Annotated in this window: 50 protein-coding genes (2 of these 50 only partly in view); 34 read left to right on the forward strand and 16 right to left on the reverse strand. The window is 67.9% G+C overall.

Annotation, left to right across the window (positions count from 1 at the left end):
* Positions 1-241: the 3' end of an invasion associated locus B family protein gene (locus ACE3QW_RS08405; RefSeq protein ID WP_051679223.1), read on the forward strand. Its footprint begins 554 nt before the window's first position; only the last 241 of its 795 coding nucleotides appear in the window; its start codon lies beyond the left edge, outside the window; its stop codon occupies positions 239-241.
* 140 nt (positions 242-381) lie between these two features.
* Here the strand turns inward: ACE3QW_RS08405 and ACE3QW_RS08410 are convergent, their stop codons facing one another.
* Together ACE3QW_RS08410 and ACE3QW_RS08415 are read right to left on the reverse strand one after the other, a co-directional pair.
* Positions 382-1,002, reverse strand: a complete 621-nt coding sequence (locus ACE3QW_RS08410) for a GNAT family N-acetyltransferase (protein WP_024279223.1) — start codon at positions 1,000-1,002, stop codon at positions 382-384.
* 261 nt (positions 1,003-1,263) lie between these two features.
* Positions 1,264-2,559, reverse strand: coding sequence for a glycerate kinase (locus ACE3QW_RS08415; protein WP_374251176.1), 1,296 nt, complete (start codon positions 2,557-2,559; stop codon positions 1,264-1,266).
* A 163-nt stretch (positions 2,560-2,722) separates the two neighbouring features.
* On the opposite strand from ACE3QW_RS08415, the gene ACE3QW_RS08420 reads away from it, so the two are divergent.
* Together ACE3QW_RS08420 and ACE3QW_RS08425 are read left to right on the forward strand one after the other, a co-directional pair.
* The gene (locus ACE3QW_RS08420; RefSeq protein ID WP_374251257.1) at positions 2,723-3,634 is read left to right on the forward strand and encodes a methyltransferase domain-containing protein; all 912 of its coding nucleotides are present in this window, start codon (positions 2,723-2,725) and stop codon (positions 3,632-3,634) included.
* Positions 3,635-3,719: 85 nt separating this feature from the next.
* The gene (locus tag ACE3QW_RS08425; protein WP_374251177.1) at positions 3,720-4,175 is read left to right on the forward strand and encodes an acyl-CoA thioesterase; all 456 of its coding nucleotides are present in this window, start codon (positions 3,720-3,722) and stop codon (positions 4,173-4,175) included.
* Positions 4,176-4,234: 59 nt separating this feature from the next.
* Here ACE3QW_RS08425 and phbB read toward each other — a convergent pair whose 3' ends face one another.
* On the reverse strand, positions 4,235-4,957 hold the full coding sequence (gene phbB / locus ACE3QW_RS08430) for an acetoacetyl-CoA reductase (protein ID WP_374251178.1): 723 nt from the start codon (positions 4,955-4,957) through the stop codon (positions 4,235-4,237).
* 223 nt (positions 4,958-5,180) lie between these two features.
* Positions 5,181-6,359: an acetyl-CoA C-acetyltransferase gene (locus ACE3QW_RS08435; protein WP_029558360.1), complete on the reverse strand. Its 1,179-nt coding sequence runs from the start codon at positions 6,357-6,359 to the stop codon at positions 5,181-5,183.
* 298 nt (positions 6,360-6,657) lie between these two features.
* Between ACE3QW_RS08435 and phaR the strand changes: the two genes are divergently transcribed.
* Positions 6,658-7,347 carry a polyhydroxyalkanoate synthesis repressor PhaR gene (phaR, locus tag ACE3QW_RS08440; protein ID WP_024279217.1) on the forward strand — a complete coding sequence of 230 codons (690 nt, stop codon included), beginning with the start codon at positions 6,658-6,660 and terminating at the stop codon, positions 7,345-7,347.
* Between the two features lie 93 nt (positions 7,348-7,440).
* Here phaR and ACE3QW_RS08445 read toward each other — a convergent pair whose 3' ends face one another.
* Positions 7,441-7,848: a hypothetical protein gene (locus ACE3QW_RS08445; RefSeq protein ID WP_024279216.1), complete on the reverse strand. Its 408-nt coding sequence runs from the start codon at positions 7,846-7,848 to the stop codon at positions 7,441-7,443.
* 406 nt (positions 7,849-8,254) lie between these two features.
* Positions 8,255-8,440: a 50S ribosomal protein L32 gene (gene rpmF, locus ACE3QW_RS08450; RefSeq protein WP_024279215.1), complete on the reverse strand. Its 186-nt coding sequence runs from the start codon at positions 8,438-8,440 to the stop codon at positions 8,255-8,257.
* A 383-nt stretch (positions 8,441-8,823) separates the two neighbouring features.
* Between rpmF and ACE3QW_RS08455 the strand changes: the two genes are divergently transcribed.
* Positions 8,824-9,759, forward strand: a complete 936-nt coding sequence (locus ACE3QW_RS08455; protein ID WP_374251179.1) for a peptidylprolyl isomerase — start codon at positions 8,824-8,826, stop codon at positions 9,757-9,759.
* 96 nt (positions 9,760-9,855) lie between these two features.
* Here the strand turns inward: ACE3QW_RS08455 and hspQ are convergent, their stop codons facing one another.
* Both hspQ and ACE3QW_RS08465 read right to left on the reverse strand, forming a co-directional pair.
* Positions 9,856-10,179, reverse strand: coding sequence for a heat shock protein HspQ (hspQ, locus tag ACE3QW_RS08460; protein WP_024279213.1), 324 nt, complete (start codon positions 10,177-10,179; stop codon positions 9,856-9,858).
* Between the two features lie 200 nt (positions 10,180-10,379).
* Positions 10,380-11,420: a CoA ester lyase gene (locus ACE3QW_RS08465; protein ID WP_029558363.1), complete on the reverse strand. Its 1,041-nt coding sequence runs from the start codon at positions 11,418-11,420 to the stop codon at positions 10,380-10,382.
* A gap of 142 nt (positions 11,421-11,562) precedes the next feature.
* Between ACE3QW_RS08465 and ACE3QW_RS08470 the strand changes: the two genes are divergently transcribed.
* Both ACE3QW_RS08470 and ACE3QW_RS08475 read left to right on the forward strand, forming a co-directional pair.
* The gene (locus tag ACE3QW_RS08470; RefSeq protein WP_374251182.1) at positions 11,563-12,378 is read left to right on the forward strand and encodes a gamma-glutamylcyclotransferase family protein; all 816 of its coding nucleotides are present in this window, start codon (positions 11,563-11,565) and stop codon (positions 12,376-12,378) included.
* 96 nt (positions 12,379-12,474) lie between these two features.
* Positions 12,475-13,431 (forward strand): AEC family transporter, encoded by a 957-nt coding sequence (locus tag ACE3QW_RS08475; RefSeq protein WP_374251184.1) that lies wholly within the window; start codon positions 12,475-12,477, stop codon positions 13,429-13,431.
* Between the two features lie 31 nt (positions 13,432-13,462).
* Here the strand turns inward: ACE3QW_RS08475 and ACE3QW_RS08480 are convergent, their stop codons facing one another.
* Positions 13,463-14,641, reverse strand: a complete 1,179-nt coding sequence (locus tag ACE3QW_RS08480) for a UbiH/UbiF family hydroxylase (RefSeq protein WP_374251186.1) — start codon at positions 14,639-14,641, stop codon at positions 13,463-13,465.
* A 171-nt stretch (positions 14,642-14,812) separates the two neighbouring features.
* On the opposite strand from ACE3QW_RS08480, the gene ACE3QW_RS08485 reads away from it, so the two are divergent.
* The 13 genes from ACE3QW_RS08485 (at position 14,813) to ACE3QW_RS08545 (ending at position 29,214) form a co-directional block, all read left to right on the forward strand.
* Positions 14,813-15,568, forward strand: coding sequence for a TerC family protein (locus tag ACE3QW_RS08485; RefSeq protein WP_168456945.1), 756 nt, complete (start codon positions 14,813-14,815; stop codon positions 15,566-15,568).
* Positions 15,565-16,320, forward strand: coding sequence for an SDR family oxidoreductase (locus ACE3QW_RS08490; protein WP_374251188.1), 756 nt, complete (start codon positions 15,565-15,567; stop codon positions 16,318-16,320). The genes ACE3QW_RS08485 and ACE3QW_RS08490 overlap by 4 nt, the downstream gene beginning before the upstream one ends.
* 68 nt (positions 16,321-16,388) lie before the next feature.
* Complete coding sequence (locus ACE3QW_RS08495) at positions 16,389-17,363, forward strand: quinone oxidoreductase (protein WP_374251258.1); 975 nt, start codon at positions 16,389-16,391, stop codon at positions 17,361-17,363.
* A gap of 184 nt (positions 17,364-17,547) precedes the next feature.
* Entirely contained in the window at positions 17,548-19,758 is a 2,211-nt protein-coding gene (locus ACE3QW_RS08500) for a bifunctional (p)ppGpp synthetase/guanosine-3',5'-bis(diphosphate) 3'-pyrophosphohydrolase (protein WP_024279205.1), read from the forward strand.
* 26 nt (positions 19,759-19,784) lie between these two features.
* Positions 19,785-20,555, forward strand: a complete 771-nt coding sequence (locus ACE3QW_RS08505) for a pyridoxine 5'-phosphate synthase (RefSeq protein WP_029558369.1) — start codon at positions 19,785-19,787, stop codon at positions 20,553-20,555.
* The gene (acpS, locus tag ACE3QW_RS08510) at positions 20,552-20,959 is read left to right on the forward strand and encodes a holo-ACP synthase (protein WP_374251190.1); all 408 of its coding nucleotides are present in this window, start codon (positions 20,552-20,554) and stop codon (positions 20,957-20,959) included. Before ACE3QW_RS08505 ends, acpS begins: the two co-directional genes overlap by 4 nt.
* Before the next feature lie 157 nt (positions 20,960-21,116).
* Positions 21,117-21,869, forward strand: a complete 753-nt coding sequence (lepB, locus tag ACE3QW_RS08515) for a signal peptidase I (RefSeq protein WP_029558371.1) — start codon at positions 21,117-21,119, stop codon at positions 21,867-21,869.
* A complete protein-coding gene (gene rnc / locus ACE3QW_RS08520; RefSeq protein WP_051460874.1) occupies positions 21,839-22,576 on the forward strand; it encodes a ribonuclease III in 738 nt (245 codons plus the stop codon). Before lepB ends, rnc begins: the two co-directional genes overlap by 31 nt.
* Positions 22,576-23,712, forward strand: a complete 1,137-nt coding sequence (era, locus tag ACE3QW_RS08525) for a GTPase Era (RefSeq protein WP_374251193.1) — start codon at positions 22,576-22,578, stop codon at positions 23,710-23,712. Before rnc ends, era begins: the two co-directional genes overlap by 1 nt.
* A gap of 122 nt (positions 23,713-23,834) precedes the next feature.
* Positions 23,835-24,413, forward strand: a complete 579-nt coding sequence (locus ACE3QW_RS08530) for a flavodoxin family protein (protein WP_029558373.1) — start codon at positions 23,835-23,837, stop codon at positions 24,411-24,413.
* 104 nt (positions 24,414-24,517) lie between these two features.
* Positions 24,518-25,867, forward strand: coding sequence for a bifunctional UDP-N-acetylglucosamine diphosphorylase/glucosamine-1-phosphate N-acetyltransferase GlmU (gene glmU / locus ACE3QW_RS08535; protein ID WP_374251195.1), 1,350 nt, complete (start codon positions 24,518-24,520; stop codon positions 25,865-25,867).
* Positions 25,868-26,058: 191 nt separating this feature from the next.
* Complete coding sequence (gene glmS / locus ACE3QW_RS08540; protein ID WP_029558375.1) at positions 26,059-27,882, forward strand: glutamine--fructose-6-phosphate transaminase (isomerizing); 1,824 nt, start codon at positions 26,059-26,061, stop codon at positions 27,880-27,882.
* 153 nt (positions 27,883-28,035) lie between these two features.
* A complete protein-coding gene (locus tag ACE3QW_RS08545; RefSeq protein WP_051679226.1) occupies positions 28,036-29,214 on the forward strand; it encodes a diguanylate cyclase in 1,179 nt (392 codons plus the stop codon).
* Positions 29,215-29,225: 11 nt separating this feature from the next.
* On the opposite strand, the gene ACE3QW_RS08550 is transcribed toward ACE3QW_RS08545, so the two are convergent.
* Both ACE3QW_RS08550 and recG read right to left on the reverse strand, forming a co-directional pair.
* Positions 29,226-29,615 carry a YbaN family protein gene (locus ACE3QW_RS08550; RefSeq protein WP_245279395.1) on the reverse strand — a complete coding sequence of 130 codons (390 nt, stop codon included), beginning with the start codon at positions 29,613-29,615 and terminating at the stop codon, positions 29,226-29,228.
* A gap of 92 nt (positions 29,616-29,707) precedes the next feature.
* Entirely contained in the window at positions 29,708-31,801 is a 2,094-nt protein-coding gene (gene recG, locus ACE3QW_RS08555) for an ATP-dependent DNA helicase RecG (RefSeq protein ID WP_374251196.1), read from the reverse strand.
* Positions 31,802-31,944: 143 nt separating this feature from the next.
* On the opposite strand from recG, the gene ACE3QW_RS08560 reads away from it, so the two are divergent.
* The 3 genes from ACE3QW_RS08560 to ACE3QW_RS08570 all read left to right on the forward strand — a co-directional run bounded on the left by ACE3QW_RS08560 (position 31,945) and on the right by ACE3QW_RS08570 (position 35,374).
* Positions 31,945-32,604: a protein-L-isoaspartate(D-aspartate) O-methyltransferase gene (locus ACE3QW_RS08560; RefSeq protein WP_024279193.1), complete on the forward strand. Its 660-nt coding sequence runs from the start codon at positions 31,945-31,947 to the stop codon at positions 32,602-32,604.
* A gap of 101 nt (positions 32,605-32,705) precedes the next feature.
* Positions 32,706-33,980: an alpha/beta hydrolase gene (locus ACE3QW_RS08565; RefSeq protein WP_374251197.1), complete on the forward strand. Its 1,275-nt coding sequence runs from the start codon at positions 32,706-32,708 to the stop codon at positions 33,978-33,980.
* Positions 33,981-34,198: 218 nt separating this feature from the next.
* Positions 34,199-35,374 carry a peptidoglycan DD-metalloendopeptidase family protein gene (locus ACE3QW_RS08570; protein ID WP_374251199.1) on the forward strand — a complete coding sequence of 392 codons (1,176 nt, stop codon included), beginning with the start codon at positions 34,199-34,201 and terminating at the stop codon, positions 35,372-35,374.
* 65 nt (positions 35,375-35,439) lie between these two features.
* Here ACE3QW_RS08570 and ACE3QW_RS08575 read toward each other — a convergent pair whose 3' ends face one another.
* From ACE3QW_RS08575 to ACE3QW_RS08585, 3 genes are all read right to left on the reverse strand, one after another.
* Complete coding sequence (locus ACE3QW_RS08575; protein WP_374251200.1) at positions 35,440-36,945, reverse strand: carboxypeptidase M32; 1,506 nt, start codon at positions 36,943-36,945, stop codon at positions 35,440-35,442.
* A 183-nt stretch (positions 36,946-37,128) separates the two neighbouring features.
* Positions 37,129-37,464, reverse strand: a complete 336-nt coding sequence (locus ACE3QW_RS08580; protein ID WP_374251202.1) for an antibiotic biosynthesis monooxygenase — start codon at positions 37,462-37,464, stop codon at positions 37,129-37,131.
* A gap of 41 nt (positions 37,465-37,505) precedes the next feature.
* Positions 37,506-39,713, reverse strand: a complete 2,208-nt coding sequence (locus ACE3QW_RS08585; RefSeq protein WP_374251203.1) for a TonB-dependent hemoglobin/transferrin/lactoferrin family receptor — start codon at positions 39,711-39,713, stop codon at positions 37,506-37,508.
* A 326-nt stretch (positions 39,714-40,039) separates the two neighbouring features.
* Here ACE3QW_RS08585 and ACE3QW_RS08590 point away from each other — a divergent pair, with 326 nt between their 5' ends.
* From ACE3QW_RS08590 to ACE3QW_RS08600, 3 genes are read left to right on the forward strand one after another with little or no spacing between them, the layout of a single operon-like run.
* Positions 40,040-40,996, forward strand: a complete 957-nt coding sequence (locus tag ACE3QW_RS08590; protein WP_374251205.1) for a hemin ABC transporter substrate-binding protein — start codon at positions 40,040-40,042, stop codon at positions 40,994-40,996.
* Positions 40,993-42,078: a FecCD family ABC transporter permease gene (locus tag ACE3QW_RS08595; RefSeq protein WP_374251207.1), complete on the forward strand. Its 1,086-nt coding sequence runs from the start codon at positions 40,993-40,995 to the stop codon at positions 42,076-42,078. Before ACE3QW_RS08590 ends, ACE3QW_RS08595 begins: the two co-directional genes overlap by 4 nt.
* Before the next feature lie 2 nt (positions 42,079-42,080).
* Positions 42,081-42,857, forward strand: a complete 777-nt coding sequence (locus tag ACE3QW_RS08600; RefSeq protein WP_374251259.1) for a heme ABC transporter ATP-binding protein — start codon at positions 42,081-42,083, stop codon at positions 42,855-42,857.
* Between the two features lie 56 nt (positions 42,858-42,913).
* Here ACE3QW_RS08600 and ACE3QW_RS08605 read toward each other — a convergent pair whose 3' ends face one another.
* Positions 42,914-43,387 (reverse strand): peroxiredoxin, encoded by a 474-nt coding sequence (locus ACE3QW_RS08605; protein ID WP_374251209.1) that lies wholly within the window; start codon positions 43,385-43,387, stop codon positions 42,914-42,916.
* Positions 43,388-43,646: 259 nt separating this feature from the next.
* On the opposite strand from ACE3QW_RS08605, the gene ACE3QW_RS08610 reads away from it, so the two are divergent.
* From ACE3QW_RS08610 to ACE3QW_RS08625, 4 genes are all read left to right on the forward strand, one after another.
* The gene (locus ACE3QW_RS08610; RefSeq protein WP_374251211.1) at positions 43,647-47,150 is read left to right on the forward strand and encodes an AsmA-like C-terminal region-containing protein; all 3,504 of its coding nucleotides are present in this window, start codon (positions 43,647-43,649) and stop codon (positions 47,148-47,150) included.
* Positions 47,151-47,343: 193 nt separating this feature from the next.
* Complete coding sequence (locus ACE3QW_RS08615) at positions 47,344-49,485, forward strand: sodium-translocating pyrophosphatase (RefSeq protein WP_024279182.1); 2,142 nt, start codon at positions 47,344-47,346, stop codon at positions 49,483-49,485.
* 91 nt (positions 49,486-49,576) lie between these two features.
* Positions 49,577-50,206, forward strand: a complete 630-nt coding sequence (locus tag ACE3QW_RS08620) for a trimeric intracellular cation channel family protein (RefSeq protein WP_038193482.1) — start codon at positions 49,577-49,579, stop codon at positions 50,204-50,206.
* A 62-nt stretch (positions 50,207-50,268) separates the two neighbouring features.
* Entirely contained in the window at positions 50,269-51,567 is a 1,299-nt protein-coding gene (locus tag ACE3QW_RS08625; protein WP_374251212.1) for an NCS2 family permease, read from the forward strand.
* A gap of 37 nt (positions 51,568-51,604) precedes the next feature.
* Here ACE3QW_RS08625 and ACE3QW_RS08630 read toward each other — a convergent pair whose 3' ends face one another.
* Positions 51,605-52,420 (reverse strand): FkbM family methyltransferase, encoded by an 816-nt coding sequence (locus tag ACE3QW_RS08630; RefSeq protein WP_029558394.1) that lies wholly within the window; start codon positions 52,418-52,420, stop codon positions 51,605-51,607.
* A gap of 377 nt (positions 52,421-52,797) precedes the next feature.
* Here ACE3QW_RS08630 and secG point away from each other — a divergent pair, with 377 nt between their 5' ends.
* From secG to sugE, 4 genes are all read left to right on the forward strand, one after another.
* A complete protein-coding gene (gene secG, locus ACE3QW_RS08635; protein WP_029558396.1) occupies positions 52,798-53,232 on the forward strand; it encodes a preprotein translocase subunit SecG in 435 nt (144 codons plus the stop codon).
* Between the two features lie 127 nt (positions 53,233-53,359).
* On the forward strand, positions 53,360-54,988 hold the full coding sequence (locus tag ACE3QW_RS08640) for a CTP synthase (protein WP_374251214.1): 1,629 nt from the start codon (positions 53,360-53,362) through the stop codon (positions 54,986-54,988).
* 224 nt (positions 54,989-55,212) lie between these two features.
* Positions 55,213-56,085 carry a VOC family protein gene (locus tag ACE3QW_RS08645; protein WP_250165966.1) on the forward strand — a complete coding sequence of 291 codons (873 nt, stop codon included), beginning with the start codon at positions 55,213-55,215 and terminating at the stop codon, positions 56,083-56,085.
* A gap of 133 nt (positions 56,086-56,218) precedes the next feature.
* Positions 56,219-56,413: the 5' portion of a quaternary ammonium compound efflux SMR transporter SugE gene (gene sugE, locus ACE3QW_RS08650; RefSeq protein ID WP_029558400.1), read on the forward strand. The gene runs 123 nt beyond the window's last position; only the first 195 of its 318 coding nucleotides appear in the window; its start codon is at positions 56,219-56,221; the stop codon falls past the right edge of the window.

Below are 56,413 nucleotides of genomic sequence, written 5' to 3' on the forward strand. Positions count from 1 at the left end.
GGCCAATGCGGTCTACCTGCAGATGGTGAACGGCACCGGCCGCACCCTCAGCCTGCCCATCTCCAACGCCGACTTCGGCAAGGCCTATGACGGTCCCGGCATGGACGCGAAGGTCGCCATGGAGCTGGAGCGCAAGCGCATGGAAGAAGCCCGCGCCGCTGCCCAGCAGCAGGAAGAGCAGGGCAAGGCCGCCCTCCTCAAGAAGGGCCAGGAACTCGAGAAGGCCAAGACCGGCCAGTGATCACCGGCCAGTGATTTCCGGCCGGACCAACCCGGCCGGTGTCTGGCTGAAACGAAAAAACCCCCGGCACCGCCGGGGGTTTTTGTTTGCCGGCCCTCCTTGCGAAGGGCCGGGTCTCACGTCGGGGCAGACGGGTCAGGTCAGTGCGGTTCCAGCACGGGCTCAGGCGCCGCAGGAAGGAACATGTCGAGCAGGCGGCCGGTCGCAAGACGCTGGGCCTGAAGAACGGCGCCCGCCATGCCCTGGGCATCCGCCGCCGCTTCCTGTGCCAGAGAGAGTGCGGTGGGGAAGGGCGCGACCAGTTCGGCCGTGACCTCGTCGTGCTCGAACTTCAGCTCGGCGTCGTATTTGCGCGCGATCTGCTGCATCCGCCGGTTATGGGCGAGGCAGCTCATGAACAGCGAGCGGATGCCGCGATTGCGCGCGGAGAGGATCACCCGGTCGAGCAGCAGCGTTCCGAGGCCGTGGTTCTGATAGGCGGTCTCGACGCTGAAGGCGGCTTCCGCCTCACCAGGCAGCACGTCACCCATGGGGTAGAGCTCGGCGGCGGCACGCAGCTCGCCGTCGACGAAGCAGCCATGTACGATGGCTCCGGTGCGGAACACCCGCGACGCATAGCGTTCGATGAATTCAGGGGATACTGCGGAGCCGAACCTGAACCGGCGGCTCTCCGTGTCGAGCCTGAGGAGATGGTCCCGGAACTGTCCGGCCTCTCCGGTCCAAAGCTTCCGGATAATCCCCGGTGCGACCTCATCGGTCATAGTGGTCTCCAGACTGGCGTCTAAAACCTCCGGTTTCCTCCCGGTCGCCCCCGGTTTGTTCGTGCCTCAAACTATGTGCAGCGCAGCAAAGGTCAATAGGGCTGACGTTGACCAATACGGCAAAGCCATGCCGATTTGGTGGCCAGACCGTTCAGCATTTTGATATCGCTCAATTTAAATGAGCCATGCGTCCGCTGCATCTCTGCTGCGCTGCAACAGGCGCGTGCGCGCACACGCCCGCCGCAATCGGTGCCGCCGGTGTCAGCGCACCAGAATCGCCCGGAAGTCGTTGACGTTGGTCAGCGTCGGCCCGGTCATCACCAGCCGGTCGAGGGCGGAGAAGAAGCTGTAGCCGTCATTGTTGGCGAGGTAGTCGTCGGGCTTCAGCCCGCGGCTCGCGGCGTCGGCGAGCAGCGCCGCGTCGAACCAGGCGCCGGCATTGTCCTCGGTGCCGTCCACGCCGTCCGTGTCGCAGGAGATGGCGGAGATGCCCTCCCGGCCCTTGAGGGCGATGGCGAGGGCAAGGAGGAATTCGACGCTGCGTCCACCGCGTCCCTTGCCCCGCACCGTCACCGTGGTCTCGCCGCCGGAGAGCAGCACGCAAGGCGCGACCGCCGGCAGGCCATGTTCGGAGGCGGAGCGGGCGATGCCGGCGAAGACGTTGCCGGCCTCCCGTGCCTCGCCCTCGATGGCGTCGCCGAGGATGAGCGGGGTGAGGCCGAGCGTCTTCGCCTTCTCCTCGGCCGCCTTGAGCGCCATGAGGGGCGTCGCGATCATGTGCACCTCCTGGCCGGGGATGGCGTCGCCCGAAACCGTGTTGGCGCGGATGACCTGTTCCAGCTTGTCGGTGATCTCGATGCCCCAGGTGCGCATCAGCCCGAGCACCGTCTCGGGGTCGGATGCCTCGGGAATGGTCGGGCCGGAGCCGATGGCGGCGGGATCATCGCCCGGCACGTCGGAGATGAGGTAGGTGACGGCCCGTGCCGGCGCGATGGCGGCGGCGAGGCGCCCGCCCTTGATGGCGGACATGGACTTGCGCACCCGGTTCATCACGCCGATGGGCGCGCCGGACTTGAGCAGCGCGGAATTGAGCGCCTGCTTGTCGGCGAGCGTCAGTCCCTCGGCCGGAAGGGTGAGCAGCGAGGAGGCGCCGCCGGACATGAGGCACACCACGAGGTCCTCCGGGCCGGCGCTGCGCGCCAGCTCCAGGATGCGGCGGGCGGCGTCGAGCCCGGCCTGGTCGGGCACTGGGTGGGCGGCCTCGACGATCTCGATGTGCTTGGTCTCGCAGCCATGGCCGTAGCGGGTGACGATGAGGCCCTCGCAGGGGCGGCCCCATTCCTCCTCGAAGGCGCGGGCCATGCGGGCGGAGGCCTTGCCGGCGCCGATCACGATGGTGCGGCCGCCTTTCGCCGCGTCGGGCGGGGCGGGGAGGCGGTCCTTGAACTTGCCTTCCGGCAGAGCGGCGGCAAGGGCGGTTTCAAAGAGCGCGAGCAGGATCTCCCTGTCGGAGGCCGTGGCCGTGCCGGTTGCCGTCGTGCCGGTTGCCTTTTCCATGGGGCGCTCTCCCGTCCGCTTGTGCGAAAGTCTTATAAGGTCCGTGGCCTGTAGCGGCTCGCCGGGCGCCGATCAATAAGCGCGGCGGGAAAGGCTGCTTTCCCGGGGTGGGCAGAAACGCCGGGCGCGTGCATCCGCCGGCCCGAGCGCCTATATGCGGGCCATGACCGCCCCCGCCGACACCGCGCCCCATCTCGTCTTCGATCGCCCGCTGTTGCGCCGGCGCCTCGCCCGTGCCGCCGGGCAGGGGCCGGAGACCTTCCTGCTGGAACGCGCGGCGGAGGATGTGGCGGATCGGCTTTCGGCCGTGAAGCGGACCTTCGCGAGCGCCGTGGACCTCGGCACGCCGACCGCGGCGCTCGCCACCGCCCTATCCGGGCACCCGGCCGTGGAGCGTCTGATCCGCGCCGCGCCGCTGGCCGGTGAACTCGCCCCGCCCGCCGTGGTGGCGGATGAGGAGGCTCTGCCGTTCGCTGCCGGCAGCCTCGATCTTGTGGTCTCGGCGCTGGCGCTCCAGTCGGTGAACGACCTGCCGGGCGTGCTGGCGCAGGTGCGGCGGGCGCTCAAGCCGGACGGGCTGTTCATGGCCGCGCTGCTGGGCGGCAGCAGCCTCACCGAACTGCGGCAGGCCTTCGCCATTGCCGAGAGCGAGACCACGGGCGGCCTCTCGCCCCGCGTCGCGCCGTTCGCCGATGTGCGCGATCTCGGCGCCCTGCTGCAGCGGGCGGGGTTCGCCCTGCCGGTGACGGACGTGGATCGCGTGGTGGTGCGCTATTCCTCGCCCTTCACCCTGTTTGCGGATCTGAGGCGCATGGGCGGGGCCAATGCGCTCAACGAACGCCGCCGCGTGCCGCTGCGCCGGGCGACGCTGCTGCGCGCGGCAGAAGTCTACGCCGAGCGCTTCGCGGACCCCGACGGCAAGGTCCGCGCCACGTTCGAGATCGTATTCCTCTCCGGCTGGGCGCCGCACGAGAGCCAGCAGAAGCCGCTGCGCCCCGGCACCGCGCGCATGCGCCTCGCCGACGCCCTCAAGGTGCCGGAGCAGCCGCTGCGGCCCGGCGACGAGCCCGGCTGAAACGCCGCCCCCGCGTGGCTTCTCGTCGCTTGGCCTTGCTCGTCCCCTCCCTCTAAATGGCGGGAGACGCGATGGGGAGGCTGGAATGAGTGGGGCAGTGGGCACAGCGGTGCGCGAGGAGCCGGTGACGATCGACGGCTTCAAACACATTCTGCCGATCACGACCCGATGGATGGACGTGGACGTCTACGGGCACGTGAACAACGTGGTCTATTATTCCTACTTCGACACGGTGGTGAACGAGCATCTCGTCTCGGCCGGACTGCTGGACCCCCAGACGAGTCCGGTCATCGGCCTCGTGGTGGAGACGCGCTGCATCTATTTCCGCAGTCTCACCTATCCGGCCCCGGTCAAGGCCGCCATGCGGGTGACGAAGCTGGGTTCGTCCTCGGTGCGCTACCAGATCGCCCTGTTCCAGGGTGACGACCCGAGCGCGGCGGCGCAGGGGCATTTTGTCCATGTCTATGTGGAGCGGGCGACCCAGCGGCCGGTGCCGATCCCTGCGCCGGTGCGGGCGCTGCTTGAGACACTGGTGGTCTGAAACGCAAACGGCCCGCGTCCGAGGGGACACGGGCCGTCTTGTGTCGCCGGATGGCGCGATCAGCAGATGTACTGCGCGCCGTTGACGGTCATGGTCGAGCCGGTGATGAAGCCGGCGTCGTCGGCGGTGAGGAAGACCACCGCGCGGGCGATGTCCTCCGGCTCGCCGAGGCGGCCGACGGGGATGGTCGCCACGATCTTGGCCAGCGCCTCGGGCGGCACAGCGCGCACCATCTCGGTAGCGATGTAGCCGGGGGCGATGGCGTTCACCGTGATTCCGAGCTTCGCGGTTTCCTGCGCGAGGGCCTTCACGAAGCCGATCTCGCCGGCCTTGGCGGCCGAATAATTGGTCTGGCCGAACTGGCCCTTCTGGCCGTTGATCGACGAGATGCAGACGATGCGGCCGAACTTGCGGTCACGCATGCCCTCGATGACGTTGCGCGTCATGTTGAAGGCGGAGTTGAGGTTGGTGTTGATCACCGCGTTCCACTGCTCAAGCGACATCTTGTGGAACTGGCCGTCGCGGGTGATGCCGGCGTTGTTGACGAGGATCTCGATGGGGCCGACCTCGGCTTCCACCTTGGCGATCCCCGCCTTGCAGGCCTCGAAATCGGACACGTCCCACTTGTAAGCGGGAATGCCGGTCTTTTCGGTGAAGGCCTTCGCGGCCTCTTCATTGCCCGCGAAATTGGCGACGACGGTCTTTCCGGCAGCCTTCAGTGCCACCGAGATTGCCTCGCCGATACCGCGCGTGCCGCCCGTGACCAATGCGACGCGTCCCATGGTTTCCCTCCTTCACTTCACTCTATTGGCTCGACCTGGAGACTCCCCCACCCAGCCCAAGCGGGTCGAGCCACGCTCGGGCGGTGTGTAGCAAGTCGGTATTTCCGTTCGGAAACGGAGGGCCGCGATCGAAGGTCGCGGCCCTGTTCCGGACGGTGGGGCCTGGGGCGTGGCCTCCCGTCCGGTTGCCTGAAACGACGCGCGCTCAGTCGCGCGAGGCAACTCAATCGCGTGCGAGGCACATGGCGATGCCCATGCCGCCGCCGATGCAGAGGGTGGCAAGGCCCTTCTTGGCATCGCGCTTCTGCATCTCGTGCAGCAGGGTTACGAGGATGCGGGTGCCCGAGGCGCCGATCGGATGGCCGATGGCGATGGCGCCGCCGTTCACATTGACCTTGGAGGTATCCCAGCCGAGGCCCTTGTTGACGGCGATGGCCTGGGCGGCGAACGCCTCGTTGGCCTCGATCAGGTCGAGATCATCCTTGGACCAGCCGGCCTTCTCCAGCGCCAGCTTGGAGGCCGGGATCGGGCCCGTGCCCATGACGGACGGATCGACGCCGGCCTGCGCCCACGAGACGATGCGGGCGAGGGGCGTCTTGCCCTCGGCCTTGGCGCGGGCGGCGCTCATGAGCACCACAGCGGCGGCGCCGTCATTGATGCCGGAGGCGTTGCCGGCGGTCACGGTGCCGTCCTTGGCGAAGGCGGGCTTCAGCTTGGTCATCGCGTCGATGGTGGCGCCGTGGCGGATGTACTCGTCCTGATCCACCACCACGTCGCCCTTGCGGCTGGAGATGGTGACGGGGACGATCTCGTCCTTGAACTTGCCGCCCTTCTGGGCCGCCTCCGCCTTGTTCTGGGAGGCGACGGCGAACTCGTCCTGCTCGGCGCGGGTGATCTGGAATTCCTTGGCCACGTTCTCCGCGGTCACACCCATGTGGTAGCCGTTGAAGGCATCCCACAGGCCGTCCTTGATCATGGTGTCGGCGAAGTCGGCATTGCCCATGCGCACGCCGTTGCGCAGATGCGCGGCGTGGGTGGACTGGCTCATGGATTCCTGGCCGCCGGCCACCACGACCTCGCTGTCGCCGTTGGCGATGGCCTGGGCGCCGAGCGCGACGGAGCGCAGGCCCGAGCCGCACACCATCTGCACCTCATAGGCGGGCGCCTCGATGGGCACGCCGGCCTTGATCGAGGCCTGGCGGGCGGGGTTCTGGCCCTGGGCGGCGGTGAGCACCTGGCCCAGAATCACCTCGCTCACGGCGGCCGGCGCCACGCCGGCGCGCTCGAGGGCGGCCTTGATGGCGATGGCACCGAGCTCATGCGCGGGAAGCGTGCCGAGCGCGCCGTTGAACGACCCGACAGGGGTACGCGCGGCGGCGACGATGACGACCTCGTCCTTCATGGAAGTCTCTCCTGGGAAGATCGGGCGGGTGGCTCCGCGCCTCTTTGCCGAATGGCGAGTGGGAAGGCTTGACCTCTATCGTGTCCGGGCCGGACCATGTGTCAATGACCCATCGCATGGCAAGGGGGCCGGTCAAAAGCAGCTATTCAACCTTGGTCGGCCGCAGGCCCGGCGCGCTTCGGCAAAGGGCGGAGTCTGCGCTGCGAAAGGAGGGATGGGCAGCGCACACAAAGTGGTAGCTCTGCACTTGGAAACGCCTTAACCTGCCGTTCCGCCCAAGGAAACGGATGACCGGACGATGGCAAAAACGCAAGAGCCAGTCACCATCAAGAAATACGCGAACCGCCGTCTCTACAACACGGGGACGAGCACCTATGTGACGCTCGAAGACCTCGCCAACATGGTGAAGGAAGGCGAGGATTTCGTGGTGTACGACGCCAAGAACGGCGAGGACATCACCCATTCGGTACTGACGCAGATTATCTTCGAGCAGGAAAACAAGGGGCAGAACCTTCTGCCCATCGCTTTTCTGCGCCAGATCATCCGCTTCTACGGCGACAGCATGCAGATGCTGGTTCCGCGGTACCTGGAAGCGTCCATCGACAGCTTCACCAAGGATCAGGGCAAGTTCCGCGATCACCTCTCCCAGACGCTCGCGGGGACGCCCTTTCCGGTGCCGGGCGCTCCGTTCGCCGGTCTGGACGAGACGGTGCGTCGCAACATGGAAGTGTTCGAGCGCGCCTTCCACATGTTCCTGCCTTTCCCCAAGGGGGATGAGCCGGCCGGGACCGCGACCACTCCGGCTGCTGCACCTGCGCAGCCTGCGCCGCAGCCCGAGCGGGTGGACGAGCTTGACGCTCTGAAGCGCCAGATGGCCGACATGCAGGCGAAGCTGGAACAGCTCGTTCCGAAGCCCGAGCCCAAGCTCGTCGCCAAGAACGATGCGCCGAGCGAGATCCGCAGCCCGAAGGAAGGCAGCGGGAGCTGAGAAACCGACGCCGGCCACCCATTGCGGGGGCCGGCGGTTTGGACCGAAGGATTCGCGAGGGCCGGTTCAAGTCCGGCCGCGGTGCGGGGCTTTTTACTGTTGCCCGCGCGGGTCGACCGTGAAATCGCGCTGGGCGACGCGGATCGAGACCGAGAAGCCGGCCACCACATCCAGCAGCATGATGCACAGCAGGATCGCGAATACCGAGTTGCCGGCCGGGCGCACCAGCAGGAACTCGGCCAGGCCTGCGGCGAACACCAGCATCGACAGCATGTGATCGATGATCGAGCGCGAGCTGATGCGCGTCGACTTCAGAATCTCGAAGAACAGGAAGAACAGGCTCAGGGCGATGAACCCTTCCGCGAGGGTGATCGTCCAGTGGGCGCCCGACATCATCTCGACCGTGGTGAGCACGGTGGTCCATTCCGTGCCGGGCATCAGAAAGACCATGATGTTGTAGAGGGCGAGGGGGACGATCAGCAACGGGACGGGCGTCAGCATTGGTGCTCCTCGGGGCCGCTCAGCCGGGAAAATGCCCAGGGCCTTCGCCCATGGCGCCGTCCCGGCTCCGCCGATGCGATGACACATCGGGCGCTGAATGTCACGAATGGGGAGGCATCGGGGGATTTCGCCTGCCGGCCGTCCGCCTCGGGCCGATGCCGGGAGAATCAAGCGCCGGGCAGGGCCGCGGCGGGGCGGCCGCATCGCGAACGCAACGGCACGGGCGCGATGTCGCGCGCCGGTCAGCGTTAATGAATGATGATGGGATTCAGTTGGCCCACCCGCAGGGAAAAGCGAATCGCTCAGCAGTTGCGGCGGCGGGAATCACCCCTGAAGAGGGTAGGCGCGCCGGCGGCGTGCGCCGGCGCTGCAGCGGGCGGCCGTGAGGGCCACCGCGACGTGAAGCTCAGGCCTCGGCCTTGGGCTTCAGGATCTGCCGGCCGCGATACATGCCGGTCTTCAGGTCGACGTGGTGCGGACGGCGCAGCTCGCCCGAATCCTTGTCTTCCACATAGGTGGGCTGCTTCAGCGCGTCGGCCGAACGGCGCATGCCGCGACGGGACGGCGAGGTCTTTCTCTTCGGGACAGCCATTGTCCAAACTCCTGAACGGCGTAACGAGCCAACTGAACTGCCAACTGGCGCAACATGCGAGCGCGCCGGCTGGCGCCCTTGCGGCTTTTCGAACTTGTGATCGGTGCGCGCCGAGCCCGAAGACGGATGACGAAGCCTGTACGCGTTCGTCTCGAGCCCGGTTGCGAACTGCGTGGAGGCAGTGCGCGGGGCTCGCCCGTGGGCCAGCATTCCCGATTGAAGGCGCGCCTTATACAGGCTCGCGCGCGGGAACGAAAGCCCCGCCGTGCGTTTTCCGGTCGCGGGTATGCCGCAACAATGCCCTCTTGTCAGAGGAGGACACGTGAGCAAGGTTGCGCGCGCATCGGCGCATCCGACGACACATATCCGAGGAAAACGGCCCCATGAAGCGTTCCGCTCAGCTTTCCCTCTTCGCCGCCCTGCTCGCGGCCTCGGTTTCCGCGGCTTCCGTTGGGGCGGCGTTGGCGCAGGGGGCCCAGGCACCCGCGGCTGCACCCGCAGCGGCCCCTGCGGCGGCGCCCGCCGCCGATCCGGTCCTCGTCACCGTGAACGGTACGCCCATCCGCCAGAGCGAGCTGAACATCGCCATCGAGGACATCGGCTCCGGCCTGCCGCCCGAAGTCCGCGGCCCGGCCCGCGATGAATACGTCCTGTCGTTCCTGACCGACATGACCCTCATCGCCAAGGCCGCCGAGGCGCAGAAGGTCGACCAGACCCCCGAGTTCCAGAATCGCCTCGCCTACGCCCGCATGAAGGCGCTGATGGAAGCGCTCATGATGCAGGAGGCCAAGAAGGCCGTTTCCGCCGAGCTCAAGCGCAAGACCTACGACGAGCTGGTGAAGTCGGCGCCCGCCGACATGGAAGTCCACGCCCGCCACATCCTGGTGGACGACGAGGCCAAGGCCAAGGACATCGCCAAGCGGGCCAAGGCCGGCGAGGACTTCGCCAAGCTCGCCAAGGAAAATTCCAAGGACAGCGCCGAGGACGGCGGCGACCTCGGCTATTTCACCAAGGACCAGATGGTGCCGGAATTCGCCGCGGCGGCGTTCAAGCTGGAGAAGGGTCAGGTCTCCGATCCGGTGAAGACCCAGTTCGGCTGGCACGTCATCAAGGTCGAGGACAAGCGCCAGAAGGCCGTGCCGTCCTATGAGCAGGTCGAGGACCAGGTTGAGCAGTATCTCGTCCGCAAGGCGCAGGCCGACATGGTGACGAAGCTGCGCGCCGACGCCAAGATCGAGAAGACCGCCGCCCCGGCCGCTCCCGCTACGCCCGCCACCCCCGCTCCGGCGGCGCCTGCGGCCGATCCGGCCAAGAAGTGAGCCGGCGGCAGCTGCCGTCTCTTTCTCTCCAAAAGAAAAACCCCCGGCTTGTGGCCGGGGGTTTTTTATTGGCTCAAGCGCTGCGTGAACTGCTTGTCAGTTCACCAGATCGGGCCGCACCCGCCAGCCGCCGGCGCCGTCCTCGGAAAGCGCCTCGGTGACCTTGGGGTGGCGCACCGGCTCCTCGGAGGGGTCGCGCTCCAGATTCTGCTCGGAGACATAGGCGACGTATTCGCTGTCCGCGTTTTCGGCGAGCAGATGGTAGAACGGCTGGTCCTTGTGGGGGCGGATGTCCTCGGGAATGGAGAGCCACCACTCCTCGGTGTTGTCGAACACCGGGTCCACATCGAACACCACGCCCCGGAAGGGGAAGTGCTTGTGGCGCACCACCTCACCGATGCGGAATTTCGCCTGCCGCATGCCGGCACCGAGTTCTGACGCAGCGTAATGCGTGGGGTCTTCGGGGATGCCGTCGCCAATGGGAGCAACGATTGCGGGCTTTGCGCGCGCTTTGTCCTGGCTGGCCATATCCCGCCTCTTCCTGACTTTTTCCGCTCCGCCCGACACCGGGTGGAAGAGCCGCGGCGACCTTCGCCGCGGCCGTTGGTTAATCAATTCTCTCACAATCCGTAGGCTTTGCCCATTTCCGGGTCCTTGGCTGCGACAATGCGGGCAAGGTCGACGATCACCTTGGCCTGCTTCCAGGTGGCGTCGTCCTGCATCTTGCCGTCGATCATCACCGCGCCGGCGCCATCCGGCATGGCTTCGAGAATCTTGAGGGCGAACGCCACCTCGCCCGGATCCGGCGAGAAGACGCGCTTGGCGATCTCGATCTGCGTGGGGTGCAGCGACCAGGCGCCGACGCAGCCCTGGAGGAAGGCATTGCGGAACTGGCTCTCGCACGCGGCGAGGTCCGCGAAATCGCCGAACGGGCCGTAGAAGGGCTTGATGCCGTTGGCGGCGCAGGCGTCCACCATCTTGCCGACGGTGTAGTGCCAAAGGTCCTGCTGGTAGCCGATGCGCGGCTTGTCGCCGTCCGGGTCGGCCAGCACCTTGTAGTCCGGGTGGCCGCCGCCGACGCGGGTGGTCTTCATGGCGCGCGAGGCGGCAAGGTCGGCCGGGCCGAGGCTCATGCCGTGCATGCGTGGAGAAGCGGCGGCGATCTCCTCCACATTCTTCACGCCCTCGGCGGTCTCAAGAATGGCGTGGATGAGGATGGGCTTCTGGATGGAATGGCGCGCCTCGAGCTGGGCGAGGAGCTGGTCGAGATAATGGATGTCCCACGCGCCCTCGACCTTGGGCAGCATGATGACGTCCAGCTTGTTGCCGATCTCGCTGACGATCTCGATGATGTCGTCCAGCACCCATGGGCTGTTGAGGCAGTTGATGCGGGTCCACAGGCCGGTGGAGCCGAAATCGGTGGCCTTGGCCATCTCGATGAAGCCCTTGCGAGCGGCTTCCTTGGCATCGGAGGGAATCGCGTCCTCCAGATTGCCGAGAACCACGTCCACCTGCTTGGCAATATCCGGCACCTTGGCGCGCATCTTCTCCAGGTGCGGCGGCACGAAATGGATCATGCGCTCGAGCCGCACCGGCAGCTCGCGATATGGTGCGGGCGCGCCGATGGCGAGCGGCTTGAAGAATTGGCGCGGCAGCTTCATGAGTCCCCCCGTGTGGATGCAGGCAGGGGGCATATAACCCCCCGCAGAACCTGTTGATTGCAATGCAGCATAGGTGGCCGGCCTGCGCAACACGACTTCAGGGCGACCGGGCTGGCGCCCGTCGGGCAGGGGGAATCGAGGCATGACAATTACGCGGCGCGGTGTGCTCGGCGGTCTCGCCGGGCTGGCGGCTTCTTCCACCCTGCCGGCGACGGCAAAGGACTTCTGGGGCCAGCGCCTCGCCAATGCCCCGCGCGAGTTCCTGTTCGGCTACGGCTCCCTCATCAGCGGGCCGTCCCGGACCGCGACGTCCGGCCGCCCCGTGCCGGCCATCGCCGCCCGAATCGCCGGCAGCTTCGGCTATGTGCGCTCGTGGGCATCGCGTTTCACCCCGCGGGAAGGCGCGGCGGGGTTCACCGCCCTCGGCATCCGTCCGCGGATGCCGGGCGAGGAGCCGGGCAGCATCAACGGCGTCATCTTCCCGGTGAAGGACGAAGCCGAGCTTGCATCCTTCGACGCCCGCGAGGGCGGCTATGACCGGGTGGAGCTGGACCAGGCCCATGTGGAGGCCATCGACTGGGAAGGCCTGCCGCGCGTCGGCAAGATCTGGGTCTATGTGCCCAAGGAGTCCGCCGGCAAGGGGCCGGATGACCTCCAGCGGCCGGACGTGAACTTCCCGCTGCTCCAGTCCTATATCGACGTGGTGATGCAGGGCTCCCTCGACGAAGGGCCGGACTTCGCCCGCGAACTCATCGAGACCACGCTCGACTGGAGCCCCTTCTGGCTCGACGACCGCCCCATCGCCCGCCGCGCCTGGGCCGACACGCCCCGCTCGGGTGCCATCGATCGCCTGCTTGCGACGGTGGAGCCGGCGGCGAGCCAGTTCCGCAACCGGCTCTATCCGGAGCTTTATGCGGTGCGGCATTTGATGGGCAAGGCAGCGACGCCGCCGCGCTGATCGGCGCGCCCGCGCTTTTCATCCTTCGCAGGGATTTGTAGGAAGGGGGCACCCTGCTGCCTCCTTTCCCCGCCTTCCGGCCAGCCTCCGGCGATCATGAGCGACCTCTTCGGCCTCGCCTTTCCGTTCTTCGGCCTGATTCTCCTCGGCTATTTCTGCGGCCGCAGGGTGAAGCTGCCGGAGGCGGGGCTCGCTTGGCTCTCCTTCTTCATCATCTACGTGGCGCTGCCGGCGCTCTTCTATCGCATCGTCGCGCAGACGCCGTTCCACGAGCTGGCGAATCCCGCCTTCATCCTGGCCGTGCTGGCCTCCACCGCCACCATGGCCCTGCTGGCGCTGGGCGTGGGCCTTTGGTTCCGGAAGGGGAATATCGGCGAGGCGGCCATCGCCCTCACGGCCGGCGCCTACGCCAATGTGGGCTACATGGGCCCTGGCCTGACGCTCGCCGCCTTCGGGCAGGCAGCCGCAAGCCCGGCTGCACTTATCTTTGCCACCGACAGCATGTTCTTTTTCACCGTCGTGCCGCTGCTGATGGCGACCCGCGGGCGGGGTGAGAGCCTCGGGCACACCTTCGTGCTCATCGCCAAAAGGGTCCTCACCCACCCCTTCAACATCGCCACCCTGCTGGGGGTGCTGGCGGCGGCTTTCGAGTTCAAGGAGCCGGACGCGCTGTCACGGATGCTGGATTACCTGAAGAACGCGGCCGCGCCCTGCGCGCTGTTTGCCCTCGGGGTTACGGTCGCGCTCCGGCCGTTGAAGCGCGTGCCGGTGGAACTCGGGCCGCTCCTGGGCCTGAAGCTGCTCGTTCACCCGTTCGTGGCACTCGTCTCGCTCTCAGTGTTCGGGCCGTTCTCGCCGGTGTGGGAGGAGACGCTGCTGCTCATGGCCGCGCTGCCGCCGGCGCTCAACGTGTTTGTGCTGGCCCGGCAGTACCACGTGTTTGTGGAGGAGGCCTCCACCGCCGTCCTCCTCGGCACCCTGTCGTCGGTCGTGACGGTGACGCTGATGCTCTATATGCTGCGCGAGCACCTCATCCCGCTCAGCCTGTTCTGAGGCTCACGCGGCCAACCTTGCGCCGCAAGCCTTATGCAGCCTTGTCGCCGATGCCGAGGCGCATCAGCCTGCGCCGCAGCGGGCCGACGCGATCGAGCAGATACAGGCCGAAGCCGCGCACGCTCTGCACCGGCACGAGATCGGACAGCAGCGAGCGATTGAGGAGGTCGACCGCCGTCATGCGGCCCGAGATGTCGCGCTGGCGCCTGTCCGCATAGCGGGCGAGCACCTCGCGGCTGCCGGGATCGCGGCCCGTCGCGATCGCATCCGCCGCGAGGCTGACCAATGCTGCCGCATCCCGGAGCCCGAGGTTTAGTCCTTGTGCGCCGATCGGCGGCATGATGTGGGCGGCTTCGCTCAAAAGTGCCACGCGATCGCCGACGAGGCGCTCCGCCGTCTCCGCCGCCAGCGGGAAGGCGCCGCGGCCGCCTTCCATCTCGAACCGGCCGAGCACGGAGGAGGCGCGCGCTTCCAGTTCACGCGCCAGCGCTTCGTCGCTGAGGCCGAGCAGGCGGATCGCCTCGCGCTCGGTGACCACGCAGACGATGGAGGAGCGGTCGCCCGTCAGAGGCACCAGGGTGAAGGGGCCACTCTCTGTGTGGAATTCGGTGGAGGTGTCCTCGTGGGGCCGCGTGTGCTGCACGGTGGCGGTGAAGGCCACCTGCGGATAGGTGCGGTTGCGCATCTTGATGCCGGCTGCGGCACGGACGGTGGACTGGCGCCCGTCCGCCCCGGCGACCAGCCGCGCGGCCAGGCTTGTTCCATCCGCCAGCTTCAGAGTGATCGCATCCGGTCCGAAATCGATGTGCTCCACGGAGGTGCGGGCGATGTGAAGGTTCGGAATCTCCATCGCCGCGGCGAGGAGGCCGTTGCGCAGGGCGTCGTTCTCGATGTTGTAGCCGAAGGCGTCGAGGCCGATCTCGGCAGAGCGGAAGGTCACCTCCGGCGCGCGCACCAGCCGGCGCGTGGCATCGGCGATGCGCATGTCGCGCAGTGGCGCGGCACGGGGCGCGATCTGCGACCACACGCCGAACTCTTCCAGAATACGTACCGAGCCTTCCAGCAGCGCCGTGGTGCGATGATCCGCGCCGCGATCGGGGCCGGTGACGAGCGCGGTCGAGACGCCACGCGCGGCGAGGCCGATGGCGGTGGCAAGCCCGGCGGGACCTGCGCCAACGACGACCACCTCGTGCATCACGTCGTGTTCCATCGCTGCCTCCTCATGGTCGGATCAGGGGACACTAGAGCCGAGTCTGCCGCGGCGAAAGCTGCGGAGATGCCGCGGATACGTGTGGGACGCCGCCGCGGACCAGCGCGTGCGCTCTTGCGGTCGCGCCGCGTTCCGATCAGCCTTCGCGAATCTGGGGCAGGGAGTGCGCCGATGTTGGACTGGATCACGTCGCCGGAAGCCTGGGCGGCGCTGGTGACGCTGACGGCTATGGAGATCGTGCTCGGCATCGACAATGTCGTGTTCATCTCGCTGGTGGTGCAGCGCCTGCCGCCGGCCGAGGCCCTGCGGGCTCGGCAGATCGGCCTTTCGGCGGCGCTGCTGCTGCGCATCGGGCTTCTGTTCGCCCTGTCCTGGCTCATTGGCCTCAGGCAGTCTTTGTTCACCGCGTTCGGTCACGACTTCTCCTGGCGCGACATCATCCTCATCGGCGGCGGCGCATTCCTGATTGCCAAGGCGACGTCCGAGATGCACGGAGCGCTGGAAGGTGAGGACGAGCCGAGCGAGGAGACGGTCGCCGGCGCCGCCAAGCGGGCCTTCGCCGGGATCGTCGTGCAGGTGATCCTGCTCGATCTTGTCTTCTCGGTGGATTCCATCCTCACCGCCATCGGCATGGCCGAGCATCTCGCCATCATGGTGCTGGCCGTCATCATCGCGGTCGGCATCATGTTCGTGGCCTCCGGCCCGCTCTCCGCCTTCATCGCCACCCACCCCACGACGAAGATGCTGGCGCTCGCCTTCCTGGTGCTGATTGGCGTGACGCTGGTCGCCGACGGTTTCGGCGCCCACATCTCCAAGGGCTACATCTATGCGGCCATGGCGTTCTCGGTGATGGTGGAGGTGCTGAATGTCGCCGCCGCCGGCCGGCGCAAGCGGCGGATCGCACTCGGCAGGGGAGGCGAACGATGAACGCGGACAAGGTTCTGCTGGTCACAGGCGGTAGTCGAGGCATCGGCGCGGCCTGCGTGCGGCGCGCGGCGGAAGCCGGCTACGGGCGCATTGCAATCAACTACACCCGCGACGCGGCGGCGGCGGACGATGTGGCCGCCGAGGCGCGGGCGCTGGGGGCTGAGGTGCTGGTCGTCCAGGGCGACATGGCCCGGCCGAAGGACATCGCCCGCCTCTTCGAGGAGGTGGACGCCAACCTCGGCACCCTCACCGACCTCGTGAACAACGCGGGCATCACCGGCCGCGCCGGTCCTTTCGCCGATGCCGACCCGGCCGAGATGGCCCGTGTCATAGATCTCAACGTCACGGGGGCGATTCTCGTGGCGCAGCAGGCGGTTCGCCGCATGTCCACTACGCGCGGCGGCAAGGGCGGCGCCATCGTCAACATCTCCTCCATGGCCGCGACGCTCGGCTCGGCGGGGGAATATGTCTGGTACGCCGCCAGCAAGGGCGCCATCGACAGCTTCACGCTGGGTCTCGGGCGCGAGGTGGCGCGCGAGGGCATCCGTGTGAACGCCATCGCCCCGGGCCTCATCGCCACCGATATCCACGACACGAGCGGCGTCGTCGGGCGGCTGGAGCGCCTCGCGCCGACCACGCCCATGGGCCGGCCCGGCACGGCCGAAGAGGTTGCGGACGGCGTGATGTTCCTCCTGTCGGAGGCGGCGAGCTATACCACGGGCGCGGTGCTCAAGATTTCGGGAGGCCGCTGAGCCCGCTTGCGGCCGAACCGGCCCGCCCTATGATCCGCTCAATCTCGGGAGGATAGGGGTTGGTGGTCATGGTCCATGCGGTTCAGGTGCATCAGACGGGCGGACCCGAGGTGCTCAGCTTCGAAGCGGTGGCGGTCCCCCCGCCTGGCCCGGGTCAGGTGCAACTGCGCCACACCGCCATCGGCCTTAATTTCATCGATGTCTATTTCCGCACAGGCCTCTACAAGGCCGCCGGCTTCCCCTTCATTCCCGGCAGCGAAGGCGCCGGCGTGGTGGAGGCGGTGGGGCCGGATGTGACCGATTTCCATCCGGGGGATCGCGTCGCCTACGCCATGGCCATCGGCGCCTATGCCGAGGTGCGCAACATCTCGACCTCGGTCCTCGTGCATCTGCCTGCTGCCATCGACGACCGCACCGCCGCGGCCATGATGCTCAAGGGCATGACGGCGCAGTACCTCGTGCGCCGTACCCACCACATCAAGCCGGGCGACGTGATTCTCGTGCAGGCCGCCGCCGGCGGCGTCGGCCTCATCCTGTGCCAGTGGGCCAAACACCTCGGTGCCACAGTGATCGGCACCGTGGGCTCCAAGGACAAGGCCGAGCTTGCCCTCGCCAATGGCTGCGACGAGGTGATTCTCTACCGCGAAGAGGACTTCGTTCACCGGGTGAAGGAGATCACCTCCGGCAAGCTGTGCGACGTGGTTTACGACGGTATCGGTCAGGCGACCTATCCGGCCTCCCTCGACTGCCTCAAGCCGCTCGGCCTGTGGGTCAGCTTCGGCAATGCCTCGGGCGCCATCAAGAATTTCGACCTGCTGCACCTCTCGCAAAAGGGGTCGCTGTTCGCCACCCGGCCGACCCTGGGCACTTTCGTCGCCAAGCGCGCCGACCTTATCGCCACCGCCAACGACCTGTTTGAGGCTGTTCTGACCGGCGCGGTGAAGATCCCGATCCACCAGACCTATGCGCTGAAGGACGCCCAGAAGGCGCACCGCGACCTCGAGGGCCGCAACACCACGGGGTCGACACTGCTGCTGCCGTGAGTCTCGCGCTCCTCTCCTGCAAGGCGAGAGGGGCCGCCCGGATGCAGGCGTCTTCATCATTCCCACAGTCACGCCGTTACAATGGCTTGCGCATCCCGCCCCTCCGCATGATATCTACGGTTCAACAAGGATGGGGCGGGCGCGCTGAGCCTGCTCCGCCGTGCTGCGACGGATCGTTCCGGCCATGATGCGCCAATACGAACTCGTCGAGCGCGTTCGACGGTATAATCCCAACACCGACGAGGCGCTGCTCGACCGCGCCTATGTCTACGCCATGAGGGCGCACGGCAGTCAGCTGCGTGCGTCCGGCGATCCCTATTTCTCCCACCCGCTCGAAGTCGCGGCGATCCTCACCGATCTCAAGCTGGACGATGCCACCATCGTCTCGGCCCTGCTGCACGACACCATCGAGGACACCAGCGCCACCAAGGCGGAGATCGAGCGGCTGTTCGGCCACCAGATCGCGACGCTGGTGGAGGGGCTGACCAAGATCAAGAAGCTCGACCTCGTCTCCAAGCAGGCGAAGCAGGCCGAGAATCTCAGGAAGCTGCTGCTCGCCATCGCCGACGACGTGCGGGTGCTCCTCGTCAAGCTCGCCGACCGCCTCCACAACATGCGCACCCTGAAATGGGTGCCGCCGGAGAAGCGGGACCGGGTGGCGCAGGAAACGCTGGACATCTACGCGCCGCTCGCCGCCCGCATGGGCATGCAGGACATGCGCGAGGAGCTGGAGGATCTCGCCTTCCGCCAGCTCTCCCCGGAAGCCTATGAGAGCATCACCACCCGCGTCTCCGAGCTGAGGCAGTTCAACGGCCCGGTGGTGCAGGAGATCGAGCGGGAGCTGAAGGACGAACTCGAGCGGCGCGGCATCGTCGCCGAGGTCAAGGGGCGGGAGAAGCGGCCCTTTTCCATCTGGGGCAAGATGGAGCGCAAGGCCATCGGCTTCGAGCAATTGTCGGACCTGTACGGCTTCCGCGTGCTCGTCTCCTCGGTGGAGGACTGCTACCGGGCGCTGGGCGTCGTCCACACCAAGTGGGCCATCGTGCCGGGCCGCTTCAAGGACTACATCTCCACCCCCAAGCCCAACGACTACCGCTCCCTGCACACGACCGTGGTCGGCCCGCGCCGCCAGCGCGTCGAGATGCAGATCCGCACCAAGGACATGGAAGAGATCGCCGAATACGGCATCGCCGCCCATGCCCTCTACAAGGATGCCTCGGGCGCGCCAGGGGAGATGCTCTCCCACGAAAGCCGCGCCTATGCCTGGCTGCGCAAGACCATCGAGAACCTGTCGCAGGGGCTCTCGCCCGAGGAATTCCTGGAGCACACCAAGCTCGAGCTGTTCCACGATCAGGTGTTCTGCTTCACCCCCAAGGGGCGACTCATCGCTTTGCCGCGCAAGGCGACGCCCATCGATTTCGCCTATGCCGTGCATACCGACGTGGGCAATACCGCCGTGGGTTGCAAGATCAATGGCACCATCGCGCCGCTGGTGTCGGAGCTGAAGAACGGCGACGAGGTGGAGATCATCACCTCCAAGGCGCAGACGCCGCCGGGCGCGTGGGAGACCATCGCCGTCACCGGCAAGGCCCGCGCCGCCGTGCGCCGTGCCACCCGTGCCGCCGTGCGCGCGCAATATGCCGGCCTCGGCCGCAAGATCACCGAACGCGCCTTCACCCGCGTCGGCAAACCCTTTACCGAGGATGGGGTGGCCAAGGCCACGCCCCGGCTCGCCCGCGCATCGGCGGAGGATGTGTTCGCCGCCATTGGCCGGGGCGAGATCAAGACCGACGACGTGATCCGCGCCGTCTATCCCGACTGGGTGCCGCCCCGCCCCGAGGAGCGGGCGGAGCGCGCCGCCAGTGGCGAAGGCTGGTTCGAGCTGAAGCGCGGCCACAACCTCAAGTTCAAGATCCCCGAGGGCGCCACGTCGGAACGGCTCGACGCCATTCCCATCCGCGGCATCAACGGCGACCTGCCCGTGCGCTTCGCGCCGGATGGCGGCGCCGTGCCGGGCGATCGCATCGTCGGCATTCTCACGCCGGGTGAGGGCATCACCATCTATCCCATCCAGTCGGCGTCGCTGCAGGGGTTCGAGGACGCGCCCGAACGCTGGCTGGACGTGCGGTGGGACGTGGACGAGCTGTCCGACGGGCGCTTCCCCGCCCGCATCATCGTCACCGCCCGCAACGAACCCGGCTCGCTGGCGCAGATCGCCGGTGCCATCGGTGACCGGGGCGGCAATATCGACGGGCTGCAGATGCATGCCCGCTCGGCGGATTTCCACGAGATGGTGATCGACGTGGAGGTGTTCGACCTCAGGCACCTCAACGCCATCATCGCCGATCTCAAGGCCCGCGAGGTGGTCTCGCAGGTGGAGCGCGTGAACGGCTGAGGCCGGCGCGGACGGGAGCAAGCGAAATGGCGGTGCTGAAGCCGGTGCGGCTCGGGGTGAACGTCGACCACGTGGCGACCGTGCGCAACGCGCGGGGCGGCCTGCTGCCGGATCCGGTGCGCGCCGCCCGTCTCGCCGCCACGGCGGGCGCCGATGGAATCACCGCCCATCTGCGCGAGGACCGGCGCCATATCCGCGATGCCGACATGACGCGGCTGAAGGCCGAGATCGACCTGCCGCTCAATTTCGAGATGGCCGCCACCGAGGAGATGGTGGGCATCGCCGTCTCCGTCCGCCCCAATGCCTGCTGCCTCGTGCCCGAGCGGCGGGAGGAGCGCACCACCGAGGGCGGGCTCGATGCGGCGGGGCTTGCGACCGAACTCGGCCCGCGCATCGCCCGGCTGAAGGCGGCGGGCATCCGCGTCTCGCTCTTCATCGCGGCTGAGGAGAGGCAGATCGCCGCGGCGGCCGCGCTCGGCGCCGATATCGTGGAACTGCACACGGGGGGATGGTGCGACGCGGTTGCGGAAGGCCGCACGGCCGAGGCGGAAGCCGAGTTCGCGCGCCTCAAGGCCGGGGCGCGGCAAGCCAATGCGCTGGGGCTGGAAGTCCATGCCGGCCACGGGCTCGACTATGCGACGGCTGAGCGCATCGCGGCCTTTCCCGAGATCGTGGAACTGAACATCGGCCATTTCCTGATCGGCGAGGCCATCTTCGTCGGGCTGGAGGCGGCGATCCGCACCATGCGGGCGGCCATCGCCGCCGGGCGGGCGGCCGCAACCGGCGAGGCGGCATGATCCTCGGCATCGGCTCCGACTTCTCGGATGCGCGCCGCATCGCCAGATCCATCGAGCGGTTCGGCGATCGGTTCCTGAACCGCGTCTTCACGCCCGTGGAGCGGGCGAAGGCGGACCGGCGCAAGCTGAGGGCGGAGACCTACGCCAAGCGCTTCGCGGCCAAGGAGGCCTGCGCGAAGGCGCTCGGTACCGGCCTGAGCCAAGGCGTGTTCTGGCGCGACATGGGCGTCGTCAACCTGCCGTCCGGCCAGCCGACGCTGGTGCTGACGGGCGGGGCAGCGCGGCGGCTCGCGCAGATGGTGCCGCAAGGGTATGAGCCGCACATCCACCTCTCCCTCACCGACGAGGGTCCGCTGACGGCCGCCTATGTCATCATCTCGGCGGTGTCCCGCTCCGGCGCCTGACGCTGGAGGAGGTCGAGGGCGTGCGTTGCCGGGAGGCCGCGAAGCCTCTATAGGGGCGGTCTTGCCTGTCGAGACCGGCGCGCATCTGCCGGTATCTCCTCAGTTTCGGCGCAGTTTGTCGTACCCTGCGCCTCATTTGGGAAACCTTGGACACCCGATGACCGCGACCAGCGATTCCAAGAAGGACGGCGGCTTTCTCGAAACCGTCCGGGTGATTGTCCACGCGCTGCTGATCGCGCTGGTGATCCGGACCTTCCTCTTCCAGCCGTTCAACATCCCCTCCGGGTCGATGAAGGACACGCTGCTGATCGGCGACTATTTGTTTGTCTCCAAGTACAGCTACGGCTATTCCCACTTCTCGATTCCCTTCTCGCCGAACCTGTTCTCCGGCCGGATTTTCGGATCCGAGCCGACGCGCGGCGACGTGGTGGTGTTCAAGCTGCCCAAGGACAACGAGACCGACTACATCAAGCGCGTGGTCGGCATGCCCGGCGACAAGATTCAGATGATCAACGGCCTCCTGCACATCAACGGCGTGCCGGTGCAGCGCGAGCGCCTGTCGGACGTGAGCGAGGACGACGGCTCCGGCCGCAAGGTGCCGGTGAAGCGCTGGCGCGAGACGCTGCCGAACGGCGTCTCCTACGAGACGCTGGACCTGGTGGATAACGGCTTCTACGACAACACACCCGTCTATGAGGTGCCGCTCGGGCACTTCTTCATGATGGGCGACAACCGGGACAATTCCGCCGACAGCCGCGTGCTGAGCCAGGTGGGCTATGTTCCGTTCGAGAATCTCATCGGCAAGGCGCAGCTGATCTTCTTCTCGATCGACGAGGGCGCTTCTGCGTGGCAGGTTTGGACATGGCCTTGGACGGTGCGATGGGATCGGCTGTTCACACGGGTGCATTGAACGGGGCGGGGCAGGATCTCGCCCATCTCGAGGAGCGGATCGGCTACCGCTTCCGCGATCGCTCGATGCTTGAGCTGGCCCTGTCCCACATCAGCGCCGTCAAGGGCGAGGCGCCGCGCCTGCGCTCCTACCAGCGGGTGGAATTCCTGGGCGACCACGTGCTCGGCTCGGTGGTGTCGCACATGCTCTATCTCGCCTTCCCGGAAGGCGAGGAGGGGGAATTGTCGCGCCGGCTCGCCGAGCTGGTGCGCGAGGAAGCCTGCGCCGAGGTCGCCGAGGACATGGACCTCGGCCCGTTCATCCGCCTCGGCCCTGGCGAAAGCCAGTCCGGCGCGCACAAGCGCCGCGCCATCCTCGCCGATGTGGCCGAGGGTGTGGTCGCGGCGGTGTTCCTCGACGGCGGGTATGAGGCGGCCCACGCGCTGGTGGAGCGGTTCTGGCGTCCGCGGCTAGAGGCCCCGCGCCGGCCGCTGCGCGATGCCAAGACCGTGCTGCAGGAATGGGCCCAGGCCCGTGGCCTGCCGCCGCCCGTCTATCGCGAGGTGATGCGCTCCGGCCCGGACCACGCGCCCCGTTTCACCGTGGCGGTGGACCTGCCCGGCCTCGCTTCGGCGCAGGCGGATGGCGCCTCCAAGCAGAATGCACAGAAGGCGGCTGCCGCCGCCTTCCTCGTCCGTGAGGGCGTTTGGGAGAAGGACGAGGCCTGATGGCACCGAGGAAGAAGGCGGGCGCCGACACGGCCGCCCCGGATCAACATCCTGCCGTTGCGGAAGAGGAAGCCCTCGCCGCCGCCGCGCCGCACGAGGATGTCGCCGAAGAGGATATCGCGGAGGATGAACTCTCCGATGATCTTCCGGACGACGATCTTCCGGATGACGATGAGGACGACGATTTCGACGACGAGCTGGATCGCGCCGAGCGCGCTCCTCTTGCGCCGCTCCAAGGTCCGACCCGCTGCGGCTTCGTCGCTTTGCTCGGCGCGCCCAATGCCGGCAAGTCCACGCTGACCAATGCGCTGGTGGGCACCAAGGTATCCATCGTCTCGCACAAGGTGCAGACGACGCGCTCCATCGTGCGTGGTATCGCGCTGGACGGCGCGGCGCAGGTGGTGCTGGTGGACACACCCGGCATCTTCGCGCCCAAGCGCCGGCTGGAGCGGGCGATGGTGTCGAGCGCCTGGACCCATGCCGCCGACGCCGACGTGATCGCGTTGCTGGTGGACGCCAACCGCGGCCTCGACGAGGATATCGAGGCGCTGCTCGGCCAGCTGAAGGACATCCGCAAACCGCGCGCGCTCATCCTCAACAAGATCGACCTGATCCGCCGCGACAGCCTTCTGGCGCTCGCCGCCGCGATCACCGAGCGGGCGCCGTTCGACCGGGTGTTCATGGTCTCCGCGCTCACCGGCGACGGCGTGAACGACGTCCGCCGCTGGTTCGCCGAGACGGTGCCGGAAGGCCCCTGGCTCTATCCCGAGGATCAGGTCTCGGATGCGCCCATGCGCATGCTCGCGGCCGAGATCACCCGCGAGAAGATGTTCCTGCGCCTGCACGACGAACTGCCCTACCGCTCCACGGTGGAAACCGAGAGCTGGAAGGAATTGCGCAATGGCTCCGTCCGCATCGAGCAGACGATCTTCGTGGAGCGCGAAAGCCAGCGGAAGATCGTGCTCGGCAAGGGCGGCAACACCATCAAGACCATCTCGTCCGAATCCCGGAAGGAGATCTCCGAGATCATCGAGCAGCCGGTGCATCTCTTCCTGTTCGTGAAGGTGCGCGAGAGCTGGGCGGATGATCCCGAGCGCTATCGCGAGATGGGGCTGGAGTTCCCCAAAGGCGGCTGAACGTGCGGCTGAGCACGCCGTCGTGCGTTTGCGAAAGCGCAAGGCTGGATTGCGATCTTACGGCTGGATGTAGGCATTCATGCACGGCATAACCGGTGGCGAACCCAACGGGGAGACGTGTCATGTCGAAACCAGTCGTCGCGATCGTGTATCACTCGGGCTATGGCCACACCAAGGTGGTGGCTGAATCCGTGCTCGCCGGCATCAAGGAAGTCGATGCGGTCGAGGGCGTCCTCGTCTCCGTGGACGAAGTGGACGAGAAGTGGGACGTGCTGGACGGCGCCGCCGCCATCATCTTCGGCGCGCCGATCTACATGGGCAACGTCTCCGCTGCCTTCCAGGCGTTTGCCGAGAAGTCGTCCAAGCGCTGGTTCGAGATGAAGTGGAAGGACAAGCTGGCCGCCGGCTTCGTCAATTCCGGCGCGCAGAACGGCGACAAGCACCAGGGCATCCACGCGATGTTCGGCCTGTCGCAGCAGCACGGCATGGTCTGGGTGGGCCTCGGTCTCCATCCCGGCAACAACAATTCCAAGGGCTCGCTGGACGACCTGAACCGCCTCGGTGGCTTCGCCGGCGCCTATGCCCAGTCCAACATCGATGAAGGCCCGGACGTGGTGCCGCCCGCCACCGACCGCCGCACCGCCGCCCATCTCGGCCGCCGCGTCGCCGAGGCGACCGTGCGCTGGACCCGCGGCGCCTGAAAATCGCCATCTGAGGCGCGCCTGCGTCTCGCGTCCTCCCCGCTTCCGCTCGCTGCGGCGGCGGGGTAATGGGGGCGGAACGTTAGCGCCGCGGAGGAATCGCGATGAGTGACCGGAGCCTGCTCGTGGTGGTGCTCGCCGCCGGGGAAGGGACGCGCATGAAGTCGCGCCTCCCCAAGGTGCTCCACAAGGTCGCCGGCCGCACCATGCTCCACCATGTGCTGGCGGCGACCCGTGCCGCCGGCGCCACCCGCACCGCCGTGGTGGTCGGCCCCGGCCGCGAGGATGTCGCCGCCGAGGCGACGCGCATCGTGCCGGACGCGCAGGTGTTCGTGCAGACCGAGCGGCTCGGCACCGCCCACGCCGTGCTCGCCGCCCGCGCCGCGCTGGAACAGGGCGCCGACGACGTGCTCGTGCTCTATGCCGACACCCCGCTGGTGCGCCCCGAAACCCTCGCCCGCCTGCGGGCCCCGCTGGCCGAGGGCGCTGCCGTCGCCGCGCTCGGCTTCGAGCCGGAAGACCCCACCGGCTATGGCCGCCTCGTCACCTCCGGTGACGAACTCGTCGCCATCCGCGAGGAGAAGGACGCGACCGCCGCCGAGAAGGCGGTTCGCTTCTGCAATGCCGGGCTGATGGCGCTCTCGGGCAAGGATGCGCTCTCCATCCTCGACCGCATCGGCAACGCCAATTCCAAGGGCGAATATTATCTCACCGACGCCGTAGAGATCGCGCGCGCCGACGGGCGCGCCGCGGTCGCGGCGAAGGCGGATGTGGACGAGGTGGCCGGCGTCAACAGCCGCATCCAGCTCGCCGAGGCCGAGGCCATCCTGCAGAAGCGCCTGCGGCTCGCCGCCATGGCCGAGGGCGCCACGCTGATCGCGCCGGAGACGGTGTTCTTCTCCGCCGACACGGTGCTCGGCCGCGACGTGATCGTGGAGCCCAACGTGGTGTTCGGGCCGGGCGTCACCGTCGGAGACGATGTGGTGATCCACGCCTTCTGCCACCTCGAAGGCGCGCAGCTCGCGCCCGGCGTCTCCATCGGTCCCTACGCGCGGCTGCGGCCGGGCACGCGGCTGGATGAGGGCGTGCGCATCGGCAATTTCGTGGAGACCAAGGCCGCCCATATCGAGAGCGGCGCCAAGGTGAACCACCTCTCCTACGTGGGTGATGCCCATGTGGGCGCGGGCGCCAATCTCGGTGCCGGCACTATCACCTGCAATTACGACGGCTTCTCCAAGTATCGCACCGAGATCGGCGCGGGTGCCTTCATCGGCGTCAATTCGGCGCTGGTGGCTCCGGTGACGATCGGGGCGGGGGCCTATGTGGGCACCGGCGCCGTCATCACCTCGGATGTGCCGGAGGATGCCCTCGCCATCGCCCGCAGCCGGCAGGTGGTGAAGGACGGCTGGGCGAGGGATTTCCGCGCCGCCCGGGCGGACGCGAAGAAGAAGTAGCCTTCGCCTGACACCAACGGAAAGGCGATGTGATTCCGGCTCCGGCCCCGTGGGGGGTAGGACTTGCGGGTTAGGACTCGCGAGGTAGGACTTGCGGGTTAGGAACGGTCCATTCAGTTTTTGCAGTGCACCTTGGGCGCGACAATCAGCCGGGCCCAACCGGGGCGCCGCCAACATCGGAGCTAGATCGCATGTGCGGGATCGTCGGCATTCTGGGGAAGAGCGCCGTCGCGGACAAGGTGGTCGAATCCCTCCGGCGCCTGGAATACCGCGGCTATGATTCCGCCGGCATCGCGACACTGGAGAACGGGCATCTCGAGATCTGCCGCGCCGAAGGCAAGCTGCGCAATCTCGAGACCAAGCTCGACAAGCACCCGCTCAAGGGCCACGCTGGCATCGGACACACCCGCTGGGCGACCCACGGCAAGCCCTCCGAGCGCAATGCCCATCCCCACGGCACCAAGCGCGTGGCGGTGGTCCACAACGGCATCATCGAGAATTTCCGCGAGCTGAAGGAAGAGCTGAAGGCTGCTGGCGTCACCTTCAGGAGCGACACGGACACCGAGGTCGTCGCCCAGCTGGTGGACCGCGAGTTGCTCTCCGGCAAGGAGCCGGTGGCGGCGGTGGCAGCCGTGCTGCCGCGCCTCAAGGGCGCCTTCGCCCTCGGTTTCCTGTTCGACGGCAAGACCGACCTGTTGATCGCCGCCCGCCGCGGTTCTCCCCTCGCCATCGGCTACGGCAATGGCGAGATGTTCCTCGGCTCGGACGCCATCGCCCTTGGCCCGTTCACCGATCGCATTGCCTATCTGGAAGAGGGCGACTGGGCGGTGCTGACCCGCGAGGGCGCGGAAATCCGCGACGAGACGGGGCGCATCGTGGAGCGCGCGGTGCAGAAGGTGCCAGCCGGCGCCCTGCTCGTGGACAAGGGCAACCATCGCCACTTCATGGCGAAGGAGATCTACGAGCAGCCCGAGGTCATCTCCCACACCTTCGGCCATTATCTCGATCTCGACACCGAGACCGTCTGCCTGCCCGAGCTGCCGTTCGACCCGAAGGAGGTGCAGCACATCTCCATCACCGCCTGCGGCACCGCGCTCTATGCCGGCGCAGTGGCGGAATACTGGCTGGAGCGTTTCGGCCGCGTGCCTGTCTCCACCGACATCGCGTCCGAGTTCCGCTACCGCGAGACGCCGCTGGCGCCGGGCGGCGTCACCATCGTCATCTCCCAGTCGGGCGAGACGGCGGACACGCTGGCCTCCCTGCGCTACGCCAAGGAGTGCGGGCAGAAGGTAGTGGCCGTGGTGAACGTGCCCACCTCCACCATCGCCCGCGAGGCGGACGTGGTGCTGCCCATTCTCGCCGGCCCTGAAATCGGCGTCGCCTCCACCAAGGCCTTCACCTGCCAGCTGGCGACGCTGGCCTGCCTGTCCGTCGCGTTCGGCCGCGCCAAGGGCGTGCTGTCGGCGGATGACGAGCACAAGCTGGTGCGCGCCTTCATGGAAGTGCCGCGCCTGATGACCGAGGCGCTGAAGCTCTCGCCGGAGATCGAGGTGCTGGCCCGCACCCTCGCGAAGGCCCGGGACGTGCTCTATCTCGGCCGCGGAACGAACTATCCGCTGTCGCTGGAAGGGGCGCTGAAGCTCAAGGAAATCTCCTACATCCACGCCGAGGGCTATGCCGGCGGCGAGCTGAAGCACGGCCCCATCGCCCTCATCGACGAGAAGATGCCGGTGGTGGTGATCGCCCCCCACGACCGCATCTTCGACAAGACCGTCTCCAACATGGAGGAGGTGGCGGCGCGCGGCGGCAAGATCATCCTCGTCACCGACCCCAAGGGGGCTGAGGCGGCGCCGGTGAATGCGGTGCAGAAGCTGATCCTGCCCGAGATGCCGGCGACCGTGTGCCCGATGGTCTATTCCATCCCGGTCCAACTGATCGCCTACCATACGGCGGTCATCATGGGCACGGACGTGGACCAGCCGCGCAACCTCGCCAAGTCCGTGACGGTGGAATAGGCCGTCACCGTGGAATAGTCGGCGACGGTGGCCTGGTCCAGCGCGGGTGGCACAATCCACCCGTGCCCCTTGAAATCTGTTGCGCCGATATCGATTCGGGTCCTTCATTTTCCGACACAACCAACGCTCGATCCTGGGTGCGGACGCCGGTCAATGCCTGCTGCGACGTTCCCTATCTTCATGAATGCCGTGGTGGCGGCTCTGTTCGCCGCGAGCTATCTCGCGTTGGCGCTGCTTCATCGCGGCTACACGGCACCGCTCTGGTTCGCCGCCAGCTTCGGCGCCATCGTCATCACGCCGCTGGCGATGCTGGCGCAGTCCTACACCGGCTGGATCGTCCTGTTCGCGCCGGTGATCTACCTCTCCTTCGCGACGTGCCTCATCCTGATGGTGCCGGGGCTGGCCGTGCTCTACCGCAAGCCCATCCCGTTGGGGCTGGTCGCTGTCCTTGGCGTCGTGACGGTGCTCAGCGCCGCGCTGGCGCTGCAACTGACCGTGAACATGTTCGTCCGGGTGGTCAGCTATCAGCTGCCGTTCGTGGTCGCGACGGCAGCAAGCTGCTGGGTGGTTCTGCGGGACAGCCCGCGCCGGCTGCGTGATCTCCTGCTCGCCGGCCTGTTCGCGCTGTTGTGCATGCATGTGCCGCTCAAGGCCGCGCTGGCCGTCAGCCTGCATACCGGGCCGCACCAGATCAACTACATGGACACGCCGTTCGCGGTGGTGGCCCAGGTCAGCACCGGCCTCCTGATGGTGGCGACGGGCTTCCTGATTCTGGTGATCTCTGTGCTGGAACTGGTGCGGGAGACGCAGGAGGTGGCGGATACGGACGCCCTGTCCGGCCTCCTGAACCGCCGCGGGTTCGAGCAGCGCGCTTCAGATCTGGTGCATAGGCAGGCCGGGGCGGCGCCGTTCGCGCTGCTGCTCATCGATATCGACCACTTCAAGGCCATCAACGACACGTTCGGCCATGGCGTGGGCGACCAGACCATCCGCGGCTTCGGCGGCATGCTGCAGCACACGCTGCCGCAGTCGGCGCTCATCGGCCGGGTGGGGGGCGAGGAGTTCGCCATCCTGCTGGAGCGCGCCTCGCCCGAGATGGCGCGGCTGCAGGCGGAATCGGTGCGCCTCGCCATCATCGGCCATGAGGAGACGGACGTGCCGCCCTTCACCGTCAGCATCGGCGTCGCGCTGGCTTCGCGGGTCGAGCCGCTCCCGGCGACGTTCGAGCGGGCGGATGCCGCCCTCTACGAGGCGAAACGGTCCGGTCGCAATCGGGTCTGCTGCGCGGAAGAGGAATTCCTGCCCGACAACGTGGTGCCCCTGCGTCGTTGAGGGATCTCGCGCTAGCGGTTCGGCCGGGTCGCGATGAAGATCGCCAGCAGGATGAACAGCACGCCGAGGAACGCGAGCACGAAGGTCGGCGCGCCGAGATACCAGCTGCCGGTGAAGGTGCCGACGAAGCTTGCCAGCGCGAACAGCTTCACCAGGGGCGGGATGGCCCCGGTCTCCCGCCACCGGACCACGCCGGGGCCGAGCCAGCGGTGATTGAGGAGCCACGCCTCGAACTTGGGCGACGAGCGGGTGAAGCACCAGGCGGCGAGGATCAGGAAGACCGTGCCCGGCAGCATGGGCACCACCATGCCGATGGCGCCGATGACCAGGAAGACGAACCCCGCCGCGAACAGCAGCTTGCGATAGATGGCGTCGCGGCTCCAGCGCCCTGCGGCCAGCATCTCACTCTGCGTCAGCGCCCTCTGCGCCGTCGGGGCAGGCGGAGGAGGGGCGGATGCATCGTTGTCGGCGGCCATCGCGGGACCATGGCGCCTCATCCGGCGGAGAGCAAGCGCACGGCCGCATCCCGCTCCTGCAGGTGCAGCAGCGTGTGCAGCACCCGCGCGCCGGGGGCGACAAGGTCGGGATCGGCCCGCACCTGCGCCGCCGCCGCATTGCGGGCGGCCTCCACCTCGCCGCCGTGCCATTCCATGCGGGCGAGGCGGAAGCCGGGCAGGCCACTTTGCCGCGTGCCCAGCACGTCACCCTCGCCGCGCAGCCGCAGATCCTCCTCGGCGAGGCGGAACCCGTCCTGGCTCTCCCGCAGGATGGCGAGGCGGGCCTTCGCGGTTTCGCCCAGCGGGTGACGGTAGAGCAGCAGGCACACCGATGGCTTGTCGCCGCGCCCCACGCGGCCGCGCAACTGGTGCAGCTGGGCAAGGCCGAAGCGCTCGGCATGCTCGATGACCATGACGGTGGCCTCCGGCACGTTCACGCCCACCTCGATCACGGTCGTGGCGACGAGCAGCCGCGTCTCCCCGCGGGCGAAGCGGGCCATGGCCTCGTCCTTGGCGGCGCCGGACATGCGCCCGTGCACCAGTCCCACCGATGCGCCGAAGACGGATTGCAGCGTCTCGTAGCGCTCTGTGGCGGCGGCGAGGTCGGAGGTGTCGGTCTCCTCCACCAGCGGGCAGATCCAGTAGGCGCGGGCACCGGATGCCAAAGCCCGCCCGACGCCTGCCACCACCTCGTCCAGTCGGTCGAGGGGCAAGGCGCGGGTGTCGATGGCCTGCCGGCCCGGCGGCTTCTCCCGCAGCTCGCTGGACTCCATGTCGCCGAACAGGGTGAGGACGAGGGTGCGCGGGATGGGGGTCGCCGTCATCACCAGCATGTCCACCGCCTCGCCCTTGCGGGCCAGCGTCAGCCGCTGCTCGACGCCGAAACGATGCTGCTCGTCCACCACGGCGAGGGCGAGGTCGCGGAAGATCACGTCGTCCTGGATGAGCGCATGGGTGCCCACCACCAGATCGGTGCGGCCGAAGGCCAGCTCCGTGAGCACGGCCTCGCGGGCCCGCCCCTTCTCCCGGCCGGTGAGGATGGCCGTGGAGAGCCCAGCCGCGGCGGCCAGTGGCGCGATGGTCTCGTGATGCTGGCGGGCGAGGATCTCGGTGGGTGCCATCAGCGCGGTCTGCCGCCCAGCCTCGGCCACCGTGGCGGCGGCCATCAGGGCGACGACCGTCTTTCCCGAGCCCACATCGCCCTGAAGCAGGCGCAGCATCCGGGTGTCGGCGGCCAAATCCGCGCGAATGGCGGCGATGGCCTGCTCCTGCGCGCCGGTGAGCGTGAAGGGCAGGGCGGCGGCGAGCCGAGCCGAGATGTGTCCATCCCCGATGGTGGAGCGCCCGCCGGCCTTCTCCTCCTGCGCCCGGACGAGGGCGAGGGTGAGCTGATGTGCGAGCAACTCGTCGAAGGCGAGCCGGCGCCACGGCCCGCCGGCCGGCGTCGCCTCGTGGGGGGAGGCCGGCTTGTGCAGGCGCATCAGCGCCTCGCGGAAGGAGGGCCAGCCCCGCGCCGCGCGAACGTCGTCCGGAATCCACTCGGGCAGGTCGGGCACGCGCTGGAGCGCCGCCTCGATGGCCCGGCGCAGATGCCCGGAGGCGAGGCCCTCCACCAGCGGATAGACCTGCTCCACCGCCGGCAGCCGCTCGACCCCGGCGGCATCGAGGATGCGGTCCGGGTGGGTCATCTGCCGCATCCCGTCATAGATCGAGATGCGGCCGCACAGCCAGCGCTTGGCTCCGACCGGCAGCATCCGCTCGATGCGCGCGGGCTCGATCTTGAAATGCACCACCACCATGTCGCCGCTGGCATCGGACACATAGGTGCGGTGCGGCGCCCGGCTACCGGGCGGGGGCGGCTGGTGGGCGTCCACCGTCACTTCCACCGTCACGTCGGTCTCGGGAACGGCTTCGGCGAGCAGGGGGCGGGCGCGGCGGTCCACGAAGCCGGACGGCATGTGGAACAGCAGGTCGATCACCCGCGGCATGTCCCGACCCAGCAGGCGCGCATACGGCTTCATCAGCTTGGGGCCGATGCCGGAGAGGCTGTCGAGGGTTGCGAAGAGGGGGGACAGGACGTCGGGGCGCATGGCGGCGCGAGGGTGTCCGATCGGCCGTTGCGGCGCAAGCCGGGGCGGGGCGCGGCGGCTGGGAAGATGGTGGAAAGGCACCGGCTGGAGATCGGCGGCAATCTGCTATAGGTTTCAACAGTTAGGCGGAGATGGACACCGGGATGAGCACCGGCGAGGGCGACGGCGAGCAGGCGGAACGTGCGGCCTTCATCCTCCGGCTGCGCCAGCGTGGGATCAGGGATCTCGCGGTGCTGCGCGCCATCGAGCTGGTGCCGCGGCCGCTGTTCGTGGATCCCATGATGCGCCGCCACGCCTATGACGACGTGGCGCTGCCCATCGCCTGCGGCCAGACCATGTCGCAGCCGAGCCTCGTCGCCGCCATGACGGAAGCCCTCGGCGTCACAGCAGACCAGACCGTGCTGGAGGTGGGCACCGGCTCCGGCTATCAGGCCGCCGTGCTCTCCCATCTCGCCGCCCGCGTGGTGACGGTGGACCGCTATCGCTCCCTCGTCAGCGAGGCGCAGACGCGTTTCGAGGTGCTCGGCCTGCGCAACGTCACCGCCTATGTGGGCGACGGCATGAACGGCATGCCGGCCCGCGCGCCGTTCGACCGCATCCTCGTCACCGCCGCGGCACCCGACATCCCGCCGGCGCTGATGGATCAGCTCAAGCTCGGCGGCGTCATCGTCGCGCCCCTCGGCGCGCCGGAGGAGGTGCAGACGCTCGTCCGTATCGTCAAGGAGCAGTCGGGCCGCAGCCGCACCGACCTGATGAAGGTGCGCTTTGTACCGCTCGTTCCGGGCGCCGCGGCCACACTCTGAGCGAAAGCATCGCTTTCACCGTACCCTGGTGCCGAAGCCCGTTGCGGGGGTCCGATCCCTCGGCTATCGGGATCGACAGTTGCGTTCCGGGGGATCGAGAATTGAAGGGCGTTTCCGGCCGCGGGCGGCAGTTTCTGACGTGTGCGCTGCTGCTCGGCCTGCTGACAGGCTGCGCCGGGCGCCCCGATGGCGCGCTCATTCCCGTGCCCGATACAATTCCCGGCACGTCCCGCGTGGACATGGTGGTCGCCACCGTCCGCGAGCGGTCCGATGGCCCGGACATCTTCAACGGCGAGCGCGCCCGCACGCCGAGCTATGCCGAGATCGAGGTTTCCATCCCGCCCGACGGCGCCCGCAAGATCGGCGACGTTCAGTGGCCGCGGAGCATTCCGGGCAACCCGGCGACGGACTTCGTCACCACCAAGCTCGTCGACCTGACACAGGATCAGGCGACCGTGTGGTTCCATAACCGCATCAGCCGCACGCCCGGCCGGCAGGCCCTGGTGTTCGTGCACGGCTACAACCAGCGCTTCGACGACGCGGTGTTCCGCTTCGCGCAGATCATCCACGATTCCGAGGCGCCGGTGACGCCGGTGCTGTTCACCTGGCCCTCGCGCGGCAGCCTGCTCGCCTACGGCTATGACCGCGAAAGCACCTCCTTCTCCAGGGATTCCCTCGAGCGGCTGCTGACCTTCATGGCCAAGGACCCGAACGTGGGCGAGATTTCCATCCTCGCCCATTCCATGGGCAACGTCGTCACGCTGGAAGCCCTGCGGCAGATGGCGATCCGCAACGGGCGCATCCTCCCCAAGATCAAGTATGTGATGCTGGCGGCGCCGGACGTGGACGTGGACGTCTTCTCCACCTTCTTCAACGAGATCGGCAAGACCAGCCAGCGCCCGGCCTTCACCCTGTTCGTCTCGCAGGACGACAAGGCGCTCGCCGTCTCCCGTCGGGTGTGGGGTGACGTCCCCCGTGTCGGTGCGGTGGATCCGGAGCAGGAGCCGTTCCGCACCGAGTTCGAGAAGAATAACATCAACGTGGTGGACCTGACCAAGCTCAGGACCAACGATCCCCTCGCCCACGGCAAGTTCGCCGCCAGCCCGAAGGTGGTGCAGGCCATCGGCGCCCGCCTTGCGGAGGGGCAGACCATGACCGACTCCCGCGTCGGCGTCGGCGAGCACATCATCAAGGCGACCTCGGACGCCGCCGCGACCGTCGGCACCGCCGCCGGCCTCGTCATCGCCGCGCCCGTCGCCGTGGTGGATGAGAACACCCGCTCCCACTACAACCAGCATGTGAACCAGCTGGGCCGCTCGGTGTCGGACACCGCCGAGAGCGGCGCCAGCGTGGTTACGCTCCCCAAGGGCAACTGACCAAACGGCAGGTCGGGGTCGCCGACCTGTTGCAGGTTTGTCACGCGGGAGTCGAAAGTTCGGCAGCACCATGCCGAAGATACGTCATTTAAGCCGCCGTTTACGCATGGGACCCTTAACTGCGGGCCGTAATGTTTGCGTGCGAGTTCGGTCACATGCGTACTTCCTGCGGGACTCACGGGCGTAACGTCTTCGCGCGGCTGGCACTGATCGGGCTCGTGTCCGGAACGGTTGCAGGCTGTAGTTCGGATACGATCCGCTTCGCCGCCGACTCGCCCCAGCCACCGGCCGGGGCGCCCGTCGCGGGCTACCAGGGGCATCCGGGCGGCTATCCGCCCGCCGGCAACGGGGACGTCACGGGCTCGCTCGGCTCGGGTCGGGTCGAGGCCATGCCGGCCCCGCCGCCGGGACAGGCGGCAGCGCCCGGTTACCCGGCCTCATCCTATGCCTCAACCGGTGGCGGTCAGCCGCTATACGGAGCGCCCGGCTATGCGGCGGCGACGCCCGCTGCGGCTCCCGCCGCCCGCGGTCCGGCTGCCGGAACCCATGTGGTGGTGGCCGGCGAGACCCTCGGGTCCATCTCGCGCATGTACAACGTCTCGGTGGCCTCGCTGACCATCGCCAACAACATTCCCGCCGGAGGCACCGTCCGCACGGGCCAGACGCTCATCATCCCGCCCGGCGGCAATGGCGCGTCGCAGGCCAAGGCCGCGCAGGCTGCTGCCCAGTCCACTGCTGCCGCCAAGCCGCCGCAGCTTGCCGCGGCGGCTCCGGTCGCCAGCACGCTGCAGGTTCCCGGCTCGGCCAAGCCCGCGACGATCGCCGCCACGCCGGCTCCGGCACCGGCTGCCGCCCCCGCGGCGAAGACCACCCAGACCGCTGCGGCCAAGCCCGCCGGTTCCGCGCCGACTGCGGCGGTGTCCAAGTCGGCCGCACCCGAGCCCAAGGTCGAGACCGCCGCGAAGGTGTCGCCGGTGATCGATGCCGACGACGCCCCGCGCGCCGGTGGCTCCGGTCCCCAGTTCCGCGCCCCGGTGCGCGGCCGCGTCATCGCCTCCTATGGTCCCAAGCCCGGCGGTGCCCACAATGACGGCGTGAACTTCGCGGTCCCCGAGGGCACTGCGGTGCGCGCTGCCGAGGACGGCACCGTCGCCTATGCCGGCAACGAGCTGAAGGGGTACGGCAACCTCGTGCTCATCAAGCACGCGGACGGCTACGTGACCGCCTATGCCAACAACAGCGAGCTGACGGTGAAGCGCGGCGATACCGTGCGGCGCGGCCAGATTGTTGCCAAGGCCGGCCAGAGCGGCAACGTCTCCTCGCCCCAGCTGCACTTCGAGATCCGCAAGGGGTCGACGCCCGTCGATCCGAGCCGCTACGTCGCCGGTCTCTGATCGCAACTTCATCTCAAACGAAAACGGCCGGGCATCTGCCCGGCCGTTTTGCGTTGGGCGGTGGATCAGGCCGCCGGATGCTCCATCTCGCCGCCATAGCGGCGGCGCAGGTGGGCCTTGAACACGGAGGCATCGAGCGGCCGGCCGGTGGCGCGGGTGAGAAGCTCGTCCGTCTCCAGCAGCGAGGCCTGGCCGTGGACGTTGACGCGCAGCCACGTCAGCAGGGGCGCGAAATCCCCCTTGGCGATGCCGGGCAGGATGCCGGGATCGGCGCGGCAGGCGGCGTCGAACAGCTGCGCGGCGGTCATCGCGCCCAGCGTGTAGGTGGGGAAATAGCCCCAGCCGCCGCCCGGCCAGTGAATGTCCTGGAGGCAGCCCAGACGATCGTCGGGCGGCGTCACGCCGAGGAGGGACTTCATGCCCTCGGCCCAGGCCCCGGGTAGGTCGGCGAGCTTCATATCTCCACCGATCAGCGCCTTTTCCAGCCGGTAGCGCAGGATGACGTGGGCGGGATAGGTCACCTCGTCGGCATCCACCCGGATGAAGCCGCGCTCCACCTTGGTGTAGAGCCGCCACAATGCATCCGCCTCCCAGGCCGGGCCGGAGCCTTTGAAGGCGGCGCGCATGCGCGGGGCGGCGAAGGTGAGGAATTCCCGGCTGCGGCAGGCCTGCATCTCCATGAGCAGAGACTGGCTCTCATGGATGCTCATGGAGCGGGCCTGCCCCACCGGCTGGTGGATGAAATCCTGCGGGCGACCCTGCTCATAGAGCGCATGGCCGGTCTCGTGCAGCACGCCCATGAGGGCGCGGGAGAAGTCGCTCTCGTCGTAGCGGGTGGTGATGCGCACGTCGTTGTCGGCGCCACCGCAGAAGGGATGGGTGGAGACATCGAGCCGGCCGCGCTCGAAATCGAAGCCGACCACCTTCATCATCTCCAGCCCAAGCGCACGCTGCGCCTCCACGGCGAAGGGGCCTTCGAGCGGGGACGTCGCCGGGCGGCGGGCCTGGATTTCCAGCACTTCCTCGGTGAAGCCGGGCAGGAACTGGGCGAGGTCGTCGAACAGCGCGTCGATGCGGGCTGAGCGGCCGCCCGGCTCGTAGCCGTTCAGGAGGGCATCATAGGGGGAAAGGCCAAGCTTCTCGCCTTTCACCCGGCCGATCTCGCGCTGGAGCCGCAGCACCTCCTCCAGATAAGGCAGGAGGGCGGGGAAGTCCGCGTCCGCACGCGCCTTGCGCCAGGCCATCTCGCAGCGGGAGGAGGCGCGGCTGGAAGCTTCCACGAGGTCGGCGGGCACGGCGGTGTCTACGGTGAAGCTGCGGGTGATCTCGCGCACGTTGGCGCGCTCCCACGGGCCCAGATCCTCATTCTCCGCATTGGCGATCCAGTCGCCGATGCGCGGGTCGGTCGCCATGTTGTGGTGGAGCACGCGCAAGAGGGCGAGGCTCTCCGCGCGGGTGGAGGCGGCGCCCTTGGGCATCATGGTGTCGCTGTCCCACTGGAGGATGCCGATGCCGTTGGCGAGCGCCGCGGCACGGTCGAAATGGGCGGCGAGGTCGGAATAGGCCGTCATGGCGCGATCCTGTTGGCTCTGGGGCCGGAGAATTCAAGGGCCGGGAAAAGGGCCAAGACGGTAGCCAAGCGGGGCCGGCATGGAAAGGGCGGGGCCTGCGGCGCGGGTCGCAAAGAAAAGCCCGGCGCGGACGTTGGGTCCGGCCGGGCTGGAGGTAACACCGTGGTTCGGGTCGGTGGGCCCTCAGGCCGCCTTCTCGCCGGGGGTGAGCGAGAGCACCGACTCAAATCCTTCAAACTCCGGACCGCCGATATAGTTCACGCGGTTGGATGACGCACCCGCGTCGCGGTGGGCGAGGCGGAAGGCCTCCGACTTGGTCCAGGCCTCGAAATCGGCCTTGGAGCCCCACACGGTGTGGGAGATGTAGAGGGTGTAATCCTCCTTCTCCGCCCCGCGGCACAGATCGAAGGCGACGAAGCCGGGGACGCTGGCGATGTAGGTGTCGCGCTCCCGCCAGACCCGCTCGAACTCGGCCTCGGACCCGTGTTTCACCTTGAACCTGTTGGTGGCAATGAACATCTCGTCACTCCGTATGGGCAATGGGAAAGGTAGCCGGCCGCCTATTTGACCGGGTAGGGCGTCGCCGCCGCGATGGTCTCGGCGCCGATTTTGAACTTGAGGCCGGCCTTCGCGGTGATGCCGGCGCTCGGCAGGAACTGCTGGTACTGAACGTACTGCTCGTTGAAGAGGTTCTCAACGGAGAGCTGGGCGAGCACGTTCGGGTCCGGCTGGTAGCCGAGATAGACGTTCACGAGGTTGAAGCTCGGCGTCGCCGCGTAGGGGGAATCGGCCGGCAGGTCGGCCGCGGTCTTCGCCGCCACCCACTGCCAGCGCACCGAGACGGTGAGCTTGTTCTCGAAGAAGCGGGCGCCCAGCGTCGCGGCGATGTTGTTGGGCATCACGTTGGCGAGGGGCTGGCCGTTGTTGGTGTTCTCGCCCTCGGACACGGTGGCATTGAAGCCCGCGAACCAGAGGCCGGCGTCGTAATTGCTCTCGAACTCGAAGCCGCGCATGCGGGCGTTGGCGATGTTCTGATACTGGTAGTTGGCGAAGCTGCCGAACGGCGTCCGGTCGTAGCCCACCAGCTCGATATAGTCCTCCACGTCGTTCTGGTAGACGTTGGCCTTGGCGCGGAACTTGTCGCCCTTGGTGAAGATGTCGTCGAACCGCAAGTTCAGGCCGATTTCCTTGTTCTTGCCGATTTCCGGCCGGAGATACGGGTTCGGCACGAAGCAGAACACGCCGAAGCTGCCATCCGGACAGAAGACCAGCGGAATGTTCGGCGGGTGCGCGCCGTTCACCAGCGTCTCGGTGACGGCCGGCGCCCGATAGCCTTCCGCGAAGGTGCCGTAGAGCGTCACCCACTGCCAGGGCGTGAGGCCCACCGTGATCTTGGGCGAGAGGTGGTCGCCGCTGGTGGAAACGCCGTCTCCACTGAGATTGTAGGTGTCATAGCGCAGCGCGCCGATGGCCTCGAACCAGGTGGAATAATTGGCCTTCCACTGGATGAAGGCACCACCCACACCCCGCTCGCCGGACGGGTTGTAGCCGTCGCCGAAGCCGTAATTGTCGATATTGTCCACGTCGTCGTGGAAATAGTCGCCGCCGATGGTGATGGCGTTGCGGATGTCGGCGAAGGTGAAGCGCGAGGTGTTGTTGAGGTCGAAGCCCAGCGTGTCGATGGTAAAATAGCGCGGGTCGCCGACGGAGCCGGTGATGGAGCTGGGCGTGCCCGCCACCTTCAGCTGGCTCTGCTTCACCCGGTTCCAGTAGATCTGGCTGCGCCAGTCGAAAATGTTGTCGTCGGGGTTGGTGTAGTTCCAGCTCGCCGTCAGGGTCTGGTTGAGAACGGTGGTGCCGTACTGGGTCGAGTTGGCGGGAAGCGCGTTGTTCACCAGCGCGGCGTTGTAGGTGGTGTAGTCGGCGTCGTAATTGAGGCCGGTGATCTTCACCTCGTGATGGTCCGCCGGCCGGAAGGTGAGCTTGGCGACGCCGGTCCAGATGTCGGAGCCGGTGCCGGGCACCTCGTTGCCGTTGCCGTCCGTATAGTCGCCCTGCGAGCGGTAGGTACCGCCGAAGAACAGGTCGATGTTCGGGTTCACCTTCGCCGCCGCGAACAGGGCGGCGTAGCCCATCGGCCCGTTGGAGCCGAACTCCCCGGCGGATTCCACACCCCACGTCTGGCCGGGCCTGATGATGTCGGCGGCGTCCTTGGTGCGGAACGTCACCACGCCGCCGATGGCGCCGGAACCGTAGATGTTGGCCACCGGGCCGCGCACCACGTCCACGTCCGCCAGCAGGCCGGGCTCAAGGAAGAAGGAGCCGGCGCCGGTGCCGTGGCCGAGCTGGGTGAAGTTCTGCCGCGCGCCGTCGACGAACACCGCGACGCGGCCGTAGTCCTCCATGCCGCGGATGTTGATGGAGGCCTGCGTGGAATTGCCGTTCTGGATGACGGTGGTGCCCGGCATGCCGAAGAAGACGTCCTGCGTCCGCGACGGCATCAGCTGTTCGAGATCGTCCGGGCGCACCACGCTGATGGCGGCGAGCGCATCGATGGCGCGCTCTTCCGTGAAGCTGGCGGCCACCGTGATGGTGTCGAGAGAGATGGTCGTCGTGTCGTCGGTCGCGCCGGCCTCAGGTGCGCTCTGGGCGCGCAGCGGCGTGGCCATGAGGACGGCGCAGAGCGCGACGCCCGCGAGCAGTGCCTCTTTCCCGCGGCGATGCCCTTCGCCCTTGAACACGGCAATGCGCTGCGGTTCTCCCGCCATAATCCTCTCCCGGCTGATGTTCGGAGGCTGGCTGGCGTCGATCCGGAGACCGGGGACGTGGCGGGCCGCAGGCGTGCTGCCTGAGCAGGCGATTTCCTGCGCAGGCGATGTCCTGAGCAGGCGTCTTGCCTGACACGATTTGGCTACCGTCACGCCACGGAAGCGTCAAGAAGAATACATCCAACTTGCCAATGAACTGAAATAACGTCAGAGACTGTTGCGTGTCTGGCACGTAGATATGTGCCCGTTCGATATTGGAATAAATAAAATAAAGGCGAATCGGTCTCATGAAGACTCGCCATAAAAAATGGAGTTGCTCTAATTCCATGTTGATCCGGCGTCAGAAAGATATCCGCGCGTGCCGTGTTGCGGCGCGTCTTGTCAGCCTTGGCGTGGTCGTCGCTGCCCTTCTTGCCGTCGCCGGCCTCGCGCCACGTGTTGCTGCGGCCCAGCCGCAGGCTTCGCCGCGCATCGTCTCCATCGGCGGCGCAGTCACCGAGATCCTGTTCTCGCTCGGCATGGGTGATCGCGTGGTGGCGGTGGACCAGACCAGCCGCTACCCCGCCGCCGCCCGCGCTTTGCCGGATGTGGGCTATGCGCGTGCCTTGTCGCCGGAGGGCGTGCTCTCGGTGGGGCCGACGCTGATCCTCGCCATGGAAGGCGCCGGGCCGCCCTCCACCATGGAGGTGCTGAAACAGGCCTCGGTGCCGGTCGTCATCATCCCGGACGGGCACGACAGGGAGGCGGTGCTGCGCAAGATCGCGGCCGTGGCGCAGGCGGTTGGCGCGGAGGAAAAGGGCAGGGCGCTCGCCGCAGAGGTCTCCGACGATTTCGCCGCGCTGGATGCCATGGTGAAGGCGCTGCCGGAGCGGCCGCGCGCGGTGTTCGTGCTCTCCGCCTCGGGCGGCGCGGCGGTGGTGGGCGGCGCGGACACCAGCGCCGATGCCATCCTGAAACTCGCGGGCCTCACCAATGCCATGGCTGAGATCAAGGGCTTCAAGCCGGCGCTGGACGAGGCGGCAATGTCGGCGGAGCCGGAGGCGGTGGTGGTGATGCGCGGCGGCGGGCAGGTGCTCGATGTCGCGACCGTCTTCGCGCTGCCCGCCTTCGCCGGAACGCCCGCCGCGCGGGACAAGCGCCTCGTGTCGCTGCCCGGCTCCTATCTGCTCGGATTCGGCCCCCGCACGCCGCGCGCGGCGCGCGATCTCGCGGCGGCGCTGCACCCGGGCGCGAAGCTGCCGGAGCTGCCGGCCCGACCCTGGAGCGCGGAGCCGGACCAATGAGCATGGAAGGCGTTGCCATGGCCACGGCGGAGGCGGGAACGCGCGGGCGTCCGGTGACGGCGGGGCTGACCCTGTTCGCTGTTCTGGCGGTTGCGGCCTTCGTGGGCGCGTTGGCCATCGGCCCGTTCACCATCGCCCCCGGCCGGGTGTTCGCCGTGCTGTGGGACTGGATCACCGGCGCGGCGCCGGCCGGCCCCCTGCGCGAGCGCATCGTGGTGCTGGACGTGCGCCTGCCCCGCGCGCTCGTTGGCGCGCTGGCCGGCTCGGGCATGGCCGTGGCGGGGGCGCTGATGCAGGGCGTGTTCCGCAATCCGCTCGCCGATCCCAGCCTCGTGGGCGTGGCGCCGGGGGCGGCGCTGGCGGCGGTGGCGTTCGTCGTGTTCGGCGCGCCGCTCGTCGCCTTGCTGCCGCAGCCGCTGCAGGTGGTCGGGCTGCCGCTCGCCGCCTTCGCAGGAGGGCTCGTGACCACCCTCGTCATCGCGCGGCTCGCGGAGCATGACGGGCGCACTTCGGTGGCGACGCTGCTCTTCGCCGGCCTTGCCCTTGGGGCGCTGGCGAGCGCCGGCACGGGGGTAATGGTGTTCCTCGCCTCCGAGCAGCAGACGCGGGACTTCCTGTTCTGGACGCTCGGGAGCCTCGGCGGCGCGACGTGGATGAAGGCGCTGCTTGCCGCCCCCTTCGTGCTGGGGCTGCTGGCCATCGCCGTCGGCCTCGCCCGCGGGCTCGATGCGCTGGCGCTGGGCGAGGCGGAGGCGTTTCACGCTGGCGTCAGTGTGGAGCGGCTGAAGCGCACCGCCGTCGTCGCCGTCGCGGCCGGGGTGGGGGCGGCGGTGGCGGCCACCGGTGTCGTCGGCTTCGTCGGGTTGGTGGTGCCGCATCTCGCGCGGCTGGTGATCGGGCCGTCCCATCGCGCGCTGGTGCCGGCCTCGGCGCTGCTCGGAGCGGCGGTGCTGCTCGGCGCGGACATCCTCGCCCGCATGATCGCGGCGCCGGCCGAACTGCCGCTTGGCGTCGTTACCGCTCTGGTCGGGGCGCCCTTCTTTCTGTGGCTGCTGCTGAAGCGCCGGGCGTTCGTGGGGTGAGCATGTATCGCGCAGAGAACGTCACCGTCACGGCCTCCGGCCGCCGGCTCGTGGATGGCGCGAGCCTCACGGTTCGGCCGGGGCGCGTCACCGTGCTGGTGGGGCCGAACGGCGCCGGCAAGTCCACCCTGCTCAAGGCCATGTCCGGCGAGCATCGGCTCGCCACCGGGCGGGTGACGCTGGACGGTATCTCCATCCATGAGATGCGGCCGCTGGAACTGGCGCGGCGCCGGGCGGTGCTGCCGCAGGCGGCGGAGGTGGCCTTTCCCTTCACCGCCGCGGAGGTCATCACCGCCGGCCTCATGGCGGGGGAGGGGCACGACCGCGCCCGCATCCTGCGCCTGCTGGCGCGGGTGGACCTGCCCGGCTTCGCCGACCGTCGCTATGACAGCCTGTCAGGCGGCGAGCGGCAGCGGGTGCAACTTGCCCGCATTCTCGCCCAGCTGGATGCGGGAAAGCCGGATGCACCTGGCTATCTCTTCCTCGACGAGCCCACCGCCAGCCTCGATCTCGCCCACCAGCTCACCGTGCTCAACATTGCCCGCGCCCATGCGGATGCGGGCGGAGGCGTGCTGGCGGTGCTGCACGACCTCAACCTCGCCGCCATGGTGGCCGACGAGATCGTGGTGCTGGCGGGAGGGCGGGTCCGCGCGGCGGGGCCAGTGGCGGAGGTGCTGACAGAGCCGGTGCTGGCGGACGCCTTCGGCATTCGCCTGCGAATCGGGGTGGCCCCGCCCGGCCCCTTCATACTGCCGCAGAACGTGCAGGCGGCGGGGTAAGGGCAGGCAGGGGGGAGCCGGGCTCAGCCCAGCGCGGTTGAAGCTTTGAACTGGGCTTAGCCCAGTTCTTGCGCTGCCTTCAGCACCTCGGCGGCGTGGCCATCCACCTTCACCTTGGGCCAGGTCTTTGCCACCTTGCCGTCGCGGCCGATGAGGAGGGTGGCGCGCTCGACGCCCATGTACTTGCGCCCGTACATGCTCTTTTCCACCCACACGCCATAGGTTTCCAGCATGGCCTTGTCGGGATCGGAGCCCAGCGCGAAGCCGAGGCTGTACTTGTCACGGAACTTGTCCTGCGCCTTCACCTCGTCGGCGGAGACGCCGAGGATGTCGGTGTCGGCAGCGGCGAATTCCGCCTTCAGGCCGTTGAAGGCAATGGCTTCCTTGGTGCAGCCGGGCGTGTCAGCCTTGGGGTAGAAATAGACCACCAGCTTGCGGCCCTTGAAATCCTTCAATGAAACGGTACCGCCCCCATCACGGGTGAGCGAGAAAGCAGGCGCCTTGGCGCCAACCTCCGGGAAACTGGACATTCCGCCTTCCTTTCGACGTGTTCGGCGCCATACGGGGCTGCTCAAATGCAAGCCCACAAGATGGCCGCGTTCTTGGGCCAGATGGTATCATCAAGGGAGTTGATCCACCTCATCTTTACGAGACAAGGGCAGGTTAGGGTCATTTCTTGCGGGCCGGAGGCGAATCGAAGCGCACTCCGGAGGGCACCGCGGGACCATCGCCGGGTTGCGGACGAACGGCCGGGAACGGCCGAAGCGGTAGAGGGAAGGTCCAGACGGAATGGAGTTTCGGCAGGAGAGGCCGGCGGGGGCGCGGCGCGAGCCTAAGCGGTCCCGCTTCCGGGGCATTGTCGGTGCGCTGACGCCGCGCAGCCGTGCCGCGCGCCTTTTTACCGGCCTGTGCCTCGTCCTGATCGCCCTCGGCGGCGTCGCTGCCGTCACCCTCTACGCGCTCATCGCCACCGGCATGGTCACCGCCAACCTCGCCACGCCCTATATCGAGCGGGCGCTGGAGGAGCGCATCGGCGGCGGCCACCAGGTCAGCATCGGCGCCACCACCATGGAGACGGTGGGCCATGGCGCCACCGCCGTGGTGGTCCACGACATCCGCGTCACCGGCCCCGACGGCCAGCTCGTCGCCAGCGCGCCGAGCGCCGAGGTGGAACTGGAAGGCTCCATCCTCTCGCTCATGCCCAAGGCGCGGCGCATCGACCTCGTGGGCGCGGAAATGACGGTGCGAATCGCCCCGACCGGTCAGGTGGCGGTGGCTACCGGCCGCGGCGCCAAGGCGATCCCCGCCAGCCCCACCGCCCGCTCCGCGGTGGCGCCCGCTGCATCCCAGACTGCGACCCCGGCCTCCGCTCCCGCCTCGCCGCCAGACAAGGCGCAACAGGCCGCCGATGCCGCCGGCGCGGATTTCGATCCGCTCAAGCCCGTCGCGCTTGCCCGCTGGATGGCGGACCTCGAAACCGCCGGCTTCGATGGCGGTGCGCTCGCGGACGTGGGCCTCAAGGACGGCACCGTGATCGTGGAGAACGAGGGCGCCGGCCGCCGAATCGTCTTCCAGCACATGAGCGTCCGGCTCGCGCGGCCGCCGGGTGGCGGCGCGGTGCTGACCTTCACCACCCAGTCGCCGCAGGGCGTCGCCACCGCTGTCGCGCGCATCAGCCCGGTCAGCAATGGCGAGCGCGCCATGGACGTGGCCATCCGGAACGTCTCGACCCGCGACCTGCTGCACGCCTTCGTGCAGGACCAGCGGCGCTTCTATATCGACACCCCCCTCAACGCTTCCTTCTCCGCCCGCCTCGCCCTCGACGGCGCGCTCACGTCCGCGGATGCGAGCCTCGATCTCGGCGCCGGCGCGCTCGGCAGTGGGGAGGACCCGGAAGAGCGCTTCGTCATCGACCGCGCCCGCATCGTGGCTAAGCTGGATGTGGCGCGGCGTGTGATCGTGGTCGCTCCCATTGAGGCGGTGAAGAGCCAGAACATCATCGAGCTGGCGGGTGAGATCCGCGTGCCGGCCAAGGCGCAGGAGCCGTGGCCGTTCCAGATGGGGCCGAAGCAGGTCGTGTTTCAGGGGCCGGAGATGCCCGAGCCGCCCCTCGTCATCACCAAGGTGGACGTGTCCGGCCGGTTCGATCCGCCCAGCCGCCAGATCGTGGTGGACCAGGGCCTGCTGGGCGCTTCCACCGCCAGCTTCAGCTTCACGGCGCTGTTCGATTTCGGTGTGCCCATTCCCTACTTGAAGTTCGACGGCGTCGCTTCTCCCATGCCGGTGGCGACGGTGAAGCGCTTCTGGCCGGTGAACATTGCGCCTCCCGCCCGTCAGTTCGCGGTGGAGAACGTCTCCGGCGGCACGGCGGAAGGCATCGCGGTCGCGGTGAAGCTGCCGCTCGACCTCATCGGCCAGAAGCAGGTGCCGCTGCCTGAGGACGGCGTGCGCTTCACCATAACCGGCAAGGGCGTGACGATCCGGCCGGTGAAGGGACTGCCGCCCATCACCAATTCCAGCCTCGCCATCCTCGTCACCGGCCGCTCGGTACGCATCACCATGCCCGACGGCACAGTGGTGACGCCGCAGAACCGCAAGATCGCGGTGAGCGACGGCGTGATGCTGATTCCCGATTATTTCCCGCGCGAGCCCTCCGCGCAGATCCGGGTGAATTTCAACGGCCCCGCCGACGCCGGCATCGAGGTGCTGGGCATGGAGCCCCTGAAGGGGCCGCAGGGCACGGCCTTCGATCCCTCCACCACGCGCGGCCGGCTCTCGGCGCTGCTGCAGGTGAACATGATCTTCCGCAAGGTGCCGCTGCCGGAGGATCTCGACTATTCTCTGGAGGCGAACCTCACCGACTTCGGCGTGGACAAGGTGTTCCGCGGCCAAAGGCTGGAGGGCGCGACGGTGAAGGCCTTCGCCTCGCCCGCCGGCATCGTGCTGCGTGGCGAGGGTAAGCTCGCCGGGGCGCCGCTCGCCTTCGAGTACGAGAAGAAGAAGGACGTGGCCGATTCGGACATCCGCGTCTCCGCTACCCTCGACGATGCCGCCCGCGGCAAGCTGGGCGTGGACATTCCCGGCGTCAGCGGCCCGGTGGGCGTGCGGGTGGTGGGCACCACCAACAACAAGGACACGCGGGCGAGCATCGAAGGCGACCTGACCCAGGCGCGGATCGCCGATCTCATTCCCGGCCTCAGCAAGCCCGCCGGCAAGCCGCTCAAGGCGCGCTTCACCGTGAACGACAAGGGTAACTCGGTCCGCCTCGACGACATGGTGATCGACGGCTCGGGCACCCTGCTCAAGGGCAACATCGAGCTGGCCGACAGCGGCGACCTGATGGGCGCGAACTTCCCGACCTTCCAGCTCTCCGACGGCGACAAGGCCTCGGCCAAGGCGGAGCGGGTCGGCTCGGTACTGAAGATCCGCATCACCGGCGAGGTGATGGATGCCCGTGGCATCATGAAGAGCCTCGTCAGCGGCCCCCCCACCGACAAGCGCAAGTCGCAGGACGTGGACGTGGAGGCGCGCATCGGCGCGCTCACCGGCAACAACGGCGAGGTGCTGCGCCAGTTCGATCTCTCCACCACGCGGCGCGGCGTCGAGATGCGCGACTTCACCCTCACCGCCAAGACGGGTCGGGAAGGCACGGTGGCCGGCGAGATGCGCACCTGGCAGGGCCGCGAGCGGGCGCTGCAGATCACCACCTCGGATGCCGGCGCGCTGTTCCGCTTCCTCGACATCTACGCGAAGATGCAGGGCGGCGAGGCGTGGCTGGTGGTCGATCCCCCGCGCAGCGACAACACGCCGCAGGAAGGCGTGCTGCACCTGAGCGACTTCTCCATCAAGGGCGAGCCCGGCCTCGAGCGCCTCTCCAGCGCCGCCCGCGACAGCTCCGGCCGCATCGAGAACGGCACCGCCGCTTTCGAGAAGGCGCAGGCCCAGTTCTCCCGATCAACCGGCAAGATCGTCTTCAAGGAAGGGGCCATCTGGGGCCCCTCCGTGGGGGCGACCTTCGACGGTTCGCTGGATTTCGCCGCCGACCGCATCAACATGCGCGGCACCTTCGTGCCGGCCTACGCGCTCAACAACATCTTCTCCAAGCTGCCGGTCATCGGCCTGTTCCTCGGCGGCGGGCCCAACGAGGGCTTGGTGGGCGTGACCTTCGAGGTCGTCGGCCCGCTGTCCACCGGTCCGACCCTGCGGATCAACCCCATCTCGGCCGTGGCGCCGGGCTTCCTGCGCAAGATCTTCGAATTCCGCGATTCGACCGGAACGCCACCGACGCGATAGCCCCTCCAATGCCCCGGCGGGACGGGGGAAGCGAAAGTGGAAGCCCCGCCCATGGGGCAATCGTGCGACGGTCTCATGAAACCGCCCCAAGGTGCGACGCTTTGCCCAAACGCCCCTTGCGATGGCCCACGGCACCCCTCACACTCCCGGCCCATAAACATAATTGGCAGGAAACGAATTGAGGGTGGGATAGATGCTGGCTCTGGTGCTCATCATCGCCTGCGGCCTCTTGGCCGTGGCGTACGGCGTATGGACGATCAAAGGGTTGATGGAGGCGGACCCGGGAACCGCCAGGATGCAGGAGATCGCATCCGCCATCGCTGAAGGCGCGCAGGCCTATTTGCGCCGGCAATACACCACCATCGGCATCGTGGGTGCCGTCATCTTCATCCTCGTGGGCGTGTTCCTCGGCTGGCTGGTGGCCATCGGCTTCGCGCTGGGGGCCATCCTCTCCGGCCTTGCCGGCTTCATCGGCATGAATGTGTCAGTGCGGGCGAACGTGCGTACCGCGCAGGCGGCGACGCTTTCGCTGGCCGGCGGCCTCGACCTCGCCTTCAAGGCGGGGGCCGTCACCGGCCTTCTGGTGGCCGGCCTCGCGCTGCTCGGCGTCAGCGTCTACTACCTCATCCTCACCGGCTTCCTCGGTTTCGCGCCGAACAGCCGCACGGTGGTGGATGCGCTGGTGGCGCTGGGCTTCGGCGCCTCGCTCATCTCCATCTTCGCCCGTCTCGGAGGCGGCATCTTCACCAAGGGCGCGGACGTGGGCGGCGACCTCGTCGGCAAGGTGGAAGCCGGCATTCCCGAGGACGACCCGCGCAACCCGGCCACCATCGCCGACAACGTGGGCGACAATGTCGGCGACTGCGCCGGCATGGCGGCCGACCTGTTCGAGACCTATGCGGTGACGGTGGTCGCCACCATGGTGCTCGCGGCCATCTTCTTCGCCGCGAACCCGGCGACGCTGGCCACCATGATCGTCTATCCGCTGGCCATCGGCGGGGCGTGCATCCTCACCTCCATCGCCGGCACCTATTTCGTGCGGCTGGGGGCGAACTCCTCCATCATGGGCGCGCTCTACAAGGGCCTCATGGCGACGGCGGGCTTCTCCATCATCGCGCTTGCCGTGGTGACATGGCTGCTGCCCGGCTTCGGGCCGATCCAGGGGGTGGCCTATTCGGGCACGAGCCTGTTCCTGTGCGGCCTCGTCGGCCTCGCGGTGACGGGGGCCATCGTGGTCATCACCGAGTATTACACCGGCACCGGCTATCGCCCGGTGGTGTCCATCGCCCAGGCGTCGGTCACGGGCCACGGCACCAACATCATCCAGGGCCTCGCCGTCTCGCTGGAATCGACGGCGCTGCCGACCATCGTCATCATCGCCGGCATCCTGTGCGCCTACGGCCTTGCCGGCCTGTTCGGCATCGCCATCGCCGCCACCACCATGCTCGGCGTCGCCGGCATGATCGTGGCTCTCGATGCCTTCGGCCCGGTGACGGACAATGCCGGCGGCATCGCCGAGATGGCGGGCCTGCCCAAGGAGGTGCGCCAGTCCACCGACGCCCTCGACGCGGTGGGCAACACCACCAAGGCGGTGACGAAGGGCTACGCCATCGGCTCCGCCGGCCTCGGCGCGCTGGTGCTGTTCGCCGCCTACAGCCAGGACCTCAAGTTCTTCATTGCGCAGGCGGCGCCGGGCTCCTACTTCGCCGGCGTCACGCCCAACTTCTCGCTGGAGAACCCTTACGTGGTGGTGGGCCTGCTGTTCGGCGGCCTCTTGCCCTTCCTGTTCGCCGCCATGGGCATGACGGCGGTGGGCCGCGCGGCGGGTGCCATCGTGGAGGAAGTACGCCGGCAGTTCCGCGAAAAGCCCGGCATCATGGCCGGTACCGAGAAGCCGGACTATTCCCGCGCGGTGGACATGCTGACCAAGGCGGCCATCAAGGAGATGATCATCCCCTCGCTGCTGCCGGTGCTCTCGCCCATCTTCTGCTACTTCGCCATCTACTTCGTGGCGGGCGGCGGTGTGGCAGGCAAGTCGGCGGCCTTCTCGGCGGTGGGTGCGATGCTGCTGGGCGTCATCGTCACCGGCCTGTTCGTCGCCATCTCCATGACGTCGGGCGGCGGCGCATGGGACAATGCCAAGAAATCGTTCGAGGACGGCTTCGTGGACAAGGACGGCGTGCGGCACATGAAGGGCTCGGAAGCCCACAAGGCCTCCGTCACCGGCGACACCGTCGGCGACCCCTACAAGGACACGGCGGGCCCCGCCGTGAACCCCATGATCAAGATCACCAACATCGTCGCGCTGCTGCTGCTGGCGGTGCTGGGGCACTGAACCGCCCCGGTTCGCCGTGGTTAACACCAAGGCCGCCTGTCCCTGCCGGGGCAGGCGGCGTTTTTGCGCGGGGGCTATCCTGGGTTCCTACATCACGCCGCAGACCCTGCTCCACATCCTCTATCTCGTCGCCATCGTGGCCGAGGCCATGACGGCCGCGCTTGCCGCCGGACGGCGGGAGATGGACTGGGTGGGCGTGTTCCTGCTCGGCTGCGTCACCGCGCTGGGCGGCGGCTCGGTGCGGGACGTGCTGCTCGGCAACTACCCGCTCTCGTGGGTGGCGCACCCCTCCTACCTCATCGTCACCGGCGGGGCGGCGCTGGGCACGGTCTTCCTCGCGCGGGTCATGGACCATCTGCGGCAGGTGTTCCTGTTTCTGGACGCGGTGGGCCTCGTGGTGTTCACCGTCATCGGCTGCAACGTGGCCATCGGGTTGGGATTGCCCGTCATCGTGGTGATCGCGGCGGGCATGATCACCGGCTGCGTCGGCGGCGTGCTGCGGGACGTGCTGTGCAACGAGGTGCCGCTGCTGTTCCGCGCCGAGCTTTACGCCACCGTCTCGATCCTGACGGGGCTGCTCTACGTGGCCGGGCCGCTGGCCGGGCTGCCGCAGCCGCTCACCATGGCCATCGCCATGGCCGCCGGCCTGACCCTGCGCCTGCTGGCCCTGCGCTTCGGCTGGAGCATGCCGAAATTCGTCTACACGCAGGATCTGCATTAGCGCCTGCACGGCGCGAACGTTGCTGCTAGCCTCCTCCCGGATACGGGGCAGGGCGGCTTCACATGCGCGGACTGATCGAGCGCGTCTTCCAGCTGGAGGCGCACGGCACCACCATCCCGACCGAGGTGGTGGCGGGCATCACCACGTTTCTCACCATGGCCTATATTGTGGTGGTGAACCCGCAGATCATGGCGCAGGCGGGCATCGACGCCGGCGCGGCCTTCACCGCCACCTGCCTCTCGGCGGCGTTCGGCTCGGCCATGATGGGGATCATCGCCAACTATCCCATCGCCGTCGCGCCGGCCATGGGCATCAATGCCTATTTCACCTTTACCGTGGTGCTGGGCATGGGCGTGCCGTGGCAGCAGGCGCTGGGGGCGGTGTTCGTCTCGGGCGTGCTGTTCCTGGCGCTCAGCCTGTTCAGGGTGCGGGAGTGGCTGCTCAATTCCATCCCCATGTCGCTCAAGCTCGGCATGGGCACGGGCATCGGCCTGTTTCTCGCGCTCCTGGGCCTCAAGGGCATGGGTGTCGTGGTGGCAAACCCGGTGACGCTGGTGGCGCTCGGCAACCTTTCAACGCCCTCCACCTTCATCGCCTGCGGCGGCTTCCTGCTCATGAGCGGCCTTGCGGCGCGGGGCGTGCCGGGGGCGATCCTCATCGGCATTGCGGCGGCGACATTGGCGGGGGTGCCGTTCGGCCTCGTCTCGTTCTCGGGCATCGTCTCGGCCCCGCCCTCGCTGGCGCCGACGCTGCTCCAGCTCGACATCGCCGGCGTTCTGCGCCTCTCCATGACGGGGGTGATCGCGGCGCTGTTCCTGCTCGTGCTGCTGGACAACATGGGCACGCTCATCGCCACCCTCTACAAGGGCGGTCTGATGCGGGAGGATGGCTCAGTGCCGCGCCTCGGCCGGGTGCTGATCGCCGATTCGGGCGGCGCTATCGTCGGCTCGGCGCTGGGCACCTCCACGCTCACTTCCTACATCGAGAGCGCCGCCGGCATCGAGGCGGGTGGGCGCACCGGGCTCACCGCCGTGGTTGTGGCGCTCATGTTCCTCGCCTGCCTGCTGTTCGCGCCTCTGGCGCTGGCGGTGCCTGGATATGCGACCGCCCCGGCGCTGCTGGTGGTGGCCCTCGCCATGATCGGCGCCATGGGCGACCTGCCGTGGGATGACGCCGCCGAAGCCTTCCCTGCTGCCGCGGCGGCGCTGGCGGTGGTCTTCACCTTCTCCATCGCCACGGGCATCGGCCTCGGCTTCATCACCTATGTGGCGGTTAACCTCATCGCCGGCCGCTGGCGGCGCATCAGCGGCGCGGTGTGGGTAATCGCGATCGCGTCGGCGGTGCTGCTGGCGATCGAATAGGCGGCACGGGGCAGGGCGCGTCCGGGCCGCCCAGCCGTCAGCTGAGCTGAAGGTTACGGAAGCAGTAAACGTCCAGTTCGCCGCCCGCGGGCCGGGGGATTTCCGCAAATCCGAGATCGCAGATCGCGGATACGACCTGCTCGGGCTTCTTGCCGGCCACAGCGTGGATTTCGATGACCAGATTGCGGCAACGCCGCAGCGATGAGCAACTGCCCGAGGCGAAGATCTCGTATTCGGACCCTTCGATATCGATCTTGCAAAGATCGACCACCTCGTTCTCGGACAGCGACCGTCCGATCAGGTCATCGAAGGTAATTGCCTCGATCGCCGCATGGCGCCGCACGCCATGCGAGCTGTGCCCGAGGGATCCGGAGATCGATTCACCCGTGCTTCCCCTTCCGAAGTCCGCGTTGATCGTTCCAGCCTGGCCGGAGATGGCGCAATTGAACAGTTTGAGCTCGGCGTCGAAGTTCTGAACGAGATTGAGCTGCATTCGCGCGAACACCCGTGGGTTCATTTCCACGGCAACAATCTTCCGGAGCGCGAAACCCATGTCGGAAAGAAGAATGGGGAATCCACCACCGTTCGAGCCAATATCGACCAGCGTCAGGGGACCCTTGAGCGCCATCTGGGGGATCAGGAGACGGTACATCGGACTGGTAAGACAGGCTCGCGTCCCTGTCTCGTCACCGCCATGGTGGTCGATCACGAATTCCATACCGTTCTTCCGGTAGGTAATCATGCCGGTACCACGGAACAGCAATCTCGTGGCCACAACCTCCCAGCGATTATCGAAGTGCATGATCGCGCGAAGACCAGCCTTCGAATTATGCAACTTGCGGGACAGGTCCATGCGTATCGCCTCCGGCGCGAGCCTGCTGAGGCAGGCGAGAATAATAGGATTAAGGTCCTGATGGGACAATCTTGGGGGACCGCAACGACGCTCCCGGCGAAGGGAACCCGTCTGCGAACCCAAACCGAGCGAGGGCACTGCAGCAATTCTAGACGAACCGCCTACCGCAGCGAACAAGAAAAATCTTCAGCCCGGCATTGCGGCCCCGATGGCGCGCCCGGCGCGACGCCTTGCCGCTGGTCGCGGCAGGCCTCGCCGCAATGGGGGGCATAGGGAAGGCCGCCGCCCTCCCGCTCTTCCCTCCTGCCGCCCGATCGTGTAGGGAACCCGCGACCTGCGCGCCGGGGCACCGCTCTGGCGCGAACGTGATGGATTCCATGCAGACGGTTCTCATCGTAATTCACCTGATGGTGGTGCTCGCGCTCATTGGCGTGGTGCTCATCCAGCGCTCGGAAGGCGGCGGTCTCGGCATCGGCGGGGGCGGCGGCGGTTCGGGCGGCGGCTTCTTCACGGCGCGCGGCACGGCCAACGTGCTCACCCGCGCCACCGCGATTCTCGCGCTGATCTTCTTCATCACTTCGCTGTCGCTGACCATCGTGGCCGGCTGGGGTCGCGCCCCGCGCTCCATCCTGCCGCCGGCGCAGCAGAACCAGGGCGGGCCGCAGGTGCCGCAGAGCGGCGGGTCGATTCTCGACCAGCTGCGCCAGCAGGCCCCGCAGGGTACCTCTGCCCCGGCGCCTGCCACTCCGGTTCCTGCCACCCCGGCCGAGCCGGCGGCGCCGTCCGGTCCCCAGGTTCCGCAGTCCAAGTGATCCTGTTCTAGTGATCCATTGACGCGACGCGGCTTCGGCCGCGCCGTTTCTTCTCCACAGGCGAGGCGAGGCCGATCCCGGTTTCGCCCTCGCCGAATCGCGTTTGCATTAGGTAAGGTCGAGGCCCATGGCGCGCTACATCTTCATCACCGGCGGCGTCGTGTCTTCCCTGGGCAAGGGCCTCGCCTCCGCAGCACTCGGCGCTCTTCTCCAGGCGCGCGGATATACCGTCCGCCTGCGCAAGCTCGACCCCTATCTGAACGTCGATCCGGGCACCATGAGCCCGTATCAGCATGGCGAGGTGTTCGTGACCGATGACGGGGCCGAAACGGACCTCGATCTCGGCCACTACGAGCGGTTCACCGGTCATCCGGCGACCAAGCAGGACAACATCACCACCGGCCGCATCTACCAGGACATCCTGGCCAAGGAGCGCCGTGGCGACTATCTCGGCGCCACCATCCAGGTGATTCCCCACGTCACCAACGCGATCAAGGACTTCGTGCTGGAAGGCAACGAGGGCTTCGATTTCGTGCTGATCGAGGTGGGCGGCACGGTGGGCGACATCGAGGGCCTGCCCTTCTTCGAGGCCACCCGCCAGCTCAAGAACGAGCTGCCCCGCGGCCACGCCATCTTCATTCACCTCACCCTGATGCCGTACATCCCCTCGGCCGGTGAGCTGAAGACCAAGCCGACCCAGCATTCGGTGAAGGAGCTGCGCTCCATCGGCATCCAGCCGGACATCCTGCTCTGCCGCACCGACCGCGAGATCCCGCGCGAGGAGCGCCGCAAGCTCTCGCTGTTCTGCAATGTGCGGGAAACGGCGGTGATCGAGGCGCGGGACGTGGACAACATCTACGCCGTGCCCTCCGCCTACCACGCGGAAGGCCTCGACAAGGAAGTGCTCGCCGCCTTCAACATCGAGCCGGCCCCCGCGCCCAACCTCAAGCGCTGGACCGACATCGAGACCCGCGTGCGCAACCCCGAGGGCGAAGTCACCATCGCCATCGTCGGCAAGTACACGGGCCTGAAGGATGCCTACAAGTCGCTGATCGAGGCCCTCGCCCACGGCGGTATCGCCAATAAGGTGAAGGTCAATCTCGACTGGATCGAGAGCGAGACCTTCGAGCGCGAGGACCCCGCGCCCTTCCTGGAGCACGTCCACGGCATCCTCGTGCCCGGCGGCTTCGGCCAGCGCGGTGCCGAGGGCAAGATTCGCGCGGCCCAGTTCGCCCGCGAGCGGCAGGTGCCCTATTTCGGCATCTGCTTCGGCATGCAGATGGCGGTCATCGAGGCGGCGCGGAATCTCGCCGGCATCGAGAAGGCCAATTCCACCGAGTTCGGCCCCACCTCCGAGCCGGTGGTGGGCCTGCTCACCGAATGGCTGCGCGGTAACGAGCTGGAACGGCGCAACGCCGCGGGTGACCTCGGCGGCACCATGCGCCTTGGTGCCTACCATGCGGTGCTGGAGCCGGACACCAAGGTGGAAGGCGTCTATGGCCGGCGCGACATCTCCGAGCGACACCGCCACCGCTACGAGGTGAATACCGCCTATCGCGAGCGGCTGGAGCAGCACGGGCTGAAGTTCTCCGGCATGTCGCCGGATGGGCTGCTGCCGGAGATCGTGGAATATCCGAGCCATCCCTGGTTCATCGGCGTGCAGTTCCACCCGGAGCTGAAGTCGCGGCCGTTCGACCCGCATCCGCTGTTCGCCTCCTTCATCCGTGCCGCCAAGGATCAGAGCCGGCTCGTCTGAGCCGTTTCTTTGCAATGGCTTAGGGCGCCGTCCCGGGATTTCTTCCTCCGGGCGGTAGCCACGTCGCGTCAAAACGCACTAAGCTCCGGCCGGGCCGCCGGGGGGATGCGCCCGCCAACCAGGCGACGCGCGGCCCCTTGCCGTAGCGTTCCTTCCCATGATTCTGCCGTTGCGGAATGCGCGCCCGATGGGGTCGCAGCATCGGCCCGATGAGAGGAGAAGCCATGCGACGCGGCCTCGACCACGTTGTGCACCTCGTCCGCGATCTCGACGCAGCTGGCGAAATCTACGACCTCCTGGGCTTCACCGTGGGTGCCCGCAATCGCCACCCGTGGGGCACGGAAAACCGCATCATCCAGACGCCCGGCTTCTTCATCGAGCTGCTGCAGATCGTCGAGCCCGACAAGATTCCCGCCGCGCAGGGCGAGGCCTTCTCCTTCGGCGCCTTCAATCAGGATTTCCTCGCCCGCATGGGCGAAGGCCTCTCCATGCTGGTGCTGGAGGGCTCGGACGCGACCCACGAGAAGGCCGCCTTCGATGCGGACGGCTTCGGCGGGTTCGACATCTTCGATTTCGCCCGCAAGGCGCGCCGGCCGGACGGTCAGGAAGTGGACGTGGGCTTCCGCCTCGCCTTCGCCCGCGATCCGGCCAGCCCGGACTTCGGCGCCTTCGCCTGCACCCAGCTCAATCCCGAGAATTTCTGGTCGCCGGACCTCCAGCGCCATTCCAACCAGGTGACGGGCGTCGCCGGCGTGGTGCTGGTGGCCGATGCGCCGGCCGAGCATCAGGCGTTTCTCGAAACCTTTTCCGGCTGTCAGGTGCAGCGCGCGCTCGATGCCTGGTACGTGGCGCAGACGCCGCGCGGCTCCATCGACGTCATGTCCCGCGAACTGTTCACCGAGCGCTATGGCGTGCCGGCGCCAGGTGGGCCGGGCCTACGCCTCGCCGCCGTGCGGTTCTCCACCCCCGGCGCGCCGGAGCTGCGCCGCTCGCTGGCCGCGCGTCGCATGGTGGAAGAGACCATCGAGGGCATCGTCGTCGTGCCGCCCCGCGCTGCGCTGGGCGCCACGCTGGTGTTCGAGTTGACACCGGGCTGAACCGCACCGGTTTCACTCTCAGGAAAAATCCATTACATCGGATCGGGCGGAGGTCACCGCCCCTGGGCACGGACGACCGTGCTCCCTTCTTGTCGCGCGGCGGGGACGACCCCGCCTCTCGTGGTGTCTGCCCATGGCATGGGTCTATCTGTTCATCGCCGGCCTCACCGAAATCGCGTGGGCCATCGGAATGAAGCAATCGGAAGGCTTTACCCGGCTCTGGCCGAGCCTGTTCACGCTCGGCGCCATCGGGGTGAGCCTGCTGCTCCTGTCCCTCGCGCTCCGGGGCATCCCCATCGGGACCGCCTATGCGGTATGGGCGGGAATC

It is taken from the genome of Xanthobacter sp., assembly GCF_041911315.1.
Classification (GTDB): domain Bacteria; phylum Pseudomonadota; class Alphaproteobacteria; order Rhizobiales; family Xanthobacteraceae; genus Xanthobacter; species Xanthobacter aminoxidans.

Coding starts and splice junctions, on each gene's coding strand:
- ACE3QW_RS08410 (WP_024279223.1), bottom strand. CDS start 1,002: ATGACCGATGAGGTCGCACCGGGGATTATCCGGAAGCTTTGGACCGGA.
- ACE3QW_RS08415 (WP_374251176.1), bottom strand. CDS start 2,559: ATGGAAAAGGCAACCGGCACGACGGCAACCGGCACGGCCACGGCCTCC.
- ACE3QW_RS08420 (WP_374251257.1), top strand. CDS start 2,723: ATGACCGCCCCCGCCGACACCGCGCCCCATCTCGTCTTCGATCGCCCG.
- ACE3QW_RS08425 (WP_374251177.1), top strand. CDS start 3,720: ATGAGTGGGGCAGTGGGCACAGCGGTGCGCGAGGAGCCGGTGACGATC.
- phbB (WP_374251178.1), bottom strand. CDS start 4,957: ATGGGACGCGTCGCATTGGTCACGGGCGGCACGCGCGGTATCGGCGAG.
- ACE3QW_RS08435 (WP_029558360.1), bottom strand. CDS start 6,359: ATGAAGGACGAGGTCGTCATCGTCGCCGCCGCGCGTACCCCTGTCGGG.
- phaR (WP_024279217.1), top strand. CDS start 6,658: ATGGCAAAAACGCAAGAGCCAGTCACCATCAAGAAATACGCGAACCGC.
- ACE3QW_RS08445 (WP_024279216.1), bottom strand. CDS start 7,848: ATGCTGACGCCCGTCCCGTTGCTGATCGTCCCCCTCGCCCTCTACAAC.
- rpmF (WP_024279215.1), bottom strand. CDS start 8,440: ATGGCTGTCCCGAAGAGAAAGACCTCGCCGTCCCGTCGCGGCATGCGC.
- ACE3QW_RS08455 (WP_374251179.1), top strand. CDS start 8,824: ATGAAGCGTTCCGCTCAGCTTTCCCTCTTCGCCGCCCTGCTCGCGGCC.
- hspQ (WP_024279213.1), bottom strand. CDS start 10,179: ATGCGGCAGGCGAAATTCCGCATCGGTGAGGTGGTGCGCCACAAGCAC.
- ACE3QW_RS08465 (WP_029558363.1), bottom strand. CDS start 11,420: ATGAAGCTGCCGCGCCAATTCTTCAAGCCGCTCGCCATCGGCGCGCCC.
- ACE3QW_RS08470 (WP_374251182.1), top strand. CDS start 11,563: ATGACAATTACGCGGCGCGGTGTGCTCGGCGGTCTCGCCGGGCTGGCG.
- ACE3QW_RS08475 (WP_374251184.1), top strand. CDS start 12,475: ATGAGCGACCTCTTCGGCCTCGCCTTTCCGTTCTTCGGCCTGATTCTC.
- ACE3QW_RS08480 (WP_374251186.1), bottom strand. CDS start 14,641: ATGGAACACGACGTGATGCACGAGGTGGTCGTCGTTGGCGCAGGTCCC.
- ACE3QW_RS08485 (WP_168456945.1), top strand. CDS start 14,813: ATGTTGGACTGGATCACGTCGCCGGAAGCCTGGGCGGCGCTGGTGACG.
- ACE3QW_RS08490 (WP_374251188.1), top strand. CDS start 15,565: ATGAACGCGGACAAGGTTCTGCTGGTCACAGGCGGTAGTCGAGGCATC.
- ACE3QW_RS08495 (WP_374251258.1), top strand. CDS start 16,389: ATGGTCCATGCGGTTCAGGTGCATCAGACGGGCGGACCCGAGGTGCTC.
- ACE3QW_RS08500 (WP_024279205.1), top strand. CDS start 17,548: ATGATGCGCCAATACGAACTCGTCGAGCGCGTTCGACGGTATAATCCC.
- ACE3QW_RS08505 (WP_029558369.1), top strand. CDS start 19,785: ATGGCGGTGCTGAAGCCGGTGCGGCTCGGGGTGAACGTCGACCACGTG.
- acpS (WP_374251190.1), top strand. CDS start 20,552: ATGATCCTCGGCATCGGCTCCGACTTCTCGGATGCGCGCCGCATCGCC.
- lepB (WP_029558371.1), top strand. CDS start 21,117: ATGACCGCGACCAGCGATTCCAAGAAGGACGGCGGCTTTCTCGAAACC.
- rnc (WP_051460874.1), top strand. CDS start 21,839: ATGGGATCGGCTGTTCACACGGGTGCATTGAACGGGGCGGGGCAGGAT.
- era (WP_374251193.1), top strand. CDS start 22,576: ATGGCACCGAGGAAGAAGGCGGGCGCCGACACGGCCGCCCCGGATCAA.
- ACE3QW_RS08530 (WP_029558373.1), top strand. CDS start 23,835: ATGTCGAAACCAGTCGTCGCGATCGTGTATCACTCGGGCTATGGCCAC.
- glmU (WP_374251195.1), top strand. CDS start 24,518: ATGAGTGACCGGAGCCTGCTCGTGGTGGTGCTCGCCGCCGGGGAAGGG.
- glmS (WP_029558375.1), top strand. CDS start 26,059: ATGTGCGGGATCGTCGGCATTCTGGGGAAGAGCGCCGTCGCGGACAAG.
- ACE3QW_RS08545 (WP_051679226.1), top strand. CDS start 28,036: ATGCCTGCTGCGACGTTCCCTATCTTCATGAATGCCGTGGTGGCGGCT.
- ACE3QW_RS08550 (WP_245279395.1), bottom strand. CDS start 29,615: ATGCTGGCCGCAGGGCGCTGGAGCCGCGACGCCATCTATCGCAAGCTG.
- recG (WP_374251196.1), bottom strand. CDS start 31,801: ATGCGCCCCGACGTCCTGTCCCCCCTCTTCGCAACCCTCGACAGCCTC.
- ACE3QW_RS08560 (WP_024279193.1), top strand. CDS start 31,945: ATGAGCACCGGCGAGGGCGACGGCGAGCAGGCGGAACGTGCGGCCTTC.
- ACE3QW_RS08575 (WP_374251200.1), bottom strand. CDS start 36,945: ATGACGGCCTATTCCGACCTCGCCGCCCATTTCGACCGTGCCGCGGCG.
- ACE3QW_RS08580 (WP_374251202.1), bottom strand. CDS start 37,464: ATGTTCATTGCCACCAACAGGTTCAAGGTGAAACACGGGTCCGAGGCC.
- ACE3QW_RS08585 (WP_374251203.1), bottom strand. CDS start 39,713: ATGGCGGGAGAACCGCAGCGCATTGCCGTGTTCAAGGGCGAAGGGCAT.
- ACE3QW_RS08590 (WP_374251205.1), top strand. CDS start 40,040: ATGTTGATCCGGCGTCAGAAAGATATCCGCGCGTGCCGTGTTGCGGCG.
- ACE3QW_RS08595 (WP_374251207.1), top strand. CDS start 40,993: ATGAGCATGGAAGGCGTTGCCATGGCCACGGCGGAGGCGGGAACGCGC.
- ACE3QW_RS08600 (WP_374251259.1), top strand. CDS start 42,081: ATGTATCGCGCAGAGAACGTCACCGTCACGGCCTCCGGCCGCCGGCTC.
- ACE3QW_RS08605 (WP_374251209.1), bottom strand. CDS start 43,387: ATGTCCAGTTTCCCGGAGGTTGGCGCCAAGGCGCCTGCTTTCTCGCTC.
- ACE3QW_RS08610 (WP_374251211.1), top strand. CDS start 43,647: ATGGAGTTTCGGCAGGAGAGGCCGGCGGGGGCGCGGCGCGAGCCTAAG.
- ACE3QW_RS08615 (WP_024279182.1), top strand. CDS start 47,344: ATGCTGGCTCTGGTGCTCATCATCGCCTGCGGCCTCTTGGCCGTGGCG.
- ACE3QW_RS08625 (WP_374251212.1), top strand. CDS start 50,269: ATGCGCGGACTGATCGAGCGCGTCTTCCAGCTGGAGGCGCACGGCACC.
- ACE3QW_RS08630 (WP_029558394.1), bottom strand. CDS start 52,420: ATGGACCTGTCCCGCAAGTTGCATAATTCGAAGGCTGGTCTTCGCGCG.
- secG (WP_029558396.1), top strand. CDS start 52,798: ATGCAGACGGTTCTCATCGTAATTCACCTGATGGTGGTGCTCGCGCTC.
- ACE3QW_RS08640 (WP_374251214.1), top strand. CDS start 53,360: ATGGCGCGCTACATCTTCATCACCGGCGGCGTCGTGTCTTCCCTGGGC.
- ACE3QW_RS08645 (WP_250165966.1), top strand. CDS start 55,213: ATGCGACGCGGCCTCGACCACGTTGTGCACCTCGTCCGCGATCTCGAC.